Annotated in this window: 48 protein-coding genes, 1 pseudogene and 1 riboswitch; of the genes and pseudogenes, 27 read left to right on the top strand and 22 right to left on the bottom strand. The window is 35.8% G+C overall.

Features of this window, described 5'->3' with window-relative positions; all coding sequences use genetic code 11:
- Positions 1-13 precede the first annotated feature (13 nt).
- Together HRG09_RS22145 and HRG09_RS22150 are read right to left on the bottom strand one after the other, a co-directional pair.
- Positions 14-1012, bottom strand: a complete 999-nt coding sequence (locus HRG09_RS22145; protein WP_174102967.1) for an ABC transporter permease — start codon at positions 1010-1012, stop codon at positions 14-16.
- Positions 1013-1015: 3 nt separating this feature from the next.
- Positions 1016-1876: an ABC transporter permease subunit gene (locus HRG09_RS22150; RefSeq protein WP_174102968.1), complete on the bottom strand. Its 861-nt coding sequence runs from the start codon at positions 1874-1876 to the stop codon at positions 1016-1018.
- A gap of 334 nt (positions 1877-2210) precedes the next feature.
- On the opposite strand from HRG09_RS22150, the gene HRG09_RS22155 reads away from it, so the two are divergent.
- The 3 genes from HRG09_RS22155 to HRG09_RS22165 are packed head-to-tail and all read left to right on the top strand — an operon-like array spanning position 2211 to position 5175.
- The gene (locus HRG09_RS22155) at positions 2211-3314 is read left to right on the top strand and encodes an efflux RND transporter periplasmic adaptor subunit (protein ID WP_174102969.1); all 1104 of its coding nucleotides are present in this window, start codon (positions 2211-2213) and stop codon (positions 3312-3314) included.
- The gene (locus HRG09_RS22160) at positions 3311-3985 is read left to right on the top strand and encodes an ABC transporter ATP-binding protein (protein WP_174102970.1); all 675 of its coding nucleotides are present in this window, start codon (positions 3311-3313) and stop codon (positions 3983-3985) included. Before HRG09_RS22155 ends, HRG09_RS22160 begins: the two co-directional genes overlap by 4 nt.
- A gap of 26 nt (positions 3986-4011) precedes the next feature.
- A complete protein-coding gene (locus tag HRG09_RS22165) occupies positions 4012-5175 on the top strand; it encodes an ABC transporter permease (RefSeq protein ID WP_483862118.1) in 1164 nt (387 codons plus the stop codon).
- A 204-nt stretch (positions 5176-5379) separates the two neighbouring features.
- On the opposite strand, the gene HRG09_RS22170 is transcribed toward HRG09_RS22165, so the two are convergent.
- A complete protein-coding gene (locus HRG09_RS22170) occupies positions 5380-6468 on the bottom strand; it encodes a DUF871 domain-containing protein (RefSeq protein ID WP_174102972.1) in 1089 nt (362 codons plus the stop codon).
- Between the two features lie 321 nt (positions 6469-6789).
- Between HRG09_RS22170 and HRG09_RS22175 the strand changes: the two genes are divergently transcribed.
- Positions 6790-7992 carry an MFS transporter gene (locus HRG09_RS22175; RefSeq protein WP_174102973.1) on the top strand — a complete coding sequence of 401 codons (1203 nt, stop codon included), beginning with the start codon at positions 6790-6792 and terminating at the stop codon, positions 7990-7992.
- Positions 7973-8125: a hypothetical protein gene (locus HRG09_RS22180; protein ID WP_174102974.1), complete on the top strand. Its 153-nt coding sequence runs from the start codon at positions 7973-7975 to the stop codon at positions 8123-8125. The genes HRG09_RS22175 and HRG09_RS22180 overlap by 20 nt, the downstream gene beginning before the upstream one ends.
- 4 nt (positions 8126-8129) lie before the next feature.
- Here HRG09_RS22180 and HRG09_RS22185 read toward each other — a convergent pair whose 3' ends face one another.
- Positions 8130-8561, bottom strand: a complete 432-nt coding sequence (locus HRG09_RS22185; protein WP_174102975.1) for a hypothetical protein — start codon at positions 8559-8561, stop codon at positions 8130-8132.
- A 346-nt stretch (positions 8562-8907) separates the two neighbouring features.
- Between HRG09_RS22185 and HRG09_RS22190 the strand changes: the two genes are divergently transcribed.
- Positions 8908-10563, top strand: coding sequence for a Na/Pi cotransporter family protein (locus tag HRG09_RS22190; RefSeq protein WP_174102976.1), 1656 nt, complete (start codon positions 8908-8910; stop codon positions 10561-10563).
- 61 nt (positions 10564-10624) lie between these two features.
- Here HRG09_RS22190 and HRG09_RS22195 read toward each other — a convergent pair.
- Positions 10625-11624: pseudogene (locus HRG09_RS22195) on the bottom strand (YhdH/YhfP family quinone oxidoreductase).
- Positions 11625-11910: 286 nt separating this feature from the next.
- Between HRG09_RS22195 and HRG09_RS22200 the strand changes: the two are divergent.
- Together HRG09_RS22200 and HRG09_RS22205 are read left to right on the top strand one after the other, a co-directional pair.
- Complete coding sequence (locus HRG09_RS22200) at positions 11911-13176, top strand: LCP family protein (protein ID WP_174102977.1); 1266 nt, start codon at positions 11911-11913, stop codon at positions 13174-13176.
- Positions 13177-13349: 173 nt separating this feature from the next.
- Positions 13350-13790, top strand: coding sequence for a hypothetical protein (locus tag HRG09_RS22205; RefSeq protein WP_174102978.1), 441 nt, complete (start codon positions 13350-13352; stop codon positions 13788-13790).
- A 64-nt stretch (positions 13791-13854) separates the two neighbouring features.
- Here the strand turns inward: HRG09_RS22205 and HRG09_RS22210 are convergent, their stop codons facing one another.
- From HRG09_RS22210 to HRG09_RS22245, 8 genes are all read right to left on the bottom strand, one after another.
- Entirely contained in the window at positions 13855-14334 is a 480-nt protein-coding gene (locus HRG09_RS22210) for a DsrE/DsrF/DrsH-like family protein (protein ID WP_174102979.1), read from the bottom strand.
- 85 nt (positions 14335-14419) lie between these two features.
- Positions 14420-14716, bottom strand: coding sequence for a rhodanese-like domain-containing protein (locus HRG09_RS22215; protein WP_174102980.1), 297 nt, complete (start codon positions 14714-14716; stop codon positions 14420-14422).
- A gap of 14 nt (positions 14717-14730) precedes the next feature.
- The gene (locus HRG09_RS22220) at positions 14731-15099 is read right to left on the bottom strand and encodes a rhodanese-like domain-containing protein (protein ID WP_174102981.1); all 369 of its coding nucleotides are present in this window, start codon (positions 15097-15099) and stop codon (positions 14731-14733) included.
- 47 nt (positions 15100-15146) lie between these two features.
- A complete protein-coding gene (locus tag HRG09_RS22225; protein ID WP_174102982.1) occupies positions 15147-15374 on the bottom strand; it encodes a sulfurtransferase TusA family protein in 228 nt (75 codons plus the stop codon).
- Positions 15375-15632: 258 nt separating this feature from the next.
- Entirely contained in the window at positions 15633-15896 is a 264-nt protein-coding gene (locus tag HRG09_RS22230) for a metal-sensitive transcriptional regulator (RefSeq protein WP_174102983.1), read from the bottom strand.
- A gap of 118 nt (positions 15897-16014) precedes the next feature.
- The gene (gene cdr, locus HRG09_RS22235; RefSeq protein ID WP_174102984.1) at positions 16015-17688 is read right to left on the bottom strand and encodes a CoA-disulfide reductase; all 1674 of its coding nucleotides are present in this window, start codon (positions 17686-17688) and stop codon (positions 16015-16017) included.
- A 188-nt stretch (positions 17689-17876) separates the two neighbouring features.
- A complete protein-coding gene (gene spoVR, locus HRG09_RS22240; RefSeq protein WP_174102985.1) occupies positions 17877-19295 on the bottom strand; it encodes a stage V sporulation protein SpoVR in 1419 nt (472 codons plus the stop codon).
- A 187-nt stretch (positions 19296-19482) separates the two neighbouring features.
- Positions 19483-20043, bottom strand: coding sequence for a nitroreductase family protein (locus HRG09_RS22245; protein WP_174102986.1), 561 nt, complete (start codon positions 20041-20043; stop codon positions 19483-19485).
- A 242-nt stretch (positions 20044-20285) separates the two neighbouring features.
- On the opposite strand from HRG09_RS22245, the gene HRG09_RS22250 reads away from it, so the two are divergent.
- Positions 20286-20882 (top strand): hypothetical protein, encoded by a 597-nt coding sequence (locus HRG09_RS22250; protein ID WP_174102987.1) that lies wholly within the window; start codon positions 20286-20288, stop codon positions 20880-20882.
- 38 nt (positions 20883-20920) lie between these two features.
- Here HRG09_RS22250 and HRG09_RS22255 read toward each other — a convergent pair whose 3' ends face one another.
- Genes HRG09_RS22255 through HRG09_RS22265 form a run of 3 tightly spaced genes read right to left on the bottom strand, consistent with a single transcriptional unit; the run spans position 20921 to position 24105 of the window.
- On the bottom strand, positions 20921-21850 hold the full coding sequence (locus tag HRG09_RS22255) for a proline racemase family protein (protein ID WP_174102988.1): 930 nt from the start codon (positions 21848-21850) through the stop codon (positions 20921-20923).
- A gap of 57 nt (positions 21851-21907) precedes the next feature.
- On the bottom strand, positions 21908-22930 hold the full coding sequence (locus tag HRG09_RS22260) for a proline racemase family protein (protein WP_174102989.1): 1023 nt from the start codon (positions 22928-22930) through the stop codon (positions 21908-21910).
- Positions 22927-24105 carry an NAD(P)/FAD-dependent oxidoreductase gene (locus tag HRG09_RS22265; protein ID WP_174102990.1) on the bottom strand — a complete coding sequence of 393 codons (1179 nt, stop codon included), beginning with the start codon at positions 24103-24105 and terminating at the stop codon, positions 22927-22929. The genes HRG09_RS22260 and HRG09_RS22265 overlap by 4 nt, the downstream gene beginning before the upstream one ends.
- A gap of 302 nt (positions 24106-24407) precedes the next feature.
- Between HRG09_RS22265 and HRG09_RS22270 the strand changes: the two genes are divergently transcribed.
- The 4 genes from HRG09_RS22270 (at position 24408) to HRG09_RS22285 (ending at position 27964) form a co-directional block, all read left to right on the top strand.
- Positions 24408-26105, top strand: coding sequence for a sigma-54 interaction domain-containing protein (locus HRG09_RS22270; RefSeq protein ID WP_174102991.1), 1698 nt, complete (start codon positions 24408-24410; stop codon positions 26103-26105).
- Between the two features lie 70 nt (positions 26106-26175).
- Positions 26176-26436, top strand: a complete 261-nt coding sequence (locus HRG09_RS22275) for a (2Fe-2S)-binding protein (RefSeq protein WP_174102992.1) — start codon at positions 26176-26178, stop codon at positions 26434-26436.
- Positions 26433-26765 carry a (2Fe-2S)-binding protein gene (locus HRG09_RS22280; protein WP_174102993.1) on the top strand — a complete coding sequence of 111 codons (333 nt, stop codon included), beginning with the start codon at positions 26433-26435 and terminating at the stop codon, positions 26763-26765. Before HRG09_RS22275 ends, HRG09_RS22280 begins: the two co-directional genes overlap by 4 nt.
- On the top strand, positions 26762-27964 hold the full coding sequence (locus HRG09_RS22285) for an NAD(P)/FAD-dependent oxidoreductase (RefSeq protein WP_174102994.1): 1203 nt from the start codon (positions 26762-26764) through the stop codon (positions 27962-27964). Before HRG09_RS22280 ends, HRG09_RS22285 begins: the two co-directional genes overlap by 4 nt.
- A gap of 110 nt (positions 27965-28074) precedes the next feature.
- Here the strand turns inward: HRG09_RS22285 and HRG09_RS22290 are convergent, their stop codons facing one another.
- Positions 28075-28281, bottom strand: coding sequence for a DUF2711 family protein (locus HRG09_RS22290; protein ID WP_254610152.1), 207 nt, complete (start codon positions 28279-28281; stop codon positions 28075-28077).
- A gap of 138 nt (positions 28282-28419) precedes the next feature.
- On the opposite strand from HRG09_RS22290, the gene HRG09_RS22295 reads away from it, so the two are divergent.
- The 9 genes from HRG09_RS22295 to HRG09_RS22335 all read left to right on the top strand — a co-directional run bounded on the left by HRG09_RS22295 (position 28420) and on the right by HRG09_RS22335 (position 35317).
- Positions 28420-29937 (top strand): spore germination protein, encoded by a 1518-nt coding sequence (locus HRG09_RS22295; protein WP_174102996.1) that lies wholly within the window; start codon positions 28420-28422, stop codon positions 29935-29937.
- A complete protein-coding gene (locus tag HRG09_RS22300; RefSeq protein WP_174102997.1) occupies positions 29934-31016 on the top strand; it encodes a Ger(x)C family spore germination protein in 1083 nt (360 codons plus the stop codon). Before HRG09_RS22295 ends, HRG09_RS22300 begins: the two co-directional genes overlap by 4 nt.
- Before the next feature lie 12 nt (positions 31017-31028).
- Positions 31029-32129, top strand: a complete 1101-nt coding sequence (locus HRG09_RS22305) for a GerAB/ArcD/ProY family transporter (protein ID WP_174102998.1) — start codon at positions 31029-31031, stop codon at positions 32127-32129.
- A 58-nt stretch (positions 32130-32187) separates the two neighbouring features.
- Positions 32188-32694, top strand: a complete 507-nt coding sequence (locus HRG09_RS22310; protein WP_174102999.1) for a PCYCGC motif-containing (lipo)protein — start codon at positions 32188-32190, stop codon at positions 32692-32694.
- A 121-nt stretch (positions 32695-32815) separates the two neighbouring features.
- Positions 32816-33064, top strand: coding sequence for a YhdB family protein (locus HRG09_RS22315; protein WP_174103000.1), 249 nt, complete (start codon positions 32816-32818; stop codon positions 33062-33064).
- Positions 33065-33162: 98 nt separating this feature from the next.
- Entirely contained in the window at positions 33163-34044 is an 882-nt protein-coding gene (locus HRG09_RS22320; RefSeq protein WP_254610153.1) for an LCP family protein, read from the top strand.
- A gap of 143 nt (positions 34045-34187) precedes the next feature.
- A complete protein-coding gene (locus HRG09_RS22325; RefSeq protein ID WP_174103001.1) occupies positions 34188-34607 on the top strand; it encodes a disulfide formation protein C in 420 nt (139 codons plus the stop codon).
- A 12-nt stretch (positions 34608-34619) separates the two neighbouring features.
- Positions 34620-35027 carry a thioredoxin family protein gene (locus HRG09_RS22330; RefSeq protein WP_174103002.1) on the top strand — a complete coding sequence of 136 codons (408 nt, stop codon included), beginning with the start codon at positions 34620-34622 and terminating at the stop codon, positions 35025-35027.
- 74 nt (positions 35028-35101) lie between these two features.
- Positions 35102-35317, top strand: coding sequence for a DUF1540 domain-containing protein (locus HRG09_RS22335; RefSeq protein WP_174103003.1), 216 nt, complete (start codon positions 35102-35104; stop codon positions 35315-35317).
- Positions 35318-35443: 126 nt separating this feature from the next.
- Here HRG09_RS22335 and HRG09_RS22340 read toward each other — a convergent pair whose 3' ends face one another.
- The 3 genes from HRG09_RS22340 to HRG09_RS22350 form a co-directional block, all read right to left on the bottom strand.
- Positions 35444-35716 carry a hypothetical protein gene (locus tag HRG09_RS22340; protein ID WP_174103004.1) on the bottom strand — a complete coding sequence of 91 codons (273 nt, stop codon included), beginning with the start codon at positions 35714-35716 and terminating at the stop codon, positions 35444-35446.
- A 289-nt stretch (positions 35717-36005) separates the two neighbouring features.
- The gene (locus HRG09_RS22345) at positions 36006-36767 is read right to left on the bottom strand and encodes a L,D-transpeptidase (protein WP_174103005.1); all 762 of its coding nucleotides are present in this window, start codon (positions 36765-36767) and stop codon (positions 36006-36008) included.
- Between the two features lie 116 nt (positions 36768-36883).
- Entirely contained in the window at positions 36884-37750 is an 867-nt protein-coding gene (locus HRG09_RS22350) for an SDR family oxidoreductase (RefSeq protein WP_174103006.1), read from the bottom strand.
- 234 nt (positions 37751-37984) lie between these two features.
- Between HRG09_RS22350 and HRG09_RS22355 the strand changes: the two genes are divergently transcribed.
- The 4 genes from HRG09_RS22355 (at position 37985) to HRG09_RS22370 (ending at position 43157) form a co-directional block, all read left to right on the top strand.
- Positions 37985-39286, top strand: coding sequence for an NCS2 family permease (locus HRG09_RS22355; RefSeq protein ID WP_174103007.1), 1302 nt, complete (start codon positions 37985-37987; stop codon positions 39284-39286).
- 90 nt (positions 39287-39376) lie between these two features.
- Positions 39377-39481, top strand: a riboswitch (SAM riboswitch).
- Positions 39482-39566: 85 nt separating this feature from the next.
- A complete protein-coding gene (locus HRG09_RS22360) occupies positions 39567-40682 on the top strand; it encodes a sugar ABC transporter substrate-binding protein (protein ID WP_174103008.1) in 1116 nt (371 codons plus the stop codon).
- A complete protein-coding gene (locus tag HRG09_RS22365) occupies positions 40679-42166 on the top strand; it encodes a sugar ABC transporter ATP-binding protein (protein WP_174103009.1) in 1488 nt (495 codons plus the stop codon). The genes HRG09_RS22360 and HRG09_RS22365 overlap by 4 nt, the downstream gene beginning before the upstream one ends.
- Positions 42144-43157, top strand: a complete 1014-nt coding sequence (locus HRG09_RS22370; protein ID WP_174103010.1) for an ABC transporter permease — start codon at positions 42144-42146, stop codon at positions 43155-43157. The genes HRG09_RS22365 and HRG09_RS22370 overlap by 23 nt, the downstream gene beginning before the upstream one ends.
- A 99-nt stretch (positions 43158-43256) precedes the next feature.
- Here HRG09_RS22370 and HRG09_RS22375 read toward each other — a convergent pair whose 3' ends face one another.
- Together HRG09_RS22375 and HRG09_RS22380 are read right to left on the bottom strand one after the other, a co-directional pair.
- Positions 43257-44111, bottom strand: a complete 855-nt coding sequence (locus HRG09_RS22375) for a patatin-like phospholipase family protein (protein ID WP_174103011.1) — start codon at positions 44109-44111, stop codon at positions 43257-43259.
- A gap of 503 nt (positions 44112-44614) precedes the next feature.
- On the bottom strand, positions 44615-45076 hold the full coding sequence (locus HRG09_RS22380; protein WP_174103012.1) for a MarR family transcriptional regulator: 462 nt from the start codon (positions 45074-45076) through the stop codon (positions 44615-44617).
- A 147-nt stretch (positions 45077-45223) separates the two neighbouring features.
- Between HRG09_RS22380 and HRG09_RS22385 the strand changes: the two genes are divergently transcribed.
- Positions 45224-46432, top strand: a complete 1209-nt coding sequence (locus HRG09_RS22385) for an MFS transporter (protein WP_174103013.1) — start codon at positions 45224-45226, stop codon at positions 46430-46432.
- Positions 46433-46511 lie beyond the last annotated feature (79 nt).

Below are 46511 nucleotides of genomic sequence, written 5' to 3' on the forward strand. Positions count from 1 at the left end.
TTTCCTAGGCTCTTTACATCGTATGTTTAAATGTAAATAACTCTTCTTTAGGAAGTGAAACAGACTTCACCTCTTCTACTTCCTCCTCTTTTTTCATTTCTCCTAACCTTATTTTTGCTATCGCATCCTCTATACTTCTTACAATCATATTCCCTGAGAAGATAGTGAGTCCAAAAAAAGTAATTGGTACAAGCGGAATCCATGGATGCACTGATAGAGAGCGAAAATATACACCTATTAAACCAGACCATTCATGTGTGTAAGAATCTACCTCAGTTCGCCCAAAGCTTACTGTCCCTCCGAAAAACACTTCAAGCAATCCTAAGTGAAGAAAGATAATAAGCGTTTGAATAAACTGCTGCATCAATACAAGTACAAACGTCATATATAAGTGCGGAAACAGATGTTTCACAACAATACGCCTTCTACTTCCGCCTAATATACGAGCAGCATCTATAAACTCTTCCTTTTGTAATTTCCGCACTTCATTTGCAACATAAAGAGAAATTGTCGGAACCGCCAGGACAACAAGCAATATGACCTGAAATAATGCCCTCTCAAAAAAACTAGTCGTCTCTTCTCCATTCACAAAACTAGTTGCAAACTGAAGAAAAAAATACGCAATCATAACAGTTGGAATAACTGTAAAGCTATCAAAAAACGCTTCAATTTTTGAAAACCCTCTTTTTACATAGGTTCCTAATATAACACCAAAAAAGACACCTAAAGCCACCCGCATCATCGCAATAAAAACAGATATACCAATGGTCCACTTTGCTCCTTCAATAACTAGATTTAACAAATCATAACCTTTTCGATCTGTACCAAGTAAAAATTGCCATGAAGGCGCAAATGGTGGAGCTTCTACATTTCCTTGCGCATCATATTGCAACGTAACTTGGCGAATATGTCCTCCATTCCATAACGTATTCCCAATGCTAAGTCCAACTAACACAACAAGAAATAAAATACTAAACCAAAACTTTTTATCACGCTTTATATATTTCCACATCTCTTATGCCCTCTCTTTCATCGCATCTGGAACGAAATAATGAAACGACTTAAATAGAATAAAGATCGGGATATAAATAAGTAAGATACTCACTGTAAAAACTTCAACCGGTTGATAATTTTTAATGAATACAAAAATACCATGTGTGTTAAAAAGCCATTCTATAATATACAAATTTGATAACATAAACCAAATATTTGTTTTCGCAAAAAACAATGTACTAAGCAACACATTCCGCAATACATGGCGATTTAAAATATAAAAGCGATCAAACCCTTTCGCCCGTGCAAATAACACATAATCTTTTTCTAATTCTGTTTTAAAACGAAGGAGTAATAGCTTTACAAACATAATTGTAGTGGGAATACTTAAACAAATAATAGGTAAGCCTCGAATAGACTCTCCTCTTAGCGCAGCAATCTTAATAGGTAAAAAACCTGTCTTTTGAAAAAACCATACGACAAGAATTTGTGATCCAATAATAAGTAGAATGTCTGGAATGGACTCAAGAAAAAGCAGGAATGTTTTAATGCGCCGCTGTATGTGTGGGTGACTTCTCATCATCATATACACAATGCAAAAAGCTATACATAATGAAATAAAAAATGAAGCTAAAAAAATAATCATCGTTTCCTTATAATGAATAAATAGTTGCGGAAATAACGGTCGATTCATCCCATACGTTAAGTTTGGAACATCTATCAGCTTCATAACTAACATCTTTAAAGCCTGTACATACTGCGAAAAATTAATATGTAACCCTTCAAATAATTTTGGAAGAGCACCTAAACAAATAATTCCGATAACAGAAAGAATAAATTGCACTGTAACCTCTACTCCATTTGAAATGACCCTTCTTGCCATTTTCCCCCTTCTCTCTATACAAATTTCCATTCTATTTATACTCCGCTTTATTTTATAAATAATTTTCAGAATTGTAAATATTTTCTATACAAAAAAGAATCACTAGCTTAAGATTCTAGTGATTCTTTTTGCATATGTTTCCATATTCCTTATTCCTTTCCTTCATACAGTATTATTGTAAGAAAGAAAAGGCGCGCCAAACAATCTGCTCCGCCTCCATTATGTGAACCTTACAAAACTGTAATGTTATTGTAAGATAAAACGATTTGTCACATTTTCCTTCTCTTCTATACTAAAAACAGATACCAAAAACGAACGAAAAGGTGATAAATAGATGAAGAAGAAAAATAAAGTGTTAATTACGAGTGTAGTAGTAATTGGGATTGCAGCAGGTTCATATTTTGCTTTTGCTGGTGGCGGTTCTGACGTGGCTATGGCATACAGCAGCTATAAAGTATCAGAAAAACAAATTGAAAATGCACAAAAATTTGGCGGTGAAGTGATTCCAAATGGAATCGAAACAATCGCATTTGATCCATCAAAAGGAACGTATGAATTAGCTGTTAAAAAAGGCGATGAAGTAAAAAAAGGGCAACTACTATTTAAATACAATGACCCTACTATGAAATTAGGTGTTACGGAAGCAGAAATGCAAAAAAAGCTTGCGAATAAAGAAGTAGAATTATTAAACAAACAAATAAATGCAGCAAAACAAAAATTACAAAAAGATAAAAACGCTGGTGCACCTGCGGAAGCGTTAAAAGCTTCAGAAACTGAAATTCAAACACTTGAATCTCAGCTTGAAATGAAAAAATTTGAAGTTGAAAAAGCTGATCAAATGATTCAAACAAGCAAAGAGAAATTAACTACTCTTTCTGTAACAAGCCCTGTTGATGGCGTAATTGATGATATTACAAAAAATGCAGACGAAAAAACAGGTATGAGCGGTATTACAATTCGTCACGCTGGTCCATTAAAAGTAAAAGGACAGCTATCAGAATATGAACTAGCTAACGTAAAAGTTGGGCAAGAAGTAACTGTCACATCAAAAACGGTACCAGGAAAAACATGGACTGGAAAAGTTACTGAAATCGGTACAACACCAGTAAAAAGCATGGATGAGAACAAGACAGTTTCTAACTATCAATTTATCGTTACATTAGATAATAATGAAGAGTTGCAAACTGGATTCCACGTATACGTAACAAGCAAGTCCGGCGAAGCAACTGGTACAGTGATTCCAAAAAGCAGCATTGTGAAAAAAGGCGATAAAAATATTGTATTCATCGTGAAAGATGGGAAAGCAAAAGAACAAGCAGTTACTATTGAGTTTGAAACAGATAGCGAAGCAAAAGTATCTGGCGTAAAAAAAGGTGATCAAATCATCTCTAAACCAGAAAAAGACTTAAAAGATGGCATGGAGGTTAATGCCCAATGATTGACTTAAAAGGCATCACGAAATCCTTTCAAAACGGTGAAGAAACTGTTCAAATCTTACACGGTATTGATGTAACACTTAACCAAGGCGAATTCACTTCTATTATGGGGCCATCTGGTTCTGGTAAGTCCACGTTAATGAATATTATTGGTTGCTTAGACAAACCGACAGACGGTACTTATTCGTTAGCCGGACAAGATATTTCAAATATGTCGGAAACAGAACTCGCTCATATTCGTAATAAAGAAATCGGATTTGTATTCCAAAACTTTATGCTACTCCCTCGCCTCAATGCACTGCAAAATGTAGAGTTACCACTTATCTACGCAGGTGTAGATAAAAAAGAACGACGTGAACGTGCATTAGCTGCACTAACAAAAGTAGGTTTAGCAGATCGTGCAACACATTTACCAAATGAATTATCTGGCGGTCAAAAACAACGTGTTGCCGTTGCTCGTGCAATTGTAAATAATCCAAAGTTCATCTTAGCCGATGAGCCAACTGGTGCACTTGATACAAAGACAAGTAAACAAATTATGGACCTCTTTTACGAATTAAACAAACAAGGCTCAACAATCATTATGATTACCCATGACCGTGAAATTGGGGAAGCGGCAGCACGCCAAATTGTAATTCGTGACGGAAATATCGTCCAAGATTGGAGAGGTTAATTTTGAACACAAGTGAAAATATACGTATGGCCCTTTCCTCAATCTTTGCTCATAAAATGCGTTCTGTATTAACGATGTTGGGGATTATTATTGGGGTTAGTGCCATTATTACAATCATCTCTATTGGGGACGGAACGAACGCCAAGTTCCGTGAACAAATCGGTAATGAAAAGAAAGATCAGTTTTCAGTGAACTACAGAACAGAAGATTATTCAGATATGGACGGAAAAATTTCCTCTAGTATGTATGACGATGTCTCCAAAATTTCCGGTGTTCAAGAAGTGTATCCTGATGTTAGAGGAAAAGAAAAAGTATATGCCGGAAAAAAAGAATTAGATATTGATATAACGGGTGTAAAAGGCGATTACTTTGAAGATACATCCCGCTTCAAACTAGAACACGGTAAATTGTTCACCACCGCTGATTTAGATAAGCCTCAGCATACAATCGTATTACACAAAGATGCATTTGATAAACTATTCTCTTCATGGGAATCAAACTTGTATGTTGATATAAAAGGTACGCCCTATAAAGTAATTGGTGTATATTCTACTAAATCAACAGCAATGATGGGTGGCATGGAATCTAAAGAAGGTGCTATCTCTGCAGAAAACTGGCCTGTATTATTCGGCAAAAACAACTATGATGGTATCACAGTAAAAACCGCTCCCGGTCAAGATAAGAAAACTGTGCAAGATGCAGTTGTCAAATCGTTAAATGATGCGAAAAAACCAGAGCATACAGGGAAATTTGAAGTACCAGACCCACAAGAAATGTTGAAAGAAATCGATAGCTTTACAGGTATCCTAAAAAGCGTATTCGGTGGTATTGCAGCCATTTCATTACTTGTTGGTGGTATCGGCGTTATGAATATCATGCTCGTTTCTGTAACAGAACGTACGCGTGAAATTGGTATCCGTAAAGCACTTGGTGCAACGCGCGGAAAAGTATTAATGCAATTCCTAATTGAATCTTGTATTCTAACAGCATTAGGCGGATTCATCGGATTTATGCTAGGTATCTTCTTCGCTTGGATTGTCGCAATGTTTGCGGGATGGCCACTTGTTGTTTCTATAAAACTAGGCTTAATCTCAGTAGCATTATCTATGTTAATTGGTATTCTATTCGGTTTACTACCAGCGAATAAAGCTGCAAAACTTGATCCAATTGAATGTTTACGATATGAATAATAGAAAAGGTTGCCTTATAATGGGCAACCTTTTTTACAGCATGTTAGAAAACAAGAGCCGGTAGACTCTTGTTTTTTATCGTTATTTGCCGGTTAGTCGATATCCTTTGTCGAATCGCCGATAAAATTTCATTTACTATTTCACACGTATAATCCCCAAAAAGCCATCATGTATATACAGAACGGCTTCATCTATATCAACATATTATTTCTTTAATGCAAATCCAAACTTATCCCAAGCTTGTAAATAATCTAATAAGAAAATTTCCTCTTCTACAACACGACCAACTACGTTTGTTTTCCCTGTGTTTACCATATCTTTTAAGGCAAGCTGTAATTCGCCTTTATATTGACCATATTGTTCATTATCAATAAGAAGATCACCACGTTTAATTGGTCTTGTATGATGAGGTTTAAACTCTTCTTTTTTATATTTCACACGGCTCTGCGTAGAACGAATCATATATTCAGACACATCCCCGCGATAAAAATGTGGCTCTTCTAATACAATTTTCCTCTCTAATTCTGTTGTTGTTTCATAAATCTCTACATCAAACGTTTGCTTTTCTTTATTTACTTCTCCAAGCGCTTTTAATTCTTCTTCCGATGCATATGCATTCGCAATAATCACGTCATCAATTAATTCTGTTGCAAATAAATGTTTCGCTTGCGTTGTCATCGGTAATTCACGGTGTTGCTCTAACGTACATAACCCTTCTGTTACTGGCCATGGCCCATACGTTGCATCAAATGACGTAATAAAAGCAGCATTTCTCATTCCATAATCTTTAAATTGTTTCGAGCATTTTATAAAATGATCATACGAAAGACCAGAATAACGATGTGGATAGAAGTTATGACAACCAATTAAGTTTTCACGATTCGGACGATGGCTCATAATATTATCAACATATTTCGTACCGTTACTCATATTAATCTCAATTTTCAATCCATATGGATTATATGTCATAATCGATTCTTCTAATCCTGAGAAACCAACATCTAGACGAATACCATATGCACCTAATTCATGGAAGAATGAAAGATCATTATAAGAAATACCAAGTTGTTCAAAAACAGCTGGACTAATATCAACAAGTACTTGGAAACCTAATTCATTCGCATGCGAAATCGTTTCCTTAAACTCTTTCACAATTTTCTCTTTTTCTCCATCCACTGATAATAAACATGTGAATACACGTGTAAAACCATATTGATGTGCTAATGTTAAATATTCCTTATCTTTCTCTACTGTAGAATGTTCTGGATAAATAGAAATACCTAATCGTCTCATGCGTATACGCCTCTTTCTTCATCATCATTTTGTAAACCTTTTCAAACATATGTAGTAAAATAGTAGAAATTCTCTTCTACTTCACTATTTATTTGAATCCGCTTTCTTTTTAGAGAAAAATTTCTCTATCAATCATAACAACTAGCAGACTATACATCTATACTTTACCTTTTTTGAGAGCGTTTGTGTAGTATTTACACAAATTTGTAAATTTTTTACCCAAAAAATTTGTTGCATCCTTCCAATTCACCTTTCTTGACTCTTCTACCAGCTACTACATATACTCGAAAGAACAGAGAAAAATATTTAGGGGATGAATATATGGGAGAAGCAGCACTCGTAAAACGAGAACCATTATGGACAAAGGAATTTATTGCGCTTATTTTCGCTAACTTATGTATGTTTTTAGGCTTTCAAATGTTAATTCCAACATTGCCTGTTTACGTGAAAGAAATTGGTGGCACAAGTTCAAACATCGGATTTGTTGTTGGAATGTTTACTGTGGCAGCTTTAATTATTCGGCCACTCACTGGAAATGCACTACAAAAATTTAGTAAAAAAATTATTTTAATGACTGGTACTGCCATTTGCCTACTTGCTATGGGTAGCTATCTATTTGCCTCTACTGTCTTCCTTCTTCTCGCTGTTCGTATTTTACACGGAGCCGGTTTCGGTATTACAACCACGACATATGGGACTGTAGTCTCCTACTTAATTCCAGCAGCCCGCCGTGGTGAAGGTATGGGGTATTTCGGTCTCTCTGGAACGATCGCTATGGCACTTGGCCCTCTGATTGGTCTATGGCTCATGCAAACTTATAACTTTACAATTCTTTTTTTATGTGCGCTATCTTGTACCGTACTTTCTTTAATATTAACAAAACTACTCAAAATTCAAGCAACTGAAAAACCAATTCACCAAGCACATGAATCATTTTTAGATGGATTTATCGAAAAGAAAGCTTTACTTCCTTCATTATTAATATTATGTATTACACTAATGTACGGAGGGATCGGTAGCTTTATCACGTTGTTTGCAGCGCAAGTTGGCATCGCTGATATTAGCCTTTTCTTCTTATTTAATGCCCTTGCTATCGCAGTAACACGTCCCTTCTCAGGAAGACTGTATGATGTAAAAGGCCATGCATTTGTTATTATTCCCGGTGTTATTTTAACCTTTGCAGGCATTATCTTATTATCGTATACAACAACAATACCAAGTTTAATTATTGCAGCAAGCTGTTACGGAAGTGGATTCGGTGCTATCCAGCCAGCCTTACAAGCATGGATGATCGATCGTGTCGCTCCGCATCGCCGCGGCGTTGCTACCGCAACATTCTTTTCTGCATTTGATCTTGGAATTGGAGCAGGAGCCATTATCTTTGGATTCATCGCACACTTTACAGACTATGCAACTGTATATCGCTACTCCTCTGTGTTACTGATTGCATTTCTTTTTATTTACATTACAAATGTACGAAAGCAAAAACAACTGGATAAAAAACATGAAAAAGCTGCTGGATAATTCAGCAGCTTTTCATGTTATCCCTCTATTTGCTGGCAGTAAGACGACTAATAATCAGTGGGGGCTTCGTCTACCACTGATTATTAGCCGTCACTTTATCTATATGATTTCAAATGTACATATTTCTAAATAGGTGCTCAATCATTTACTCCTAATTCCAATACATACACTTTGTCCTCCAATTCAAATACAAAATGCTCAGCACTGACGTACCAATCGTAATCACTTTGGACTTCATATGTAATTACGTGTCTTCCATAAAAAAATGAGTCTAATAGTTCAAGAAATGTTTGAACCCTAGTGTCTTTCTTTACCGCATGTAACATTTGATTATCATATTTTAAATAAAATTCTCTTTCAAAAAACCATCGATCTAATACTTTTTGCAATCGTTCTCCATAATTATTACATATTTCATGACTGTGATACTCTCTTTCAAAGTATGTTTGAATAGTGGCAAGAATCGTATCTTGTTTCACTATTTCATGAAAATGAAAAGTATATCCATGATTCGTCATATGATTAACCTGTTCCATCGCTAATAAATAACCATTTATTTTATCTAACACGATTTTCCCCTCCTATTTTATACATATGTACTTATAACTAAATCGCTTTTCTAAAATGAAATTTCTACTTTGGTTTTTTACATACTACCGTTAAACTCCCACTTTTTTTGTTCAGTTCATATTCTCATCTAATACATACAAATACTATGATTATTACAGGCAAATTGTACAGAATAACATTACATTCAAACCATAATTACCCATAATGTAAACGGTCTTTTTTTAAGGTTACGTAAATTTTTTAAAGCTTTGTAAATTTAATGTAAAGTTTACATTGATATCATTTACACCACCTCAACTTTTAGTTAATAATTACACCGTACATGAAATTTAAGGAGTGAAATGCGTGGAATTTAATGTTCAAGACATGATCTTCCAGTTTATTGGTGGATTAGGTATTTTCTTATTCGGGATTAAGTACATGGGAGACGGACTGCAACAAGCAGCTGGTGATCGCCTCCGCGACATTCTCGATCGCTTTACAACTAACCCACTCATGGGCGTACTAGCAGGTATGTTAGTTACCGTACTCATTCAATCTAGCTCAGGAACAACCGCTTTAACAGTTGGACTTGTAAGTGCTGGATTTATGACACTAAGACAAGCAATTGGTGTGATTATGGGTGCGAATATTGGTACGACCGTTACAGCATTTATTATCGGAATTAAAATCGGAGAATATGCTCTTCCAATTATGGCAGTTGGGGCAATCTTACTATTCTTCTTTAAAAATAAAAAGGTCCAATCTCTTGGACAAGTCGTATTCGGATTTGGTATGTTATTCTTCGGTTTAGAATTAATGAGCACAGGTATGAAACCTCTGCGTTCTTTAGAATCATTCCAAGAATTAACTGTTAGTATGAGTAACAGCCCAGTCCTAGGTGTTATCGTAGGTACAGTCTTTACATTAATTGTACAAAGCTCAAGTGCAACAATTGGGATCCTGCAAGAATTATTTGGCCAAGGTGCAATTGATTTAAAAGCTGCTCTACCTGTACTATTTGGTGATAATATTGGAACAACAATTACAGCTGTATTAGCAGCGATTGGTACTTCTATTGCAGCAAGACGAGCAGCGTTAGTACACGTTATCTTTAACATAGTTGGTACGATCATCTTTACAATTTTATTAGTACCATTTACAAATTTAATTCAATATTTCCAAACATCATTAAACTTAAATCCAGAAATGACAATTGCTTTTGCACATGGAACATTTAATGTAACGAATGCGATTATTCAGTTCCCATTCATTGCAGTTCTAGCATGGATTGTAACAAAAATTATTCGCGGAGAAGATGCTGCTATTGACTTTAAACCGCAGCACTTAAATCCAATTTTTATCGAACAATCTCCTGCCATCGCCTTAACAGAGGCACAAAAAGAAATTATTCGTATGGCAGAATTCTCATTACACGGACTAAAAGAAGCAACTCTATTTTTAAATACAAAAGACAAGAAACATGCTAATATGGCAGCTCAATTAGAAGGCGCTATTAACAATTTAGATAGAAAAATTACCGATTATTTAGTATTACTTTCTGAAAAACCACTTTCACCAATGGATTCAGAAAAACATTCTGTCTTAGCATCTGTTGTCGGTGATATTGAGCGAGTTGGAGACCATGTAGAAAATGTTGTGGAGCTTGTTGACTCCCAAATTTCTAATCGCGTCACACTATCGGATGAAGCAATGGCAGAACTAAACGAAATGCTTGAACTAACAACTTCAACATTGCAAGATGCAATTAATGCTTTAACAAACTTTGATATTGAACTTGCACAAACAGTCATTACAAAAGAACGTAAAATTGATCAAATGGAACGTGTATTACGTAAACGCCACGTACTACGCCTAAATGAACGTAGTTGCTCAGGTGATGCAAGTATTATTTATGTTGATATGGTAAGCAACTTAGAGCGTATCGGTGATCACGCTGTAAATATTGCAGATGGCGTTCTAGGAGCACAAGGAAAATTCGCTTTAAAACAAACACTATAATACAAAAAAGACGATCTTGATAAGATCGTCTTTTTCTATATCATGTCTTATACATACGATACTATAATACCTTCACAATCGTTCTTCCCTTTAACTTCCCTTGCAATATAAGTTCAAATTTATCATGTAATTCTTCTAATGTGCATTCTGCCGTATAAGGTAATAAGTCTAAATTCTTCCACTCATCCCCTAACATTGACCAAATCTGCTTTCTTACTATCATTGGACATTGTACAGAATCTATTCCTAACAGATTAATACCACGCAGGATAAATGGATATACAGACGTTTTAAATTCATGTCCTACAACGTTCCCACACGTCGTTACACTTCCACCATATTGAACTACTTTTAAAGCAGTTGCTAACGTACTTCCACCAACTGTATCAATCACACCAGCATATATTCCTTTTAACATTGGTTTTCCCGATTGATCATTTATTTCATCGCGATGAAATAATCTCTTTTGCACCTAAATGAAGTAACATTTCTTTCTCTTCCGTTTTTCCAGTCGCAGCTACGACATCATATCCTAACCTTGCTAAAATACTAACTGCAACACTTCCAACTCCACCTGTTGCTCCTGTAACAAGAATTCTTCCCATGTCAGGTGTAATTCCTGCTGTAATTAATTTGTGTACAGACAAAGCAGCTGTAAAACCTGCTGTTCCATACATCATACTTTCTTTCAACGATAGCCCTACTGGTAACGGAACAACCCATGATGCAGGGACGCGAATATATTGACCAAATCCACCAGAGGTATTCATTCCTAAATCATATCCGGTTACAATTACTTGATCCCCTGTTTTAAAAGAAGGATTTTGACTACTAATCACTTCTCCCGCTGCATCAATTCCAGGAGTATGTGGGTATTTTCTTGTCACGCCTCTATTCCCAGTAGCTGAAAGGGCATCTTTATAATTCAGCGAAGAATAATGAACACGTATTAACACTTCCCCTTCAGGCAAATCTGTTATATCCCTCTCAACAAAAGTTCTTTCAAATTGATTTTCTGCCTTCTCATTTACAAAAATTGCTCGAAACGATGTATGATTCATTATGCCTATCTCCTTTACTCCTAACAAGCAGTCTTTTTACTTCATTATATTAAATTTATAGAAAGTTATATAATCGCCCTTTTGAACATATTTCAACAAATTATACTTGTTCTATCGTTTAAACCCCTAAAATTCGCTTTACAAAGAGTCGAAAAATCTGACTTTTTGTAAAATAAATTGAACTTTTGCGAAATGTAAATGATTTGTAATGTTCTTTTTCGCCAAATTTCATTATAATTAGGTGATATGAGTGTCGTATTTCAATCCAAATGAAGGAGTATATGAAATGGATCAAATCCCATCTTGGCAAAAAAATATACGAAATAATACGCAAAAAGGAAAGAAAAAAACAAAAATTATCATAAGTGCCCTTTTATTATTTTTAATAATAGGAGGCGGTTATACTTGGTTTTTAGTAAATAAAGCATCCTCTGCTGTTCGAAATGCCGCTCACGATTTAGCACGCGGTGATAAATCAGATTTACGTGATAAAGCTGTTAAACCTATTACAAATAATGTATCCGTATTAATAATGGGCGTTGACGAAAGTGATGTACGTGGTAAAGAATACGGTGATGCCATAAGAACAGATGCAATGTTACTTGCAACTTTTAATAAAGATAGCAAAACTGTAAAACTTTTAAGTATCCCTCGCGATACATATACTTATATCCCAATAGAAAAGAAAAAAGATAAGATTACACATGCACATGCATATGGCTCTGCAAAAAATGGAAAAGATGGTGGACCTCAAGCAAGTATTGATACAGTAGAAAAATTACTCAATGTACCTGTTGATTACTTTGTAAAATTCAACTTTAAATCATTTATGAAAATTGTTGATGATTTAGGTGGTATTGAAGTAGATGTACCTGTTGAATTTACAGAGCAAGATAGCAACGATAATCCAGGTGCAATCCACTTGAAAAAAGGCGTTCAAAAATTAAATGGTGAAGAAGCTCTTGCTCTTGCTAGAACACGTCATATTGACAGCGATGCAATGCGTGGGCAACGTCAACAACTTGTTATTGAAGCCATTCTGAAAAAACTAACAAGCGTTGATTCTGTAACAAAAGTAGGAAATATTATTGATGACATTAACGGACAATTTGTTACAAACTTAACATTCGATGATATGCTATCATTCTATAAATACGGTGTAGATTCTTCACTTGAAAAATTACAACTCAATGGTTCAGACTGCTACATGGCAAAAGGTGACGATACATGTAGTCGTTCTGCTGGAGATGGACGAACATATTACTACAAACCAGATTCAAAAGAACTAACAGATTTAACAAATCAACTTCGCACTCACCTTGGATTACCGGAGTATAAGAAAGTTAATTCTAGCGATAAAGAAGACAAAAAGAAAACGAAAGATACAAATAGCAGTAACGATGAAGACACAGACACAAATATAGAAACTACATCGGATGAAAACACCAAAAATACAAAACACAATACCGATCATCAGCAAAGTTCTACTAACAAAAAAAATAACAACAACGATGAAGACACAGATACAGAAGCTACATCGAATGAGAATTAATAAGAAACCCAGCTCTATGGAAGTAGAGCTGGGTTTCTTATTAATTCTAACCTTTTATCCGTGAATAACTTCTAAAAATATTAAAAATTCTAACTTTTCAACTATCAATTCCCCTATCTTTAAATTATAATAAGGGATAGATGTATATTCCAATTAACAGGGGGCAAAAACATATGAAAGCCGCAGTAAAACATAACGTTTCAGACTTTAAAGATTACCTAAAATCCAATGAAATACATATGGAAGAAAACATAGATGAAAATGATGGTTCCGTATTTTTTTCAGTAAACTTAGAAACAGAGAGCGGTGCAAAAGTTCGTCTTATCGCTGCCTTTCATAACGAGCATCCTACTGTCGATATATATTGCTTCAATGTCGCTCAAGTTCATGATGCAGCTAAGAAAAGCGATTTATTGCATGTAATCAACGAGCTAAATACAGCATATCGATTCGCAAAATTCACAATTAGTAAAAATGATTCAATCGACATTTCAACGTCCCTTGTATTTACAGAACCATACTTTAACCCTGCTCTTGTATTTGAACATACGAGACTATTATATAAAGCTGCAAATGATGAATATGAAAATTTGATGAAGCTTATTTGGGCTTAATCATTGAACGCCACTGGGTCTCCAGTGGCGTTCATCATTTTTTCTTAAGGAATCTATTTATTTATTAAATAAATAGATTCACATTTCCATCAGAAGCATCTGCTAAATAAGCTGCCACGCCAGCAAACTCGGCATCTTCCATAATCTCTTCTTGTTTTAAGCCCAATAAATCAAACGTCATTTGACAAGCTACAAGCTTAACACCTTGTTCTTTTGCCATATCAATTAAATCTGGAAGTGGCATAGCATTATGCTTTTTTATAACGTGCTTGATCATTTTAGGGCCCATGCCAGCAAAATTCATTTTGGATAATCCCATCTGATTTGCTCCGCGAGGCATCATCTTTCCAAACATTCTCTCTAAGAAATTTTTCTTTACTTGCACATGTTCATCTTTCCTGAGTGCATTTAACCCCCAAAACGTATGAAAAATCGTCACTTCTTGATCATACGCTGCTGCACCATTCGCAATAATATAAGCTGCCATCGCCTTATCATAATCTCCGCTAAATAAGACAATTGTTGTTTTCTTCTGATTCTCCATGCTAATTCCCTGCCTCTATATACCTATATGGGTATTATAAAAAATGTAAAATATCCTTTATTAAAGAACTCTTCATCGTACGATGTTATTCTGTTTCACCCTCCCAATCTAACATACCGCTAGTCATATTTATAACCTTAAAACCATTGCTTTCTAAAAACTGAGCAGCTCGTGAACTTCTCCCACCAGAGCGACATACCATAATATATTCTTTGTTTTTATCTAATTCATGCATGCGAAATTCTAATAACCCAAGCGGAATATGAAGAGCTCCTGGAATTTTCCCTTCCTCTACTTCTTCTACTTCACGAACGTCAATTATATTTAATACTTCATGATTCATAAATTTATTTTCTAATTCTTTAGCTGTCATTTCTTTCATTTGTCATTTCCTCCTTAATTCCAAGCATTCATACCGCCCGAAACATTCGTAATATGTTGAAATCCTAATTTTTTCAGCACTTTTACTGCGCGTTTACTTCTCATTCCACTTTGGCAAATCACAATTACTTCTTTACTTTTATCTAACTGATTCGCTTTTTGCACTAACTCATTTAATGGGATATTTCGGAATCCTTGAATGTGATTCCCTCTAAATTCACCTTGTGTGCGAACATCAATGAATTGTTTATTCTTTTTATGAAGTAAATCTTTTAGCTCTTTCCCACTTATATTTTTAACTCCCTTAATCGGTAAAAAGCGAGAAATAATAAGCCAAGCAACAAGTATAGCTAAAACAATATTGAATACTACAGTTACGCTCATCCATCATCTCCTCCAATCCTTTTCTATGCAATTAGTCTCTTATTTTTTTACGCCTTTTTAATCCAGAACTTCAGCACACCGTTTTCTTCCACATGTTGTAATACTTCATGTCCGCCTTTTTTTGACCAAGCTGGAATATCTTTTATCGCGCCTTTATCAGTTAAGTGAACCTCTAGCACTTCTCCAGATTGTAAAGCTTCCATAGCTTTTTTTGTTCTTACGATTGGCATTGGGCATGCTAAGCTTGTTACATCTAATACTTGTTTTGCATTCATGTTCTATACCTCCATCTGTTTCTTCTATTTTTCAATCCATACACTCTACTTCATTACGAACACCTAAAATAAAAGTTTCTCAGCAACATCTTTTGCTTATAATGATAGGGCACCACTCCATTACCCCATACGGTATATTTTCATTTAAAAAAATTTAACATCCTATGTTCTAACTCCAATTGTTTCCTAAAGAATCTATATACCTACATGGGTATAAAATAGTGTTTTAAAAATCTGTCAACACATTCGTTTGACAGATTATCTACTTTTCACAAGTAATTGTACAGCCTCTTTAATTAGATCTTCATTGGATGTATCACCTTTTGCAAATTGTTCTCGCAAACATTTTTCCAAATTTGTTCCGACAATTAATCCAATTGCGCGATCCATAGCAGAACGTGACGCAGTTAATTGTGTAATTACCTCTTTACAATCTTTTTCTTCTTCAATCATTCGAAGAACACCACGAATTTGCCCTTCTATTCGCTTCAGCCTATTTTTAATATCTTGATTGTATTCCAATGCCCAATCACCTCAATATTTTCTAAAATATGCTTTATTTAAAGAAATACTTACTGTAGTAAGATTTTGATTCACCTTCACAAACCATCTTATACCCTTAAGGGTATTTTGTAAAGCACTATTTTACTTTATATACAATCCGGTCTGGCAAAGCCGTTGCATACAATTTAAAACCACCATCGACATTCTTCACCTTATACCCTTTTTCCATTAACATACGTGCAGCAACATAGCCCCTCATACCGAGCTGGCATGTCATATATATTTCTTCATTTACTGGAATTTCATCCAATCTTTCGCGTAATTCATCTAATGGAATATTAACTGAACCCTTAATCATCCCTTGTTTTAACTCATTTGGTTCACGAACATCAATCAAATATCCACCATTTTGGACAATACGATCAATCTCATGCCACTGCACTGTATCTACAAGCCCTTCAATTATATTACTTGCAGCATACCCCAACATGTTTACTGGATCTTTTGCAGAAGAATACGGCGGTGCGTATGCTAATTCCAAATCCGGTAAATCTAATGCCTTTAGCTTCGCTTTCATTGCCGTTGCAATGACATCAATTCGTTTATCTACACCGTCACGTCCAACAGCCTGCGCACCATAAATTTCTCCTGATTCTTTATTAAAAATCAATTTTAATAAAACAGGATGTGCATTTGGATAATAACCAGCATGAGAATTTGCCTGTACATGCACTACCTCATAGGGTATATTTAAACGCTGCAATACCTTTTCATTTACTCCTGTTGAAGCAACTGTTAATTCAAATACCTTCGCAATCGATGTTCCCATCGTTCCTTTGTATACAGACTCTGTATGCCCATGAATGATATCTGCTAACAGACGCCCTTGTCGATTTGCTGGCCATGCTAATGGAATCATTGTCTCTGTTTCTGTTACAAAATCTTTTACCTCAATCGCATCACCTATCGCATAAATAGATGAATCCGAAGTTTGTAGTTTTTCATTTACTTTAATTGTTCCTCTTACTCCAAGTTCTAACCCTGCTTCTTTTGCTAAACGACTCTCTGGCCCGACACCGATAGATAGAATAATCATATCTGTATTGATTTTCAAGCCACTTTTTAAGCGTACGACTGCCCCATCTTCTTCAAAAGCCTCTACTCCGTCTTCAAAAATAAGCTGAACGCCATGCTTTATCATATGTTCGTGTACATATGCGGCCATTTCATAATCAATTGGTGGCATGACTTGATTATTCATCTCAACAAGCGTCACATCTATTCCTTTTTCTCTCAAATTTTCTGCCATTTCAACTCCAATAAATCCTCCGCCAATGACAGTCGCATGGCGTGGTTTCTTCTCATCAATATACTCTTTAATACGATCTGTATCTGGTACATTCCGTAATGTAAACAATGCCTTTGCTGTTTCAATTCCTGGAATAGGCGGCACAATTGGTTTTGATCCTGGTGAAAGAATTAAAACATCATAAGATTCTTCGTATGTTTCATTTGTCATTACATTTTTCACAATAATTGTTTTTTCTTCTTTATTAATCTTTATCACTTCACTTAATACACGTATATCTAAATTAAAACGCTTTGACATCTTTTCAACGGTTTGCACTAATAGTTTCTGTCTTTCTTGAATTACACCGCCAATGTAATACGGTAATCCGCAGTTTGCAAAAGAAATATATTCCCCTCGCTCAAACATAATAATTTCATCCTCTTCGCTTAAACGACGAAGACGTGCTGCTACTGATGCTCCGCCGGCAACTCCACCGACTACGATGATTTTTTTACTCATATTTCCCTAACCTCCACAACTATTTTTGATTACTGCTACGGATATATATAAACTCCAAATTACATATACCCGTATAGGTATACAATAAACACAAAAAAATATAATGACAATATATAAGCCTCAAACTTTATACTTGTTCACCAAATTGAAACAAACTGATCATAAAAAAACCGCTGATCCCAGCGGCCTCACACATACTTCCTGTGCACCATCTTTCCGTCATACGAAAAGACAACACCTTTATTCTCAACATTAGATTCCATATGAACCGTTCTTCCCCATAACTGATGAATGTACGGCAGCACTTTCTCTAAGTATTTTAAATCAAGCTCAATTCCTTCATAACAATGTTTAATATACAGTTCACCGTTCTTTAAATGGTCTCCATCTTCTACCACTAAGTATGGGAATCCACCATTCGTTCTCATATTTACAAGCTGGTCACGTACATGTTCCCACTCTTTATCAATAACTTTATACTCTTTCCCTTGGCGCTGGAATAAGTACATATCTTCCCTCATCACAAGTTCTTTATTTAAGTAGTTTCGAAGAAAGGAGACATCCCATTCGATTTCCCTAACTTCAAAGATTTTGTCACGACCCGACCCTGGCTTTACACCTCGTCGTTTCATCTCTTCTGTTGGGTTATTGTAACGTTCTTCAATATCTTCAAAGACTTTGATACCAAGATAATATGGATTAATACTTGTTTTGGACGGCTGTACAACTCCTGCATTTAACTTTGCGAATTCGATTGCTTCACCGGACGTTAAATCCATTTCTCTAAGGATACGCTGATGCCAGTACGAAGCCCAGCCTTCGTTCATGATTTTCGTTTCTAGTTGCGGCCAAAAATATAACATTTCTTCTCTCATCATCGTTAAGATATCACGTTGCCACTCATCTAACTCTCTACTATATTCTTCAATAAAGAGAAGGAGATCTTTCTCTGGCTGCGGCGGAATTTTCTTTTTCTTCCATATATTTGGGCGTTCTCGTTTTTTATTTCTATCATCTAAATCCCACAAGTCATCATACTGTGAAACTCGTTTCTTTTCTACTTCTTCCTCTTCTAAGTCATTGATACTCCATGCAAGCTTTGGCCGCATAAGCGATGGATCAATGTGTTCTTGAATTGCTAATACCGCATCTAAAAATGTTTCTACTTCTTTTTTTCCATATTTATGTTCATATGCTTTAATACGTTCTGCCGTTGCTGCCATGCTTTCAACCATATCGCGCTTCGTATTTGAGAAGCGAATATTATTTTTAAAGAAATCGCAGTGTGCTAATACATGTGCTACAATCAATTTATTTTGAATCAATGAATTGGTATCGAGTAAAAACGCATAACACGGGTCTGAGTTGATGACAAGCTCATATATTTTACTAAGTCCCAAATCATAATGCAGCTTCATTTTGAAGAACTGCTTTCCAAAACTCCAATGCGAAAACCGTGTCGGCATTCCATATGCACCAAATGTATAAATAATTTCCGCTGGGCATACTTCATAGCGCATCGGATAAAAATCCAGCCCAAATCCAGTTGCGATTTCAGTAATTTCAGCGATTGCATATTGCAGTGCTTTATCATCATTAGCTCTCATTATTTTCCCTCCTTACACTTTCCCTTAAGAAAGTGTATGAAGGGAAACGAGCTTTCATGAGAAATGATGAAAAATAGATAGTCTGTTCTTCACTTATATCAGCAATTTTCTTCATAATTCATAAAAACAACAAAAAAGCCAAACACAAATTTCAAACCATTTGCATCCAGCTTCTCATCTTCACCTATTACCCTTCAATAATTTCAAGCTTCTCCGTAATCGGCGTACGCGCTTTTCCTTCTGGCTTCTTATCAAAATAACCAATATGAAGAATTCCAACAATGCGTTGTCCTTTTGTTAACCCAAGTCCTACTATAAATAAAGGATTATAATTCAGTCCGCCTGATTTCCAAACACAACCTAGTCCGCGCTCCCAAGCTAGTAGTTGGAAGTTTTGCATAAATGCACATACTGCCGCGTAGTCTTCATCACGCTGAATTTGACGTGGATCTTCATCCATATATACAACGATTTGAGCTGGTGTACTTAGAAAACGATCTGATAAAATTTTACCTCGTTTTGCTCTTTCTTCTTCTGTAAAAGAATTTAATACAGCATCTACTAACTTTTGGCGACCTTCACCAATAAATAATTTACATTTCCATGGCTCACGATGTTGATGGTTTGGTGCCCATGTTGCATCATTTAATAATTCAATTAATAATTCTTTTTCTACTGCTTTATCTGTAAATGTACGAATGGAACGTCTTTCTTTAATGATATTTGCAATGGAAGTATATGTAGTCATATGTTTCTCTCCCTTATTCTTATCTATATGTATACATCTGTTATTGATATTGATTTTCAATTTCGATTATAACGCAGTTTTCTACCATTAATCAATGTTTTATGTTGTGAAACTAACAAAAAACTTTTTTTGTTACATTGCAGAAAAACTTGCAATGTTCACGAGTTCTTCACAACTTCTCCACAACTTCGGGACATCCTATGTGTAAAGTTTTCCATTTCATTTACTTAGGAGGAATCTATATGTACAAAAAAGTAATAGCAAGCATTTTAGCAACAGGACTTTTATGCGGAATGGCAGTCTTCCCTACTTCTGCCGCTACTCAAAAAGAGTTTACGGCGCATCACCATAAAATAATTTCAGAAGAACAAATCCAGTCATTAGAAAAACAAGGTTACAACAAACATGAAATTTGGAAAGCTGCACACATTGCGAAAATAAGTAAAAAAGATATCAATGACGTTTTATCGTACTATAAACAAAATAAATCTTGGAAAGAAACAGCGAAACATTTTGGTGTGGATCCAAAGAAAATGCATAAACATCATATGAGTAAAGAGATGAAAGCAGCATTACTACAAAAAATAGCTGAAATGCAAAAATCGACTCCAGAACAAATGAAAAAAACAATGGAAGATAACCACCTTCACTTGCGTCACCTCGCAGTTTTAACCATCATTGCACAAAAAAGTAATACACCGTTCAATGATGTATTACAAATGAAAAAAGATGGCATGCATGTCAAACAAATTGCCGAAAAATTAAATGTGAAAAGAGAAGATATAAGAGCTGAAATGATGAAATTAATACAGTCCATCAAACAAAAAAAGACAAGCTAGACATAAAGAAAGGAAGAGACAGCTACTCTTCCTTTTCTTTATGAACCCACTATAATAAAGCCGTCCGCCAGCGGATCAGATGGATCTAATAAAAATTGATGCATTCCTGTAATAAAAACCCTTCCTGTAATTTGTACTGTCATGGCGCTTTTTGTGTATTCCATCAGTTTTGCTTCATATGTCCCGCCCGTAATATTTTCATGTTGCAAACTCTCTCCTTCTTGCAACATACCTTCTTCTTTAAAGAGTGCCAAACATGCACAGGTTGCTCTCACATAGGGAGAGCGGCTTACAAGTCCATTCTTCTTCTGCACCATCGTTTTAAAGCGTTTCTCTTCAATCTGCGCCGCATCTATTAAAATGCTACTACATTCAGATGATAATGACGTTCTTGCCCTATGTGCCCAGCTCTTTAATTCTATAAACTCATCCATAGCTAGTTTGACGCCTAAATGCTTTGTATGACTGATTACGTAGTGTTCATTGGACCCAAATGAAACGACTGATTGAGAAGCATGATGTTGAAGTTCGTATTCACAATTTTTCTGTAATGAAACAGCGTGTATCTCTCCATCTTCCATACAGATGTTCATAGAAAATATCCCATCAATTGTTTCCACCGCTACTACATCATTTTTTATTTGCACATTTCCCATTTCCACCATAACAACAGCAGCTATCATCACAAACTCTTCTATACTAGAAGTAAATTCATTTGCATCCATAAACAACGCTGCAAAATCAGCTTTTTTTGAACAAGGTGGTACAATCATACAACCGTTCATCGCTGCATGACCACGCGGCTCTTGCATAAGAATTCTTCGAAATGTTTGATAGTTTTCAACTAATTCTTTTTGCTTTTCTTGCAAAGTATTTCCCTGTAATAGAGGTACGCCGTTCATAATGAGGCGTAGTGGCTCCCCAGTCATATGTGCATCAACTGTTGTAATCGCTTTTGCGAACTTCATTCAATCTCCCCCGTCTTCCATTTCTCCTGTTATTTAGCTAGTTTAAATATGGTTACATCAATGCCCTTCCATCGGTGGAATAAGAATAAATCCATCTTTTAAGATGTCTTCCTCATGATATAAAAATTGGTGCATCCCCATCATCCATGCTGATCCAGTAATTTCTGTAATTACAGCTTCAATTCCCCCTACATGAGTCGTTCTAACGATTTTCCCTTTAAATAGCGAACCGACAATACTTTCATGTACAAATAACTCTTCCCTATCAATCTTCTGATGAGCGTATAATGTAGCAAGCTTAGCTGATGTTCCTGTCCCGCACGGCGAACGATCAATCCCGCCCGGTGGTACAATTACTGTATTTTTCACATCAGCACGTTCGTCCGTTGGGTCACAAAAAAATTCGACGTGCGTCACTCCTTCGATAAAAGAAAATTCCGGATGTGAAATTTGCACGGTTGCATTAATGGCATCACGAATTTGAATCGCCGTTTCTATAATCTCTGTAGAGTTATCTGTTGTTAGTTGCACACCTAGCTTTCTCGCATCTGTAATTGCATAAAAATTACCACCATAGGCAATATCACATTGTACATTCCCTATATTTTCGATATGTACTTCTACAGACTTTAATAAAAAAGCAGGCACGTTACAAAATGTTACTTCTTTTGCTTTTCCGTTTTCCACATGCACTTTCGTTGTAACAAGGCCGGCCGGTGTATCTAATTTAATATGGGTATACGGTTCTTCCACCTCAACCATACCCGTTTCAATTAAAGCCGTACAAACGCCAATTGTATCGTGACCACACATTGGTAAATATCCGCCTGTTTCTATATAAATAACACCCACATCAGCTTCTGGGTCACATGGATCTGTTAATAAAGCCCCAGACATCACATCATGACCGCGTGGCTCAAACATAAGAAATGTCCGAATCCAATCATACTTTTCTTTCATAAATAACATCTTTTCTGACATTGTATTTCCTTCTAACTTCGGAAGACCATTTATGACTGTCCTTGTTGGATTTCCACCTGTATGCGTATCAATTGTCGTAAACACTTTTTTTACTTTCACACACGTTCCACCCTTTCTTGAAAGCGATTGTGGCTTAGTGATTCAATCGGTACGGTTGTCTTTTGCCCCTCAATCATTTCCGCAATAAGCTTTCCTGTAATGGCTGCCAAACTAATTCCATCCCCTTCATGACCCGCAGCAATATAAAAACCTGGCACCTCTTCGACATGAGAAATAATTGGCAAATGATCTGCTGTCCACGGACGTAGCCCTGCATATGTTCGAATAAGCAACATATCTGCCATCTTCGGATAAAAGCGAATCGCTCGCTTCGCAATACACTTGATAACATTTGAATCTACCTTCGTTTGAAAACCGACAAACTGCCTGCTGCTGCCAATTAAGAAATTTTGACTTTCTGTCGGCTCAAATACAAGAGCAACTCCATATTTCTCTATTTCCTCGTCCACATGACGTGTGCCCCCAAACTTACTAAGTAAATAACCAAACTCCATTACTTTTCTCATTCCAACTGGCTCTTGTCTTGAAGCTACGATAATATGACCTTTTCTCGGCTGAATTGGAATTTTCACATCGAGCATATCACCAATAACAGGCGACCATACTCCCGCTGCATTTACGACCTTATTCGCTGTAAATGTCCCTTTATTTGTTTCAACAACAAACATACCAGTTACATCTTTTCGAATACGGCTTACTTCTGTATGAAGATACACATCTGTTCCTTGCCTTTTCGCTTCATCAAGCAAAGAAAACGATAATAAATACGGATTAACAGTCGAGTCCGTTGCACACTCTAATCCACCTAATAAATCATCAGCAAAATACGGTGACTCCTGCCGAATATCTTGCCTGTCTAACATTCGAAATGGTAAACCTACTTCTTTTTGCCACTTTACCCATTTCTCTGCAGCAATCATCTCTTCTTCACTTTCACATACTAAAATACTGCCTGGTGCTCGGTACTCAAAAGAGTGACGTAATTCTTTCGCTAGTTGATCAACAAGTTTTTGACTCTCAAGAGACATTTGACTATCAAACCCAGGATCTTTATCAATCGCTAAAATGTTCCCATCACACCGCGAGGATGTACCACTCGCAAGTTCTCCCCTTTCTAGTAACGTCACCTCTCTCCCGCATTTTGAAACGTAATAAGCAATTGCACTTCCAATAATGCCTCCGCCAATGATAAGAACATCACAATGCTTTGTCATGGCTTCCCCTCTTTTCTATTTATAAAGTGAAACTTATAGCGGCCATCACTTTTTCATGTTCGTACATTCTTTTACTTGCAATTAAAATGCCAACTTAATAGAAAACGATCGTTAGCAAAGATTTTCTGCCCCTCACTTCATCTCTTTACTTTTTAAAGTACTTAAATCATTGTCTTCAAATAGCATACGAAAACAGTTATTTAACTTTTCCGAAAAACATTTTACATTCACTTTAAAAATGTGTAAAAATAATGAAATAGTGTATAAAAAACTTACAGTCAATCCAATAAGGAGGCTTTAGTATGACAATCGAACTCCCTTCTATAGATCAACTTATGAATACAAATTTTTTCTTCTTTCCATCGCTAGAAGAGTGGCAACAAAATAATCATACAAATCATAAAGATACAACCGTTCTAATCAAAAGAAACAATGATATATACATGCTTACTGCTGACGGTACGTATCAATCTTGCTATACAACTTCCTACTATTCTTCTATTTCACATATATTAAAGAAACTAAAAAACTATCATGCAGTTGTTTTTACAAATGCCTCTCATAAACCAATTGGTTTTATTACAGCTGTTATGCTAGCTGAAACTATTTTTCAGTCTTATGAATATTTACAAGCTTATTTTGAAACCGTTATCAAAACAACCGATGCTTCAGTTACCGTCATTGACGATCAGGAGAATGTCAATGTGTGGACAAATGGGGCAGAAGCAATCTTTTCCGTAAGACGACAGGATATTTTAGGAAAACCAATTACAGCATTTTTTCATGAAGACATGCTAGAAATATTAAAAACACTACAAGAAGGTCGCTCACTACATAAACATCAACATCAACCGAGAGAAGATTTAATTGTACTCATTAACTCCAATCCCATTTACTTGCGCAATAAAATTATTGGAGCTGTTGTATCCGAAACAGACATTACGAGCCAAGTTCGGCTCAATCAGGAACTATTCTCTGTTTCTACCAAGATGCATCAATTAGAAAAACAAGTTGCTAAATTAACACCGCCTGCTAATCCCTTTCATGCGATTAAAGGAAACAGCTCCACACTACAACAAACAATTAAAACTGCGAAAAAGATATGTACAACAAAATCAACTGTACTCATTTTAGGAGAAAGCGGCGTTGGAAAAGAGCTATTTGCAAAAGCAATTCATGAAGCGCGTGAAAATGCACAAGCTCCGTTTATTTCTATTAACTGCGGTGCAATTCCTGAATCACTATTTGAAAGTGAACTTTTTGGCTATGAAAAAGGAGCTTTTTCTGGAGCTGATCAGAAAGGAAAAAAAGGAAAAATTGAGTTAGCAAAAGGGGGCACCTTATTTTTAGATGAAATTGGTGAAATGCCAATGGAAATGCAAGTAAAACTCCTTCGGGTCCTGCAGGATAAAACCTTTTATCGCGTAGGTGGTATAAAAGAATTACATGCTGATTTTCATATTATTGCCGCTACAAATCGAAACTTAAAAGAACAAATTGCGAAAGGAAAATTTCGTGAAGATTTATTTTATCGTTTAAACGTTGTAAGTATTGATGTACCGCCACTACGCGAAAGAAAAGAAGATATTGTGGAGCTCATCCACTCTTTCTTATATGAGTTTTCGATTCAATATAATCGTCCAATTCAAAGTATTCCGCAAGACGTTATGTATGAATTGCTTGAGCATACATGGCCTGGAAACATTCGTGAACTGCGTAATGCCATTGAACGGCTCGTTGTTTTTGCGACAGATGGAATCATAAAACGAGAAGACCTTCCCTTCTCTACAAAAACACAAAAAGAACAACCGCCGGTTCCTCTTAGAGTAGATATAACAGAAGGCGAATTACTTGATGATGCTTTAAACAAATATGAACGAAATATCATTCAACATGCACTTGAATTAGAAAATGGCAATAAACTTGCTTGTGCGAAACGTCTTGGGATTACACGGGCAACCTTATATAATCGCATGAAAAAATTAAGCATCCCATTTTAATCTTTGTCTAGATTGGCATGTATTTTGCATATAAATTAGCAAACAACCAATCTAACAAGGGGGATTTGTCATGAACATTGCAGACGATTTTGTCATTTGTCGTTGTGAAGAAGTAACATACAAGGAACTGCTTCATACAGCGAACACATATAACTGCTCTACACGAGAATTAAAACTACGTACCCGAGCGGGAATGGGATTTTGCGGGGGTCGAACATGTAGATGTGCACTAGAAAGCTTTATATCATCCCGGGAACAGAACCATCAGCCATTAAAACATCAACCGCCGGTTCGTCCCATTACCTTTGACTTGTTAGGTGATAGAACATGAGTAATCGTATCATTCATCACCCAATTCTCGGTAACCTATCAGACAGCAAAACCATCTCTTTTACATTTAACGGAACGAAGTATGAAGGAATCGCTGGCGAAACAGTTGCCGCTTCCCTATTCGCCAATAACATTCGGACTTTCCGTGTTCATGAAGAAACAGGAGCCCCGCGCTCTATTTATTGTAATATTGGCCATTGCTTTGAATGCCGCGTCACAATAAATGGCAAACCAAATGTGCGTGCATGCATGACTGTAGTTGAAGATCAAATGGTAGTACAAAGTGGCTTGCAGCAACCTACTCCTTTAAAAAAGGAGGATCACATATGATTGATGTGATTATTATCGGCGCTGGTCCTGCGGGATTATGTGCAGCCATCGCCTGCAAAACATATGGACTATCAGTGAGAGTTTTTGACGAATTTATAAAACCTGGAGGGCGCCTCCTTGGGCAACTTCATCAAGAACCAAACGGTACATGGTGGAATGGTATAGAAGAAACAAAGAAACTACAAAAACAGTTACAAGACTTAGCACTTCCTATTGAATGCGGTGTAACCGTACATGATTTAGAAAAAAATGAAAATGAATGGGCTGTTCATACAAATATCGGTACCTTCCAAACAAAATACGTTCTTCTTGCAACAGGAGCAGCTGAGTTCCCAACTCCGCTTCCCGGCTGGACCTTGCCCGGCGTTATGTCCATTGGGGCTGCACAAGTTATGACGAATGTACACCGCGTCAAAGTCGGTAATAAAGGAATCATTATTGGGGCAAATATATTATCATTTGCGATTATGCATGAATTACAGCTTGCTGGACTGGAAATTGACAGCATCGTTTTACCACCGAAGCATACAGTAACAAAACAAAGTGCACAACCGCTTCATGTTTTGAATTCTTTGCTTCACGTTGCTCACATCGCTCCCTCCCCTTTATTAAAAATTGGGAGCCGCTTTATGAAACAGCATGCAATGCGAAAATTAGCCATTCAATTTTATCCAAAGCAAGGAATGAAAATTTGGAATGTACCGCTTCATTTGCGAAAAGCTGCCGTTGAAATTATTGGAGACAAGCAAGCCCAAGCTGTGAAGATTGCTACGATTACATCAGATGGAGAGATCATTCCTGGAACTGAAGAAATACGTCCTGTTGATTTTGTCTGTATTGCTGGTGGGCTTTATCCACTAGCAGAATTAGCAGCTGTCGCTGGATGCCCTTTTCATTACATCGAAGAACTTGGCGGGCATGTTCCGCTTCATAATGAAACAATGGCTACACCGCTTCCTGGTCTATATGTTGCTGGGAATATTACAGGTATTGAAAGCGCGAAGGTCGCCATGGCACAAGGAACCGTTGCCGGAACTGCCATTGCAAAAGAAATACAACCATCTCATTTACATCTCGATTCTTTACTACAGCGGGCCATCCAAAATGTAAAAAGAACGCGTGAAAATGCAACAATTCAATTTCACCCACATATTTCTAGGGCCCGTGAGCAACTGCTTGCCCTCTCTCAGCAAATGTGAAGAGCAACCATTACTTCCTTACTACGATGAATTGTATGAACTAGCTCTGTTAAATGATACTATCAATTTTTATAAAAATGAAAGGAACTTCTGAGATGGAAGTTCCTTTATTAAAAATACCAGTGAATATATGTTTGTTCGTTACATATTATGGCTTCCCAATTCATCGATTGAGCAATGCGCTTAATATTTTCATCTTTCGTAAAGAATAGTGTTGTGAAGGAGTCATACGTACTCATAAAAGCAAAACCCATATTGACATCTATCATTTCAAATACAAACGATAACAGTAAGAATTCTTTAATATTTTGTTTCATGCTTTCAATATCGAAAAAGCTGTTCAAAAGGCACACACTGTCTAACTTTTGGACAGTTTTTTTATGTTTCCTGTATAAAATTCCGCCTTCCCCAAAAACTAACGAGAACATTCCATATAAGGGAAAGGAGTGAAAAATATGTTTGGCTTATCACGAAAAAATGCTAAAGCAAAAAACAAGAAAACAAGCTGTACCATTCCAGAATTTATTCATACGATGAAGGAATCTACTGATTTTGTTTCTTACAAAATTACAGAAAACAGTGCACTGTGTCTTTTTTATTATAAATCTGTCGTAGAAGCACTTATCATTAAACAATTTATTTTAACGCCTATCAAAAAGCAATTAGAACATATTCAAGACATCGCTGACTTAACTAACATCGTCTCTATTGAAGACATTGTTATCTCACCTTCCATTGACGATATTCGTGAAAAGTTATTGGGGGGATATGTGCTCGTTAAACTACAAAATATATCACAAGCTGTACAATATGCTCTAGTTCGAGCAGAAAGTACCGTCCTTGGTAAGCGTTTATATAATGATACAGAAAATGAATATAGCGTAATTGGACCAAAAGTTGGTTTTGTGGAAAATATTGATACAAATCTACATTTATTACGCCGCAGTATTGTAACAGAGCAATTAATTTTTAAAGAAATTGTTGTTGGATCTATATCCAAGACAAAAGTTGTAGTGGCCTATATAGACGGAATTACGAATGAGCAGCATGTTAAAACTACGACACAACGTTTAGAGGACATCGATTTCGACGTCCCCTTTGATGCAACCATGATTGAACAATTTATTAGTGATAATAGTAACTCACCCTTTCCTTTACTCTTACCAACAGAGCGGGTTGATCGAGCTGTATTTGCTTTAATCAATGGTGAAGTGTTAATTTTAACAGACAATTCTCCCTATGCATTAGCTGGACCGACAACACTATTAGATTTTTTCATTTCACCAGAGGATTACTATTTGCCATGGATGATCGGCTCAGCTTTCAGATTGATTCGCTTTTTTGGGGCTATATTTTCTCTATTTTCCTCAGCAATCTATACAGCTGTATTAACATTTCATTATCAAATGATTCCAGCAGACTTGCTAGGACCCATTATTTTTTCTAGAGCCAATGTACCCTTTCCTCCAATCCTAGAAGCACTTTTTTTAGAAATTACAATTGAGTTATTGCGCGAAGCCGGCGCCCGCTTACCTACAAAAGTTGGGCAAACAATCGGTATCGTTGGTGGAATTGTAATCGGACAAGCTTCTGTTGAAGCAGCCTTAACAAGTACAATCCTGTTAATCGCTGTGGCTTTATCCGCACTTGCTTCTTTTACAACACCAACTGTGAAAATGTCTACTACCATTCGTTTACTCCGATTCCCACTCATCCTTTTAGCGGGGGCCTTCGGAGGACTTGGTCTTATTGTAGGATTTGTTTTTATATTGGCACATTTACTGCATTTAAAATCACTTGGATCACCTTACTTATTACCCTTATATCCATTTCGTGGTTTCGGTTCAGCAGAAGGTTTCATTCGCTGGCCGTTTAGTCAAACAGCTCAGCGACCTTCTTTTTTGCGCCCCAAATCAAATTGGCGCTATAGCCCAAGCCAAGCAAAAAGAAAACATGATGGTGGAGAAAAATGAGAAACATTCTAATTTTATTCATAACGGTGCTGTTATGCTTCCAAACCGCTTGTACGCAAACAAATATAGTAGATACGCAAAGAATCATTCACATAGCTGGATTTGATATAACAAAAGATAAAAAATTTCAAGGTACTATCTTATATCCTGACTACACGCTTGGTGTAAAAACAAAACCAAAAACTCAGTCAACCACTGCAAGATCTCTTGAAACGATTGCTTCTCGTCTAAATGCAAAATCACCTCACAATGTTGTTTTAGGGCAAATGCGTGTCGTGTTATTTGGAAAATCTATGGGTTCATATGGAATTGATGAAATCATCAATAATTTACAACGCGATCCTAATATTGGGCGAGATGTACAATTAGCACTTGTAGATGGTTCAGTTGAAGAACTTCTAAAACATGTCACATCAAACGGTTCATTGTATCTAGTTGACTTACTTGAACAAAATATAATGAATGAAAATATTCCTCGGACAGCTCTGAATATTTTTTTATACGATTATTATTCATTTGTATGCGATCCATTTCTTCCTTACATTCAAATCGATAAGGATCGCGCAGTTTCTGTAAAAGGTCTTGCTTTTTTAAAAGATGATAAAGTGATGATGTATACCGATAAAAAAGACTCTTTTTTAGTAAAATTGTTCCTTAATCCGACTAAAAATGGTCGTTATGAAGCACAAATAAAAAAAGATAATCATAAAGGTTTTGTCGTAGCACAAAATTTATCCGGAAAAAGTGACTATCATGTTGATCAAACAGGCGCTACTCCTAAAGTAACCATCCGTTTAAAATTAAACGGATTAATAAAAAGCTCCCCTAGTTGGCTTGATTTATCAAAAAAGGAAAATATACACTCTATAAAAAATCAAGTAGAGCAAAATATTAAAAATCAGTCTCAAAAATTGATTCAACAATTTCAGCAAAAAAAAATAGCCCCTTTAGGAATACGCGAACAAATTAGAAGTCGGTCAAGAAAATGGAGCATACAACAAATTCAAGCAATGTATCCATCTATCGATATTAATATGGAAGCTGATGTTAACGTTGTACAATCTGGTATCGGAGAATAGTGAGGTGATAAGATGGATACAACCAGTAAAGAAATAACTGTTTCCCCTTACTTCGTATTTTTTTTGATTCACTCTCTTCAAGTTGGAATCGGAATTTTAGGTTATCAACGCATTATTGCAAAAAGTGCCGGTTATGACGCTTGGATTTCCCTTATTCTCGCTGGAATTGCAACTCACTTTGTATTGTTTTGTATGCTAAAAATGTTGGAAAAAGATAACGACCTCATCAATATTCATACAACATGCTTTGGAAAATGGATCGGTTCCTTATTTTCTTTGCTTGTTACGATTTATTTTTTATTATTTTGTCTCACTGTCCTTCGTACATATGTCGAAGTAATTCAAGTTTGGGTATTTCCGACCATTAAATTATGGAAACTAACTTTAATCTTTTTATTAGTCACTTACTATATTATAAAAGGTGGGTTCCGTTCTGTAGCAGGGATGTGTTTTTGGGGAATTGTGCTACCTATTTTCGTATTGTTCTTTTTAGTTTTCCCAATGAAATACGCACACTTTCGTAATATTTTACCGATTCTTACTCATTCACCTTTAGATATTGCAAAATCAGCGAAAGACTCTGCGTTAGAATTTCTAGGATTTGAAGCGCTCCTTTTCTTTTATCCACTTATTGAAAAAGGAAAATCTTTAAAAAGATGGGCACATGGCGGTGTTGCTTTCACAACCATTCTTTATGTACTTTTAGCGCTTATCTCTTTTATGTACTATAGTGAAGGACTACTCAAGCATACAATTTGGCCTACGTTAACGATGTTAAAAATTATTAAAATCTCTTTTATTCAGCGGTTTGAATATATTATTATTTTTGTATGGTTTCTTATCATTTTACCAAATCTTTGTTTAACAATATGGTCCTCTTGTCAGTCTATGAAGCGTTCATTCCGTATCCCATTTAATATCACGCTACCTTTTTTTATTCTTGTCGTATACATTGCTTCCTTATTTTTTACAAACCGAGAAAGTATCAACACATTAAATACAGTTTTATCCCAGACGGGTATATACATTGTATATGTCTATATCCCTATCCTTTTTCTATGGCACTCGATTCGTTGGCGCTTGAAAACCAAACAAAACAACACTTCTCCATAGGAAAGCAGTAGAGAGTTTGATACAATTTTACTAACACAAAAACAAAGGGGAAATGCAGATGAAAAAATATCTATTCTCTCTACTTGTAATAAGCAGTCTTGTGCTTTCTGGATGCAGCGTTGCAGACAAACAACAATCTTCTGAACCTAAAGAAGAACACGAAGAACACGCTTCCCATTCTCAGCAAGGTGACATCCAAGAAATAACAAAAGGGATTGACACGCTCCCAACATTTTTGGACAAACTAGATCCACAAATGAAGGATATCTATGCAGTTGCAGGAAAAAATGCCGAATTATTAAATTGGATACCTTGTTACTGTGGATGCGGAGAAAGTGTGGGACATAAAAACAATAAAAACTGTTTTATCCAAGAAATTAAACCAAGTGGAGAAGTTGTGTGGGATTCTCACGCAACGACTTGCGTAAACTGTTTAGAAATTGCGGTCGAATCTGCATCGATGCAACAAAAAGGAAAATCCACTCTTGAAATTCGAAACTACATTGATAATAAATATAAAGAGGGCTACGCAAAACCAACGCCTACCCCAATGCCAAACGCGTAAAAACGAGGAATTTCCTCGTTTTTTATTTTTCACATAACATTTTCCTTAACAAATTCTTTCAAGTGTTTTTCTTCTTGCTTGGTGTACACTATATATAACTCCTCAGTAAGGAGGGTACACAATGCACACATATAACGACTACGATAAAGCTCTCTATTACACGTATTGTTGTAATTGGGATAAGTTGCTTGTTTTAATGGTACAAACTGACGATCAATTATTTTCTAAACGAATCGAGCATTTTTTACATGCTTACAAATATGCAAAAGAACTACCAGAAGTAGACAAACAGCTGCAACTTCTATTTCAATATATCGATCATGCTTCACAAAAGTCACATATAGAAGAAATAGATCAAGTACAAATGTAAATGAAGCGCTATTCTCCCTCTCGAGAATAGCGCTTTTTGAATATTTTTCCAATTATTCGTTCATAATACATATATCAATAGTGGACGGACGTGATGATTTGTATAAATCCTTGTACATATTTCTCTGTATGATTATATTGCTTATCGGTTGTGAAAAGGCGAATAATCCTCATTCGTTTCACGGAGTAAAACAGGAAAAAGACGTATGGAATATGTTAATCCTCGGCAGCGATTCACGAGGTGAACGACAAGCTCGTGCCGATACAATTATGATTGCCCAGTACAATAAAAAAGAAAATACAGCAAAACTCGCTTCTATTATGAGGGATAGTTATGTAGAAATTCCTTCTTATGATAAAAAATATAATAAAATCAATGCCGCCTATTATTACGGCGGTCCTGAATTATTACGCAAGACAATTCAACATAATTTTGGAATCGATGTTTCTCATTACGTTACGATTGATTTTGAAGCATTTGTAAAAACTGTAGATACTGTCGCACCTGAAGGGATTGACGTAAATGTTACACAAACAATAATCGATGATATGGGATTACATTTACAACCAGGCGTGCAGGCTCTTCATGGCAAAGATTTATTAAAATATGCCCGTTTTCGTCATGATACTGAAAGTGATTTTGGCCGGGTGAAACGGCAACAAGAAGTACTGCAAGCATTAAAGCGAACGCTTACTGATAAGGTTCACTCTATAGATGGGGCACTGAGTTTACCAATAATGGCACGCGAACTCTCCCCATATATAAAAACAAACTTAGATATAGGAGCTCTATTTACACTTGGAAATAGTATTCTGTTTCAGCCCATTGATAAAATGGAAACAATGCGAATTCCAATTGATAAAGAATATGAATCAGCTTTTATCGAACATGCTGGTTCCGTCTTAAAAATGAATCAAGAAACAAATAAAGAAGCAATTCAAGAATTTTTCAATGTAACAAAAGCTGTAAACCGCCCTTAAAAACAAGGTGTATACACCTTGTTTTTTTCATTTCCAAGTTTTCTCCTCATAAAACTTTCCTTGATAAAAATATTTTCTCTTTATTTTCTTGTCCTCTTCATACTATAATTTAGTATGTAACTATTATAAGAGAGGTAAAAAACATGACACGTGAAACAAAACAAGAATATGCATTGCTTGCTGCTTGGGGGGCTTCTTTTATTGCGACACTTGGAAGCTTATATTTTTCTGAAATTATGAAGTTTGAGCCTTGTGTACTTTGTTGGTATCAACGTATTTTTATGTATCCATTTGTTTTATGGCTTGGCATTGCACTTGTAAAAAAAGACTACCGCATTGCTACATACTCTTTACCAATTGCAAGTATCGGTGCCTGTATTTCGCTCTATCATTATGCGATTCAAAAAGTTTCCGCATTCTCAGAAGCAGGAGCAGCTTGTGGCCGCGTGCCTTGTACGGGACAATATATAAATTGGTTTGGATTCGTCACAATCCCGTTTTTAGCACTTATCGGATTTATCACGATTGCAATTTGTAGTTTTATTGTAATTAAAAACAAATAAGGAGATGAAATCATGAAAAAAATGCTTATCTTCGGCGGTATTATTATCGTCTTATTTGCGGCTATTTTTGCTGTAACGAAAATGGAATCAAATAAAGAGAAAAGTTATTATACAAATAAAATTTCTTCTGATGAGATCCGTAAGAATAATGAAGAGAAGAAAGAACAAACGATTTATTTCTATCAAACAGGTTGTGTACACTGTGAAAAAGTTACCCCTGTTGTTGTTCCAATGACGAAAGACATGAACATTGATATGAAAGTTATTGATATTTTAAACGACAACCCAACTTGGGATGAGTATAAAATTAAAGGAACACCAACGATTATTCATTTTAAAGATGGTAAAGAAGTAAGTCGTATTCACGGCGAACAGTCAAAAGAAGATTTTGAGAAATGGTTTAAGGAAAACACAAAGTAACGAGAAAAGGAAACTCCTTCTATACATGAAACGTGTGTAAAATTCCACACTAATGTATAAGGAGGGGGATTTTTATGCCAGAAGTACGCTGCTCTGTTTCCAATTGTTCATTTTGGGGACAAGGTAACTTTTGTCAAGCAACTTCAATCTTTGTTCAGCCTGATGATCAAAACACGAATCAATCAAATACTGACTCTTATACAAATTCGGCCTTAACAAGCGAAACACTTGAAAGCTCTGCAACAACAAGTGTTGAAACATGCTGCCAGACGTTTAGACCGAAATATTAATACATGAATCCCCATCCATTTTTGAGATGGGGATTTTTCTTTCATATATAATATGTACAAACTATGGCACAATCGCTTATCTTCCAACGCCTAAAGATATAGAAGCATACCGCTAAAGGTATGCTTCTATATCATAACAACCCCATATTTCCAAGCATCATGCATCAGCGTCATATACAAAATCAATATAAAAACGCTTCCAAATAATGTTACCCAGCGATATATTCCATCTTCTCCTTCCCTTGCTTCAACAAAGGACCAAATAAAGCCAACTAAAAGTATTAAATCAATAAAGGTAATGTAAAAATCAAACATAAATGATACGTACAGATAAATAATAAATAAACAATTCGTTAACAAAAAGATTTTAAATGCAAATTGACTATTCCCTTTTCTCATAACATGCCCGCCCCCCAATCTGTACTGTATTATATTCACAAGAACAAAATAGTTGCGATTGGGCAGGCTAATTTACACTTTGCCATATTTCCATCCTATACATCGCGGCTATGAAAACAAATGGAGATTTCCACTCATTCGCTCTCTTTGTTTTAACACGGCATGGGGTTAAAAAAGCACTGGCCGCTTCTAGCCACCGGTGGATCCTCTCCTCTCTCCCACCCCAAAAGAAAGGTCTTTCGCCTTTTCTTTATACAGTAAATAAGCTATCGTCTATTTACGATAGCTTTTATGGTACATTATATTTCCGTTTATAAATATTCCCTAAAATGGAATAAGGAACTTGTTCATAACGAATTTTCTCCCCTGTTTCATCCATAATATACAAATTATTTCCTATATAATAGCTGCCATTTTTCCCTCGGGAATAAACAGCATATCGTTCATTTGGCAATACCGTTTTTACTTCCGTAAATTGACCATTAGGTTCCTGCCAAAATATATTCATGCGATCCACAAGTGTCAATGTTCCAATTTGTTCTTCTTCTATTATTCGTCCATTCCAGCTTATAACACGATACCCGAGCTGATGCGCTGCATATTCTGGAGATGTGTAAAACTGCGAAATAATGACTTTTGTTTGTAACGATACCCGGTCATATAACCATTGTATATCGCGATCATGCATGCGAATACAACCATTTGATTCCCTTCCTCCAATGGTTCCTTCTCGATTTGTACCATGAATTGCATATTCTTTTTCATTTAAACCGAGCCACCTTGTTCCAAGTGGATTATTCGGTGCACCACCTGGAATCTTCTTACGGTGATATTCTTTGTTTTTATATTTATTAATGACACAAAACGTACCTTCAGGAGTCGGAGTTTGGCGCTTTCCAGTTGTAACAGGAAAAGTTCTTACATAGTTTCCATTTTCAAAAAAAGATAATTGATTTGTTTTAAGGTTAATTAGTATTAAATGATCGCTACTAGCAAAAGTGCTAATTGGCAGACAGAAAAAGAGTATTACAACGAAACATATCTTTTTCATTCATATCCCCCCAAGCATCCCCCTTTAAAATTGACCATAATATATGAGAGTACAATTAGCTTTTACTATGAGTTCTATTCTTATGAATGAAAATACAAAGCGCCTCCCTCTTATTTTTACCCATTTACAATTACACCACCATTTACATGAATAATCTGTCCTGATACGTATGTGGAATCTCCTGAAGCTAAATATACATATGCAGGTGCCAATTCGTATGGTTGACCAGGTCGCTTCATTGGAACATTACTTCCAAATTCAGCTACCTTTTTCTTATCGAAACTTGCTGGAATAAGCGGTGTCCAAATCGGACCTGGTGCAACACCATTTACGCGAATCCCTTTTTGTACTAAAGATTTTGCGAGTGAACGTGTAAAAGCAACAATTGCTCCTTTTGTTGCGGAATAATCAATAAGCTGTTCATTTCCTTCATATGCAACAATAGAAGCTGTATTTATAATTACATCGCCCTCTTTTAAGTGTGCAAGAGCGGCTTTTGTAACGTGAAAATAAGAAAAAATGTTAATGCGAAATGTTTTTTCAAGTTGCTCTGCTGTAATGTATTCTAAACTTTGCTGCGGATATTGCTGTGCAACGTTATTTACAACAATATTTAAGCCACCTAACTGAGAAGTAGCTTCCTTCACAACTTGTTGGCAATGTTGTTCATCGCTTAAATCACCCGGAAATAATATACACTTCACACCTTGGTTTTCAACAAGGCTTTTTGTCTCATTTGCGTCTTCCATTTCATCTAAATAAGCAATCGCAATATTTGCTCCTTCTTTTGCAAAAGCAATGGATACTGCCTTCCCAATTCCGCTATCCCCTCCTGTAATAAGTACATTTTTCCCTCTTAACTTTTCACTACCACGATAATTCGGATCCTCGTACTTCGGAAGAGGGTCCATCATCGATTCTATTCCTGGCTGTTTATTTTGGTGTTGCGGTGGCAACGTTAAAAACTTTTTTTGTTCTGCCATGAATCTTTCAACTCCTTTTCATTGCTCTTTCTTATGATGTACACAATTATGAAAAGTACTTATAAGAAGGGAAAACCCGAAACATAAGAGTATTTTCTTGATTAACATTCGAAATTAAGACATAAAATATGAATTGTTATAAACTTTTTATACAAAACGCTTGCAAAACATTTAAAAAACGAATATTATATATAACTGTTGTGATTATCATTCGTAAACAGAAAGGATGTTTATATGTTTAACCTTTCAAAACATAAAACTTCTATAAAAACTGAAATTATGGCAGGTATAATTACCTTCTTAACAATGGCATATATTATTGTCGTAAACCCTATCATCCTTGGCGATGCGGGTGTTCCATTTGAACAAGCATTTACAGCGACAATTATTGCAGCTGTTGTCGGAACATTATTTATGGCAATCTTTACAAACTTACCAATTGCAATCGCACCAGGTATGGGACTTAACGCTTATTTCTCTTACTCTGTTGTAAAAGCACATGAAGGTATGACATTTACAATTGCATTCTCTGCTGTATTCGTAGCAGGTATGATTTTAATTTTGCTATCATTCACATCTTTCCGTACAAAATTAATGGAAGCTATTCCTGATAACTTAAAACACGCAATTACTGCTGGTATTGGCTTATTTATTGCTTTTATTGGTTTACGTATGACAGGAATTGTAGTGAAACATGAATCAAACTTAGTTGGACTTGGAGACCTTCATTCTGCTCCAGTACTACTAGCTTTAGCTGGCCTTGGGATCACGCTTATTCTTATGTCTTTAAATGTAAACGGAGCACTATTCTTCGGAATGTTATTAACAGGAATTATCGCTTATTTCACAGGACAATTAACATTCTCAAACGGCGTTACATCAATGCCTGGATTACCAGAAGGAATTATTGTTTCTAATCCAATTACAGCTATTTCTGATGTTATTAATTATGGATTATATGGCGTTGTATTCTCGCTCTTCCTTGTTACATTATTCGATACAACAGGTACACTACTTGGCGTTGCCCAGCAAGGTGGCTTTATGAAAGACGGTAAACTTCCAAAATCAGGACGAGCTCTTTTATCTGATTCTTTCTCAGCAACAATTGGATCGATGTTCGGAACAACACCATCAACAGCATATATTGAATCATCTGCAGGTGTGGCAGCCGGCGGACGCACTGGTTTAACAACAATTACAGTTGCTGTGTTATTTATATTTGCTGCATTCTTCGGGCCTCTAGTAGGTGCTGTTTCAGGTGTCCCAGCGATTACATCTCCATCATTAATTATTGTTGGTAGCTTAATGATGGGATCTGTGCGTCACATCGATTGGGATGCATTTGAAGAAGCATTCCCTGCATTCTTAGTTATTTTAAGCATGCCACTTACATCAAGCATTGCAACAGGTATTGCACTTGGATTCATTTCATACCCTCTTATGAAAATGGCAAAAGGACAATTCCGTGCTGTACATCCACTTGTATACGTATTTGGTATTTTGTTTGCTTATCAGTTGATTTTCTTACCGCATTAAAATTCCTCGTAATGAGGAATTTTTTTTTATAAAAAGTGTTTGACAACATTATGTAAATGTGGAATAATTCGAACTAGTTAAATATTTGATGTCTTATCAAGAGCAGGTGGAGGGATGAGCCCTACGAAGCCCGGCAACCGACCCATAATGGGCACGGTGCTAATTCTTACAACACATTGTGTTGAAAGATAAGAGTAACGTGATAAGACGTCTTTTCTCTATAGAAAAGGCGTTTTTTATTTCCTCTCCTCCCCTCTCTTCATTCAGGAGGGATTTTTTTATGAAAAAATTGTGTTCCATCTTATTAATCATTCTCTTGTTCGTATTAACAGCCTGTACAAATGAACAAGATGCTGTTTCTTCACAGAAACAACAAACCATCAAAAAAGAAACGACTTCAACGCAAAGTAGTTCGAATACAGAAATTCCAAAACAAGTGAAAAAACCTCTAAAAGTTGCTTTAATTATGCAAATGTCTATCGGGACTTTCTCTTCCCAATATATTGAGGGTGTCAAAAAACAAATTGAACAATTTGGTGGTAGCGTACAAGTGTACAACTCCGATAATGACTTAGCAAAAATGGCAGCCAATCTAGATACCGCGATTAATTCGAAAGTTGATGGAATCTTAATTGATCACGGTCGCTCTGAGGCGCTAAAGCCAGGTGTAGAAAAAGCATTACAAGCAAATATTCCAGTCGTCGCATTTGATAATGATTTACGTTTACCTGGTGTAACTGTTATTGATCAAGACGACTATAGTCTCGCATGGAAGTCGTTAAAAACATTAGCTGAAGATTTAAATGGCAAAGGAAATATAGCTGTAGTATGGGTTGGGGGCTTTGCTCCAATGGAACGTCGTAGTGTTATTATTGATGCATTTTATAAACGTTATCCAAATATAAAAGAAGTGGCTCGATTCGGTACTGCTAGTAATAACACGCCACTAGATACACAAACACAAGTAGAAGCATTATTAAAGAAATATCCTAACAAAGGCGATTTACATGCTATTTTTGCTTCTTGGGATGAATTTGCCAAAGGGGCTGTAAAAGCACTTGAACAAGCTGGTCGCACTGATATAAAAGTATACGGCATTGATTTAAGCAACGAAGATTTACAATTAATGCAAAAAGAAAATTCACCTTGGGCTGCAACAACTGCAACTGATCCAGCTGAAGTAGGTAAAGTACAAGTACGCTTCCTGTATAAAAAAATTGCCGGCGAACATACGCCAGATATTTACTCGTTAGACCCATACCTTGTAAAGAAAAATAGTTTACCTACAGAAAGTATCACTATGGAACAATTGTCTAAATACATAAGCGGCTGGGGAAATTCAAAAGATGCGTACTCACCTTGGATGAACAAATTAGAGAAGGAGAAAAAACGATGACATTCTCACTTCAAAACATTACACATTCTTATACAACTACCCCTGTGCTACAAGATGTTTCCATAGAGGTACAAAAAGGACAAATTCATGCGTTACTTGGAATGAATGGTGCAGGAAAAAGTACTTTATTAAAAATAGCAACTGGCGAAATCCGTCCAGTTGCCGGAAAGATAAAAATTAATGAACAAACCATTTCTTTCACTTCGCCAAAAGATGCAAAAAAACATGGTATTGCTTTCGTTACACAAGAAGTAGATCACGGACTTATTCCAAACTTGTCTGTATTAGAAAATCTACTAATCGATTACTTAGCACTAAATAGTAAAATGCTATTCTCAAAATCACAACTAACACAGCTTGCTAAAAAATATTTGCAAGCCGTGCACATCGATTTAAACCTTTGGGAAGATATTTCAAACTGTTCTTTACATGAAAAACAATTACTTCTTATTGCAAGAGCATTATCAAATAACACAAGTTATCTCTTATTAGATGAACCAACGTCTTCACTTGGACCGAAAGAAGTCGAAAACTTTGGAGATCTATTGCAACAGTTAAAATTACAAGGAATTGGAGTCATATTAATTTCTCATCGTCTATCAGAAATCAGAAGATTCGCAGATGTTGTAACTGTATTACGAAATGGTACCGTTTCATTATCAGAAACTATCACAAAGATTACTGACCAACAAATTGTTGAAGCTATGACAGGAAAAGAACTTACAATTCCAGTCAATACACAAATAAAGCAGCCTACAGAAGATCTATTTCAAGTTCAACATCTTCAGTTACACAAAAATCGTTCTCCTATTTCTCTTACTATTCGAAAAGGAGAAACAGTTGTTATATATGGATTAATCGGAAGCGGAAAAACAACACTTGCAGAAACATTATTTGGGGCTCGTCATGCTTATCAAGCAACGATAAACGACCAGAATATAACCATTAAGACACCAAGCGATGCTATTCAAGCGAAGATTGCACTTGTACCTGAAGAAAGGCGAAAACAAGGATTATTTTTATCTGAAAACATTATAGAACATGTGAATTTACATCAATTAGGTTGGAAACAAAAAAAGGTAGAAATCCAATGTGCTGAAGCAGCTATTGATTCATTCAGCATTTCACCAAGTAACCCAATAGCTTCCGTCCATTCACTTAGCGGCGGTAATCAGCAAAAAGTTTCTATTGCGAAATGGACGGGCTTTAAGCCCAATCTCTTTCTTTTAGATGAACCAACAAAAGGTGTCGACGTAGCTGCAAAACAAGACATTTTTCAATTTATTCGGCACATTACAGAGAATGGCAGCTCCGTTCTCTACTTTACAGGCGAACAGGATGAAGCATTACACATTGCTGATCGTATTTTAATACTAGTGAATGGAGCATTTGTAGGTGAATACCTTCCTCATGAACTTTCACCTGAACAACTTTTACATTTATCTGAAGGGAGCTATTCCGTTGAATCTAGTTCACGAAACTAAAACGAAAAAAACATTCCTATCTACTAATCTTTTTTATCAATTTAGTACAATTGCTATTATTATAGGAGTGACAATTTTCTTCTCAATTGTAAACGATTCTTTTTTAACTTATAACAATATTAGCGACATTTTACGTTCCGTTTCTATTGTTACATTACTTGCAATTGGGGTCACCTTCACATTAATTGTTGATGGATTTGATTTGTCAGTTGGCTCTACAGCTAGCTTAGCGACAATCGCCTCTGCTGCATGTCTCGTTTTATATCGCCAAGAATTATGGATGACACTCCTTATCCCTATACTTTGTGGCCTATTAGTTGGGTTGTTAAATGCACTACTTATTATTCGTATTAAATTACCTGACTTACTAGCTACACTAAGTGTCATGTATATTGTTAATGGCGTACACTTAACATTTTCAAAAGGATCTTCTATTTACGAAGGAATGTCTGGAGCAAACGGAACTGCTTCAGGACATTTTATTCCATCCTTTCTATTTATCGGTCAAGGGGCTCTTGCTAGCATCCCAGTTCCTGTTATTATCATGCTTATAGCAGTTCTCATTTCCTATCTATTTCTAGAAAAAACAACGTATGGTCGTTTCTTTTATATGACAGGTGGAAATCGTGAAGCTGCTAGATTAGCTGGAATTCCTACAGATCGTTACCGTTTATATGCTTATATGATTAGCGGTTTATTCGCCTCGATTGGTGGGATTATTTTAAGTAGCAGAATTGGAACAGGGCAAGTTTCAGCTGGCGCACCATTGCTAATGGATGCCGTTGCAGCTGCTTATATTGGCTATGCAATGTTTGGCGCAAAAAAAACAAATGTAATTGGAACATTTCTTGGTTCTATCTTAATTGGAATTATATTAAATGGTTTAACAATGATGAATGTTCCTTATTATGCACAAGATATTATAAAAGGTAGTATCTTAATTGGTGCACTTGCATTTTCATTTACTAAAAAGAAATATACTCGAAAATAGTAAAATAAACACCTTGGCTCACAAGTTTCTTGAACCAAGGTGTTTTTTCTCTTATTCTGTTTTTATTCATAGTTGTATCGTTTAACCATCCATTAACGATTAACTCCGCAAAAACGCCTGCAAATCAGCAAATTGTCTCTTCGCATCTTTATAACCTTGATCATATAAATTTTGCAGTTTTTGCTGATCTTTCTCCATTCGATCCACTTGAAGTGGCACTTCTGGACGAATGACGAATAAATTACCGGCTAGCTCTTCTTTCTCAATATAATGAAGTGTCTCATTATATACTTCATAACGCGAAAGCATCGTATTAACAAGATTAGGATATTTCTTATAAGCCTTCGCTGCAATCCATCCAAATTTTGATTTTTTCTTAGCATATCCGTGATTTCTCGTTAAAATAACAACTGATTTCTCATAGCCATCTTTTTGTGCTTTACGAACTGGAATTGGATCAGAAATTCCTCCATCCAGTAATTGTTTACCACGGTAATTTACAACTGGTGCGATAAATGGTAATGAGCTAGATGCTTGTAACAAAGTCAATGCCTCTTCATTTGTTCCTTCTTTTTCAAAATACATTGGTTTACCTGTTTCACAGTCTGTCGTCCCTACTAGAAAACGCTCTGCACTATTAAAATATGTGTCAAAATCAAATGGCACGTGCTTTTCTGGAATTTCACGAAAAATAAAGTCCATATCAAATAGCTGTCGTTTTTTCCATAAATTTTTGTAAGATAAGTATCTTGGATGTGTTGCATAATCAATATTTACTGTTTTATTTCGATTTCTTTGTCTTGAAATATATGACGCCGCATGACAAGCTCCTGCTGAAACACCAATAATATATGGAAAATATAAATCCTGTTCCATAAAGTACTCTAGTATTCCACCCGTATATACGCCGCGCATACCGCCGCCTTCTAATACTAAACCCGTATTTTCAAGCATTGTTTTCTCTCCTCTTTATATATAAATCTATTTTGATTTTCCAACATATCAGTCGGGGCCATAAAAACAAAAAGTGACTCCCTACTCGTTTCCTCCTTTTGGTTTCACATAGCATGGGGCCAAAAAAGGCTCTGACCGCTTCTATCTACCGGCGAATCTTCTCTATCACCCTAAAAGAATAGTTTTAGAATTTCCATTTATATATAAATCCAATTTGATTTTCTAACATATAAATCGTGGCTATGAAGAACAGAAAGAGACTTTTACTCATTTTCTCCTTCTGTTTTCACATGGCATGGGGCTAAAAAAGCTCTGACCGCTTCTATGTATGGCCGGATGCTCTCACCCATCTGAAAAGAATGGTTTGATGTTAGTTTTTTAATTTGAATTTATATATATCTAGACTCTTTAACTATTCATCTTGTTAAGTATCTCTTTCTATTATATACGAGTCTTTCCAAAAACTATATTCAGAAGGCTTAATGCGAGCAAAAATTATTCCTCTACTTTTCTAAATGCGCTCCGACATCCTTTACAAACCTTTGAATTAATGACAATTCCTCTTCTGTATACTGATTTAAAAGTACTAGCCACTTCTCTTCAGCTTGTTGATGAAGTGTCTCATGTGCTATATAAATTTCATTTCCTTTATCTGTTAAACGAAAAAATATTTCTTTTTGATTATCTAGCATTTTCATCTTTTCAACAAATTGTTTATTAAACAATTTTGTACAAATTTTAGAAATGGCTCCCTTTGTCATTCCCATCTCTTCCGTAATCGCTGTCACATTCATTAAACCTTTTGTTCCTATGCATTGAATTACGTGTAGTTCTGATAGAGACATACCGCTTACACCTGTCTCACGAAGAAACCGCTCATTATTTTCCTTCATATGCTCTTCTTTTTTATGAACAAGTGTACGAATATCCGAAAGTATTTCCATTTGCCTCAATGTACGGTCCAAATCAGATCCCCCCATAATACTTTATAAGTTTCCGCAGAAACAATTTAACTACATACCATTTTAAAATCATTTTTTTATCTTTACAAGTAAGAAAATAATGTTACAATTTATTTAGTTTCCAAGGAAACTAAATAAGGAGGGCTTATTATGAAACATTCATTATCTTCATCAAGATTACACTCCATTTTGTATATTGTTTGTATTAGCGCTTTATTAGGTTCTTTTACCCAAAATATTTACACACCTGTTTTACCAATGATTCAAGATTCCTTTCACACCTCTCTTTATCTTGTAAATTTAACCGTCTCACTTTTCACCTTTGTCCTTGCCATAATGCAGCTTATTTACGGGCCATTAATTGATACAAAGGGACGCAAATATATTTTAATTCCTAGTCTATTCATTAGTACAATCGGAGCTATTGGCTGCGCTTTTACAACAAATATTTATGTATTTCTTAGTTTCAGAGCCGTTCAAGCAGTAGGCATTGCTGCCATTCCTGTTGTAGCGGCTACTATTATTGGAGACTTATTTGAAGGAAAAGAGCGCGGAAAAGCAATGAGCCTTTATCAAATGCTACTTGCTCTTGCGCCTGCAATAGCTCCTCTCATGGGCGGCTATCTTGGAAATATAAATGGTCACGTATCTATTTTTCTTTTTTTATCTACGATCAGTGTAATCTTATTACTTATCAATATTATATTGCTTCCCGAAACGAAACCATCTATACCTAAAAAAGCCAAAGCAACAAATAATTATTGGCGCATCTTACAAAACAGGATTGGTTTTTTTATTGCTCTCATTGGCTTTATACAGTTCTGTATTTACTTTTGTTTTCTCGTTTTTTTACCTAGCATACTCACAAATTTATTTCATCAAAATGCAGGTGAAATTGGAATGATGTTTGTACCAATGTCCTTATGTATTATGCTAGGAAGTTATTGCTACAAGTTTTTACAAAGATTCCTTACAACAAAACAAGCTTTACTGATTACTAGTTTTTTCAATATCATATGCGTCATTCTATTCTCTTTCACATACCATCTAAGTATTCCCACGTTTCTCCTTATCATATCCCTATACGGCTTTAGCATGGGGTTATCCATGCCGACACATACCACCTTATTGACAGAAGAATTTGTAGAAGAAAGAGCAACTGCCATTGGAATTTATAACTTTATCCGTTATATTGGCATGGGTACAGGACCAATTGTAGGTAGTTTTCTATTATTTAATCAAAATTACTTTTGGATCTTCTTTACATGGGCCATTCTTTTTCTAATCGTGGTCTTATATGCGATGAAAAAGCTAACTCGTTATCACACAAGAAAAAACGAGATTCAAAAAGCTAAATAACAGGCAAAAAAGAGCGTGTCCAAAAACAGCTCACAAACTGCTATTTTAAAGTACATAAGAAGAATCCATTTTGAAGAAG

The organism is Bacillus sp. Xin1, from assembly GCF_013314535.1.
Lineage (GTDB): Bacteria > Bacillota > Bacilli > Bacillales > Bacillaceae_G > Bacillus_A.

Bases quoted from the DNA above. Each gene is read 5' to 3' on its own strand.
- HRG09_RS22295 (WP_174102996.1), top strand. From the start codon at position 28,420: ATGTTTGGCTTATCACGAAAAAATGCTAAAGCAAAAAACAAGAAAACA.
- HRG09_RS22325 (WP_174103001.1), top strand. From the start codon at position 34,188: ATGACACGTGAAACAAAACAAGAATATGCATTGCTTGCTGCTTGGGGG.
- HRG09_RS22170 (WP_174102972.1), bottom strand. From the start codon at position 6,468: ATGAGACGATTAGGTATTTCTATTTATCCAGAACATTCTACAGTAGAG.
- HRG09_RS22300 (WP_174102997.1), top strand. From the start codon at position 29,934: ATGAGAAACATTCTAATTTTATTCATAACGGTGCTGTTATGCTTCCAA.
- HRG09_RS22290 (WP_254610152.1), bottom strand. From the start codon at position 28,281: ATGAAACAAAATATTAAAGAATTCTTACTGTTATCGTTTGTATTTGAA.
- HRG09_RS22265 (WP_174102990.1), bottom strand. From the start codon at position 24,105: ATGACAAAGCATTGTGATGTTCTTATCATTGGCGGAGGCATTATTGGA.
- HRG09_RS22315 (WP_174103000.1), top strand. From the start codon at position 32,816: ATGCACACATATAACGACTACGATAAAGCTCTCTATTACACGTATTGT.
- HRG09_RS22165 (WP_483862118.1), top strand. From the start codon at position 4,012: ATGGCCCTTTCCTCAATCTTTGCTCATAAAATGCGTTCTGTATTAACG.
- HRG09_RS22330 (WP_174103002.1), top strand. From the start codon at position 34,620: ATGAAAAAAATGCTTATCTTCGGCGGTATTATTATCGTCTTATTTGCG.
- HRG09_RS22255 (WP_174102988.1), bottom strand. From the start codon at position 21,850: ATGAAGTTCGCAAAAGCGATTACAACAGTTGATGCACATATGACTGGG.
- HRG09_RS22270 (WP_174102991.1), top strand. From the start codon at position 24,408: ATGACAATCGAACTCCCTTCTATAGATCAACTTATGAATACAAATTTT.
- HRG09_RS22305 (WP_174102998.1), top strand. From the start codon at position 31,029: ATGGATACAACCAGTAAAGAAATAACTGTTTCCCCTTACTTCGTATTT.
- HRG09_RS22250 (WP_174102987.1), top strand. From the start codon at position 20,286: ATGTACAAAAAAGTAATAGCAAGCATTTTAGCAACAGGACTTTTATGC.
- HRG09_RS22345 (WP_174103005.1), bottom strand. From the start codon at position 36,767: ATGAAAAAGATATGTTTCGTTGTAATACTCTTTTTCTGTCTGCCAATT.
- HRG09_RS22215 (WP_174102980.1), bottom strand. From the start codon at position 14,716: ATGAAAGAAATGACAGCTAAAGAATTAGAAAATAAATTTATGAATCAT.
- HRG09_RS22285 (WP_174102994.1), top strand. From the start codon at position 26,762: ATGATTGATGTGATTATTATCGGCGCTGGTCCTGCGGGATTATGTGCA.
- HRG09_RS22245 (WP_174102986.1), bottom strand. From the start codon at position 20,043: ATGACTACATATACTTCCATTGCAAATATCATTAAAGAAAGACGTTCC.
- spoVR (WP_174102985.1), bottom strand. From the start codon at position 19,295: ATGAGAGCTAATGATGATAAAGCACTGCAATATGCAATCGCTGAAATT.
- HRG09_RS22150 (WP_174102968.1), bottom strand. From the start codon at position 1,876: ATGGCAAGAAGGGTCATTTCAAATGGAGTAGAGGTTACAGTGCAATTT.
- HRG09_RS22145 (WP_174102967.1), bottom strand. From the start codon at position 1,012: ATGTGGAAATATATAAAGCGTGATAAAAAGTTTTGGTTTAGTATTTTA.
- cdr (WP_174102984.1), bottom strand. From the start codon at position 17,688: ATGAGTAAAAAAATCATCGTAGTCGGTGGAGTTGCCGGCGGAGCATCA.
- HRG09_RS22180 (WP_174102974.1), top strand. From the start codon at position 7,973: ATGAAAAAGCTGCTGGATAATTCAGCAGCTTTTCATGTTATCCCTCTA.
- HRG09_RS22375 (WP_174103011.1), bottom strand. From the start codon at position 44,111: ATGCTTGAAAATACGGGTTTAGTATTAGAAGGCGGCGGTATGCGCGGC.
- HRG09_RS22200 (WP_174102977.1), top strand. From the start codon at position 11,911: ATGGATCAAATCCCATCTTGGCAAAAAAATATACGAAATAATACGCAA.
- HRG09_RS22175 (WP_174102973.1), top strand. From the start codon at position 6,790: ATGGGAGAAGCAGCACTCGTAAAACGAGAACCATTATGGACAAAGGAA.
- HRG09_RS22360 (WP_174103008.1), top strand. From the start codon at position 39,567: ATGAAAAAATTGTGTTCCATCTTATTAATCATTCTCTTGTTCGTATTA.
- HRG09_RS22210 (WP_174102979.1), bottom strand. From the start codon at position 14,334: ATGGAGAATCAGAAGAAAACAACAATTGTCTTATTTAGCGGAGATTAT.
- HRG09_RS22365 (WP_174103009.1), top strand. From the start codon at position 40,679: ATGACATTCTCACTTCAAAACATTACACATTCTTATACAACTACCCCT.
- HRG09_RS22220 (WP_174102981.1), bottom strand. From the start codon at position 15,099: ATGAGCGTAACTGTAGTATTCAATATTGTTTTAGCTATACTTGTTGCT.
- HRG09_RS22225 (WP_174102982.1), bottom strand. From the start codon at position 15,374: ATGAATGCAAAACAAGTATTAGATGTAACAAGCTTAGCATGCCCAATG.
- HRG09_RS22280 (WP_174102993.1), top strand. From the start codon at position 26,433: ATGAGTAATCGTATCATTCATCACCCAATTCTCGGTAACCTATCAGAC.
- HRG09_RS22385 (WP_174103013.1), top strand. From the start codon at position 45,224: ATGAAACATTCATTATCTTCATCAAGATTACACTCCATTTTGTATATT.
- HRG09_RS22205 (WP_174102978.1), top strand. From the start codon at position 13,350: ATGAAAGCCGCAGTAAAACATAACGTTTCAGACTTTAAAGATTACCTA.
- HRG09_RS22350 (WP_174103006.1), bottom strand. From the start codon at position 37,750: ATGGCAGAACAAAAAAAGTTTTTAACGTTGCCACCGCAACACCAAAAT.
- HRG09_RS22160 (WP_174102970.1), top strand. From the start codon at position 3,311: ATGATTGACTTAAAAGGCATCACGAAATCCTTTCAAAACGGTGAAGAA.
- HRG09_RS22340 (WP_174103004.1), bottom strand. From the start codon at position 35,716: ATGAGAAAAGGGAATAGTCAATTTGCATTTAAAATCTTTTTGTTAACG.
- HRG09_RS22275 (WP_174102992.1), top strand. From the start codon at position 26,176: ATGAACATTGCAGACGATTTTGTCATTTGTCGTTGTGAAGAAGTAACA.
- HRG09_RS22335 (WP_174103003.1), top strand. From the start codon at position 35,102: ATGCCAGAAGTACGCTGCTCTGTTTCCAATTGTTCATTTTGGGGACAA.
- HRG09_RS22155 (WP_174102969.1), top strand. From the start codon at position 2,211: ATGAAGAAGAAAAATAAAGTGTTAATTACGAGTGTAGTAGTAATTGGG.
- HRG09_RS22355 (WP_174103007.1), top strand. From the start codon at position 37,985: ATGTTTAACCTTTCAAAACATAAAACTTCTATAAAAACTGAAATTATG.
- HRG09_RS22310 (WP_174102999.1), top strand. From the start codon at position 32,188: ATGAAAAAATATCTATTCTCTCTACTTGTAATAAGCAGTCTTGTGCTT.